This window comes from Marinomonas sp. SBI8L (assembly GCF_001624705.1).
Classification (GTDB): Bacteria; Pseudomonadota; Gammaproteobacteria; order Pseudomonadales; family Marinomonadaceae; genus Marinomonas.
Genome location: NZ_JSEO01000003.1, coordinates 230,686 through 288,356, shown reverse-complemented (window position 1 = coordinate 288,356; position 57,671 = coordinate 230,686). Strand labels below are relative to the sequence as shown.

48 protein-coding genes and 1 pseudogene (2 of these 49 only partly in view) are annotated in these 57,671 nt (G+C 41.4%); 25 read left to right on the top strand and 24 right to left on the bottom strand.

Translation table 11 applies throughout. The features are described from left to right. The 3 genes from OA91_RS05450 to OA91_RS05440 all read left to right on the top strand — a co-directional run. Positions 1-314: the 3' end of a TRAP transporter substrate-binding protein gene (locus OA91_RS05450; protein ID WP_046018171.1), read on the top strand. Its footprint begins 679 nt before the window's first position; 314 of the gene's 993 nt are visible here — the last part of the coding sequence; its start codon lies beyond the left edge, outside the window; it ends in the stop codon at positions 312-314. A gap of 177 nt (positions 315-491) precedes the next feature. Further along, the gene (locus OA91_RS05445; protein ID WP_063336650.1) at positions 492-1,169 is read left to right on the top strand and encodes a TRAP transporter small permease; all 678 of its coding nucleotides are present in this window, start codon (positions 492-494) and stop codon (positions 1,167-1,169) included. A gap of 30 nt (positions 1,170-1,199) precedes the next feature. Beyond that, positions 1,200-2,813 (top strand): TRAP transporter large permease, encoded by a 1,614-nt coding sequence (locus tag OA91_RS05440; protein WP_046018169.1) that lies wholly within the window; start codon positions 1,200-1,202, stop codon positions 2,811-2,813. 105 nt (positions 2,814-2,918) lie between these two features. Here OA91_RS05440 and OA91_RS05435 read toward each other — a convergent pair whose 3' ends face one another. Then, positions 2,919-3,854, bottom strand: a complete 936-nt coding sequence (locus tag OA91_RS05435) for a LysR family transcriptional regulator (protein ID WP_063336649.1) — start codon at positions 3,852-3,854, stop codon at positions 2,919-2,921. A 109-nt stretch (positions 3,855-3,963) separates the two neighbouring features. On the opposite strand from OA91_RS05435, the gene nhaC reads away from it, so the two are divergent. The 3 genes from nhaC to OA91_RS05420 all read left to right on the top strand — a co-directional run bounded on the left by nhaC (position 3,964) and on the right by OA91_RS05420 (position 6,781). Next, a complete protein-coding gene (gene nhaC / locus OA91_RS05430) occupies positions 3,964-5,412 on the top strand; it encodes a Na+/H+ antiporter NhaC (RefSeq protein WP_063336648.1) in 1,449 nt (482 codons plus the stop codon). Between the two features lie 75 nt (positions 5,413-5,487). Next, complete coding sequence (locus OA91_RS05425) at positions 5,488-6,303, top strand: hypothetical protein (RefSeq protein ID WP_063336647.1); 816 nt, start codon at positions 5,488-5,490, stop codon at positions 6,301-6,303. Positions 6,304-6,511: 208 nt separating this feature from the next. Beyond that, on the top strand, positions 6,512-6,781 hold the full coding sequence (locus OA91_RS05420) for a hypothetical protein (RefSeq protein ID WP_046018165.1): 270 nt from the start codon (positions 6,512-6,514) through the stop codon (positions 6,779-6,781). 22 nt (positions 6,782-6,803) lie between these two features. On the opposite strand, the gene OA91_RS05415 is transcribed toward OA91_RS05420, so the two are convergent. The 4 genes from OA91_RS05415 to OA91_RS05400 all read right to left on the bottom strand — a co-directional run bounded on the left by OA91_RS05415 (position 6,804) and on the right by OA91_RS05400 (position 11,794). Continuing rightward, positions 6,804-7,583, bottom strand: coding sequence for a sulfite exporter TauE/SafE family protein (locus OA91_RS05415; RefSeq protein ID WP_063336646.1), 780 nt, complete (start codon positions 7,581-7,583; stop codon positions 6,804-6,806). Between the two features lie 85 nt (positions 7,584-7,668). Then, the gene (locus OA91_RS05410) at positions 7,669-8,166 is read right to left on the bottom strand and encodes an AlbA family DNA-binding domain-containing protein (RefSeq protein ID WP_063336645.1); all 498 of its coding nucleotides are present in this window, start codon (positions 8,164-8,166) and stop codon (positions 7,669-7,671) included. Positions 8,167-8,182: 16 nt separating this feature from the next. Next, the gene (locus tag OA91_RS05405) at positions 8,183-9,541 is read right to left on the bottom strand and encodes a sigma-54-dependent transcriptional regulator (RefSeq protein ID WP_046018162.1); all 1,359 of its coding nucleotides are present in this window, start codon (positions 9,539-9,541) and stop codon (positions 8,183-8,185) included. 24 nt (positions 9,542-9,565) lie between these two features. Next, on the bottom strand, positions 9,566-11,794 hold the full coding sequence (locus OA91_RS05400; protein WP_231870313.1) for an ATP-binding protein: 2,229 nt from the start codon (positions 11,792-11,794) through the stop codon (positions 9,566-9,568). A 205-nt stretch (positions 11,795-11,999) separates the two neighbouring features. Here OA91_RS05400 and OA91_RS05395 point away from each other — a divergent pair, with 205 nt between their 5' ends. After that, positions 12,000-14,558 carry a bifunctional diguanylate cyclase/phosphodiesterase gene (locus OA91_RS05395; RefSeq protein ID WP_063336643.1) on the top strand — a complete coding sequence of 853 codons (2,559 nt, stop codon included), beginning with the start codon at positions 12,000-12,002 and terminating at the stop codon, positions 14,556-14,558. Positions 14,559-14,599: 41 nt separating this feature from the next. Here the strand turns inward: OA91_RS05395 and epmA are convergent, their stop codons facing one another. Then, entirely contained in the window at positions 14,600-15,577 is a 978-nt protein-coding gene (gene epmA, locus OA91_RS05390) for an EF-P lysine aminoacylase EpmA (RefSeq protein WP_063336642.1), read from the bottom strand. A gap of 486 nt (positions 15,578-16,063) precedes the next feature. Between epmA and OA91_RS05385 the strand changes: the two genes are divergently transcribed. Further along, positions 16,064-16,270: a hypothetical protein gene (locus tag OA91_RS05385; protein WP_063336641.1), complete on the top strand. Its 207-nt coding sequence runs from the start codon at positions 16,064-16,066 to the stop codon at positions 16,268-16,270. A gap of 253 nt (positions 16,271-16,523) precedes the next feature. Here the strand turns inward: OA91_RS05385 and efp are convergent, their stop codons facing one another. Beyond that, entirely contained in the window at positions 16,524-17,099 is a 576-nt protein-coding gene (efp, locus tag OA91_RS05380) for an elongation factor P (RefSeq protein ID WP_157203759.1), read from the bottom strand. Positions 17,100-17,415: 316 nt separating this feature from the next. On the opposite strand from efp, the gene epmB reads away from it, so the two are divergent. Continuing rightward, positions 17,416-18,468, top strand: a complete 1,053-nt coding sequence (gene epmB / locus OA91_RS05375; RefSeq protein ID WP_063336639.1) for an EF-P beta-lysylation protein EpmB — start codon at positions 17,416-17,418, stop codon at positions 18,466-18,468. Between the two features lie 309 nt (positions 18,469-18,777). Continuing rightward, positions 18,778-19,173, top strand: coding sequence for a carboxymuconolactone decarboxylase family protein (locus tag OA91_RS05370; RefSeq protein ID WP_046018155.1), 396 nt, complete (start codon positions 18,778-18,780; stop codon positions 19,171-19,173). Positions 19,174-19,290: 117 nt separating this feature from the next. On the opposite strand, the gene OA91_RS05365 is transcribed toward OA91_RS05370, so the two are convergent. The 4 genes from OA91_RS05365 to OA91_RS05350 are packed head-to-tail and all read right to left on the bottom strand — an operon-like array spanning position 19,291 to position 22,108. Next, a complete protein-coding gene (locus OA91_RS05365; protein ID WP_063336638.1) occupies positions 19,291-20,382 on the bottom strand; it encodes an energy transducer TonB in 1,092 nt (363 codons plus the stop codon). 8 nt (positions 20,383-20,390) lie between these two features. Continuing rightward, the gene (locus tag OA91_RS05360; protein ID WP_197477743.1) at positions 20,391-20,813 is read right to left on the bottom strand and encodes an ExbD/TolR family protein; all 423 of its coding nucleotides are present in this window, start codon (positions 20,811-20,813) and stop codon (positions 20,391-20,393) included. 1 nt (position 20,814) lies between these two features. Then, on the bottom strand, positions 20,815-21,216 hold the full coding sequence (locus tag OA91_RS05355; protein WP_197477741.1) for an ExbD/TolR family protein: 402 nt from the start codon (positions 21,214-21,216) through the stop codon (positions 20,815-20,817). Further along, on the bottom strand, positions 21,206-22,108 hold the full coding sequence (locus OA91_RS05350) for a MotA/TolQ/ExbB proton channel family protein (protein ID WP_231870312.1): 903 nt from the start codon (positions 22,106-22,108) through the stop codon (positions 21,206-21,208). Before OA91_RS05350 ends, OA91_RS05355 begins: the two co-directional genes overlap by 11 nt. Positions 22,109-22,708: 600 nt before the next feature. Here OA91_RS05350 and OA91_RS05345 point away from each other — a divergent pair. From OA91_RS05345 to ygfZ, 3 genes are all read left to right on the top strand, one after another. Then, a complete protein-coding gene (locus OA91_RS05345; RefSeq protein WP_063336635.1) occupies positions 22,709-23,815 on the top strand; it encodes a substrate-binding domain-containing protein in 1,107 nt (368 codons plus the stop codon). Positions 23,816-23,827: 12 nt separating this feature from the next. Further along, the gene (locus OA91_RS05340) at positions 23,828-26,332 is read left to right on the top strand and encodes an EAL domain-containing protein (RefSeq protein WP_063336634.1); all 2,505 of its coding nucleotides are present in this window, start codon (positions 23,828-23,830) and stop codon (positions 26,330-26,332) included. Positions 26,333-26,473: 141 nt separating this feature from the next. After that, a complete protein-coding gene (gene ygfZ, locus OA91_RS05335; RefSeq protein WP_063336633.1) occupies positions 26,474-27,382 on the top strand; it encodes a CAF17-like 4Fe-4S cluster assembly/insertion protein YgfZ in 909 nt (302 codons plus the stop codon). A 25-nt stretch (positions 27,383-27,407) separates the two neighbouring features. Here the strand turns inward: ygfZ and ung are convergent, their stop codons facing one another. Both ung and OA91_RS05325 read right to left on the bottom strand, forming a co-directional pair. Beyond that, positions 27,408-28,112, bottom strand: coding sequence for a uracil-DNA glycosylase (gene ung, locus OA91_RS05330; RefSeq protein WP_063336632.1), 705 nt, complete (start codon positions 28,110-28,112; stop codon positions 27,408-27,410). 35 nt (positions 28,113-28,147) lie between these two features. Continuing rightward, entirely contained in the window at positions 28,148-29,047 is a 900-nt protein-coding gene (locus tag OA91_RS05325; RefSeq protein WP_063336631.1) for a choline/ethanolamine kinase family protein, read from the bottom strand. 88 nt (positions 29,048-29,135) lie between these two features. Here OA91_RS05325 and hexR point away from each other — a divergent pair, with 88 nt between their 5' ends. Further along, positions 29,136-29,993 carry a transcriptional regulator HexR gene (gene hexR / locus OA91_RS05320; protein WP_046017604.1) on the top strand — a complete coding sequence of 286 codons (858 nt, stop codon included), beginning with the start codon at positions 29,136-29,138 and terminating at the stop codon, positions 29,991-29,993. A gap of 341 nt (positions 29,994-30,334) precedes the next feature. Further along, positions 30,335-31,828, top strand: coding sequence for a sodium/proline symporter PutP (putP, locus tag OA91_RS05315; RefSeq protein ID WP_063336630.1), 1,494 nt, complete (start codon positions 30,335-30,337; stop codon positions 31,826-31,828). A 115-nt stretch (positions 31,829-31,943) separates the two neighbouring features. On the opposite strand, the gene OA91_RS05310 is transcribed toward putP, so the two are convergent. The 7 genes from OA91_RS05310 to edd form a co-directional block, all read right to left on the bottom strand. Continuing rightward, entirely contained in the window at positions 31,944-32,792 is an 849-nt protein-coding gene (locus OA91_RS05310; RefSeq protein WP_063336629.1) for an SDR family oxidoreductase, read from the bottom strand. A gap of 142 nt (positions 32,793-32,934) precedes the next feature. Continuing rightward, complete coding sequence (locus tag OA91_RS05305; protein ID WP_063336628.1) at positions 32,935-33,741, bottom strand: inositol monophosphatase family protein; 807 nt, start codon at positions 33,739-33,741, stop codon at positions 32,935-32,937. A gap of 14 nt (positions 33,742-33,755) precedes the next feature. Further along, positions 33,756-34,829, bottom strand: a complete 1,074-nt coding sequence (locus OA91_RS05300) for an ABC transporter ATP-binding protein (protein WP_063336627.1) — start codon at positions 34,827-34,829, stop codon at positions 33,756-33,758. Then, positions 34,829-37,060 carry an ABC transporter permease gene (locus OA91_RS05295; RefSeq protein ID WP_157203758.1) on the bottom strand — a complete coding sequence of 744 codons (2,232 nt, stop codon included), beginning with the start codon at positions 37,058-37,060 and terminating at the stop codon, positions 34,829-34,831. Before OA91_RS05295 ends, OA91_RS05300 begins: the two co-directional genes overlap by 1 nt. Before the next feature lie 70 nt (positions 37,061-37,130). Then, complete coding sequence (locus tag OA91_RS05290) at positions 37,131-38,162, bottom strand: ABC transporter substrate-binding protein (protein WP_063336625.1); 1,032 nt, start codon at positions 38,160-38,162, stop codon at positions 37,131-37,133. A 178-nt stretch (positions 38,163-38,340) separates the two neighbouring features. After that, entirely contained in the window at positions 38,341-39,363 is a 1,023-nt protein-coding gene (locus OA91_RS05285) for a LacI family DNA-binding transcriptional regulator (RefSeq protein WP_063336624.1), read from the bottom strand. 149 nt (positions 39,364-39,512) lie between these two features. Next, positions 39,513-41,339, bottom strand: coding sequence for a phosphogluconate dehydratase (gene edd / locus OA91_RS05280; protein ID WP_046017612.1), 1,827 nt, complete (start codon positions 41,337-41,339; stop codon positions 39,513-39,515). Between the two features lie 372 nt (positions 41,340-41,711). Here edd and gap point away from each other — a divergent pair, with 372 nt between their 5' ends. The 3 genes from gap (at position 41,712) to OA91_RS05265 (ending at position 44,814) form a co-directional block, all read left to right on the top strand. Next, positions 41,712-42,725: a type I glyceraldehyde-3-phosphate dehydrogenase gene (gene gap / locus OA91_RS05275; protein WP_063336623.1), complete on the top strand. Its 1,014-nt coding sequence runs from the start codon at positions 41,712-41,714 to the stop codon at positions 42,723-42,725. A gap of 79 nt (positions 42,726-42,804) precedes the next feature. Then, entirely contained in the window at positions 42,805-44,250 is a 1,446-nt protein-coding gene (gene pyk, locus OA91_RS05270) for a pyruvate kinase (RefSeq protein WP_046017614.1), read from the top strand. A gap of 102 nt (positions 44,251-44,352) precedes the next feature. Beyond that, a complete protein-coding gene (locus tag OA91_RS05265; RefSeq protein WP_046017615.1) occupies positions 44,353-44,814 on the top strand; it encodes a methylglyoxal synthase in 462 nt (153 codons plus the stop codon). A 73-nt stretch (positions 44,815-44,887) separates the two neighbouring features. On the opposite strand, the gene OA91_RS05260 is transcribed toward OA91_RS05265, so the two are convergent. Next, positions 44,888-45,814, bottom strand: coding sequence for a hypothetical protein (locus OA91_RS05260; protein ID WP_046017616.1), 927 nt, complete (start codon positions 45,812-45,814; stop codon positions 44,888-44,890). 315 nt (positions 45,815-46,129) lie between these two features. Here OA91_RS05260 and purE point away from each other — a divergent pair, with 315 nt between their 5' ends. From purE to OA91_RS05240, 4 genes are all read left to right on the top strand, one after another. After that, positions 46,130-46,621 carry a 5-(carboxyamino)imidazole ribonucleotide mutase gene (gene purE, locus OA91_RS05255; protein ID WP_009832776.1) on the top strand — a complete coding sequence of 164 codons (492 nt, stop codon included), beginning with the start codon at positions 46,130-46,132 and terminating at the stop codon, positions 46,619-46,621. Then, positions 46,621-47,685 carry a 5-(carboxyamino)imidazole ribonucleotide synthase gene (gene purK, locus OA91_RS05250; RefSeq protein WP_063336622.1) on the top strand — a complete coding sequence of 355 codons (1,065 nt, stop codon included), beginning with the start codon at positions 46,621-46,623 and terminating at the stop codon, positions 47,683-47,685. The genes purE and purK overlap by 1 nt, the downstream gene beginning before the upstream one ends. 264 nt (positions 47,686-47,949) lie before the next feature. Further along, positions 47,950-48,423, top strand: coding sequence for an Lrp/AsnC family transcriptional regulator (locus OA91_RS05245; RefSeq protein ID WP_046017618.1), 474 nt, complete (start codon positions 47,950-47,952; stop codon positions 48,421-48,423). A gap of 371 nt (positions 48,424-48,794) precedes the next feature. After that, the gene (locus OA91_RS05240) at positions 48,795-50,048 is read left to right on the top strand and encodes an aromatic ring-hydroxylating oxygenase subunit alpha (RefSeq protein ID WP_046017619.1); all 1,254 of its coding nucleotides are present in this window, start codon (positions 48,795-48,797) and stop codon (positions 50,046-50,048) included. A 109-nt stretch (positions 50,049-50,157) separates the two neighbouring features. Here OA91_RS05240 and OA91_RS05235 read toward each other — a convergent pair whose 3' ends face one another. Continuing rightward, on the bottom strand, positions 50,158-50,826 hold the full coding sequence (locus OA91_RS05235) for a glutathione S-transferase (protein WP_063336621.1): 669 nt from the start codon (positions 50,824-50,826) through the stop codon (positions 50,158-50,160). Positions 50,827-50,949: 123 nt separating this feature from the next. Here OA91_RS05235 and OA91_RS05230 point away from each other — a divergent pair, with 123 nt between their 5' ends. Together OA91_RS05230 and OA91_RS05225 are read left to right on the top strand one after the other, a co-directional pair. Further along, positions 50,950-51,828: a LysR family transcriptional regulator gene (locus tag OA91_RS05230; RefSeq protein ID WP_063336620.1), complete on the top strand. Its 879-nt coding sequence runs from the start codon at positions 50,950-50,952 to the stop codon at positions 51,826-51,828. 415 nt (positions 51,829-52,243) lie between these two features. Next, the gene (locus OA91_RS05225) at positions 52,244-53,866 is read left to right on the top strand and encodes a methyl-accepting chemotaxis protein (protein WP_063336619.1); all 1,623 of its coding nucleotides are present in this window, start codon (positions 52,244-52,246) and stop codon (positions 53,864-53,866) included. Between the two features lie 104 nt (positions 53,867-53,970). Here the strand turns inward: OA91_RS05225 and OA91_RS05220 are convergent, their stop codons facing one another. Then, positions 53,971-54,798, bottom strand: coding sequence for a hypothetical protein (locus tag OA91_RS05220; RefSeq protein WP_063336618.1), 828 nt, complete (start codon positions 54,796-54,798; stop codon positions 53,971-53,973). A gap of 273 nt (positions 54,799-55,071) precedes the next feature. Here OA91_RS05220 and ilvC point away from each other — a divergent pair, with 273 nt between their 5' ends. Continuing rightward, positions 55,072-56,547 (top strand): ketol-acid reductoisomerase, encoded by a 1,476-nt coding sequence (gene ilvC / locus OA91_RS05215; protein ID WP_046017623.1) that lies wholly within the window; start codon positions 55,072-55,074, stop codon positions 56,545-56,547. Between the two features lie 50 nt (positions 56,548-56,597). Here the strand turns inward: ilvC and OA91_RS23995 are convergent. After that, positions 56,598-57,671, bottom strand: a pseudogene (locus tag OA91_RS23995) (IS3 family transposase) (it continues 139 nt past the right edge of the window).

Sequence of the window (57,671 nt, the reverse complement as noted above, 5' to 3'; positions counted from 1 at the left end):
AAGACAGTGTGACTGAAACCAACCACCAGCTATTAGCTTACTTGTTCATGACGTCTTCTGAGTTCCTAGACAGCCTAGATAGCAGTACTCGTGCTCAATTCATGCAAATTGCTAATGATGTGACTCAAGAAGCAAACCAATCGGTTAAAGCGAAAGAAGCGGCTAACCGTGCCAACATCTTGAAGGCAGGCGGTAAGATTAACACCCTTACACCAGCACAGCGTCAAGAATGGGTTGATACTATGAAGCCAGTTTGGTCTCAATTTGACCAATACATTGGTAAAGACCTAGTCAAAGCCGCAGCTGAATCCTAAGCTGCTACTGATAGGTGGGGCCCTCATCTCCCGCCTATCGCCCAGTTTTGTGTACTGTTTTATCTCCATAAAGCTCTGAGAGTACACTCCTTTTGGCCCTATCCCATGCTGACTCGATCCGTGGGGTAAGGTCCGTTTTAAGTTACCGTCTATCTGAATACGAGTCTGGAGACTGTCATGGCATATTGGCCACACTTTTATCTATTACTATTTATTCTGATTCTCTGGGGATTAGAGAAGCGCTATCCTAACGCCGTGGATAAGGCTGAAGAAAACCTCATGGTTTTGGTTATTACCTCCATCATGCTCGTTTCGTTTGGACAGGTTATTGCCCGTTATGGCTTTAATACTGGCTGGCATGCAGCACTTGAATTTACCACGATCGCGTTTTCTTGGCTGATCCTTTTGGGCATGAGTTATGGTATTAAAACCGGCTTACACCTAGGTGTGGATATTGTTCTCAATGCGGTGCCATCGAAAACCCGCAAATTTCTATCCCTCACTGGTGCATTCGCAGCCATGATGTATGGTTTTATCCTGCTAGATTCTACTTGGCTGACTCTACTGAATGTTGAAGTAAGAGGCGGCGCCATCGAATATTGGAGCAAGATGTTCAAAATTGGCATTGGCTCTGAAGAACTGAGATACCCTGTATTCCTACAAGAGTTATTAGACATTAAACCCCGTGTTCACCGCTGGTTAGTCTTGGTGATCTTACCCATAAGTTTAGCAATGCTTTGCTTCCGCTCGATTCAAGCTTTCGTTGCCATTTATAAAGGCGAAAGAGAGATGCTGATCAGTGGTCACGAAGCACAAGATCTGGTTGAAGAAAATAAAGACGTTTTAAAAGACTAACCTATCTAACTTGCGGCTAAGGAGCTCGTTGTGGAATCATTAATTTTATTTGGCCTAGTGCTAGGGTTACTCTTTATCGGGGTACCTGTAGGTATATCTTTAGGTCTATCTTCTATCTTATTCGTGACCTTTTTCTCTCACGATTCATTATCATCAATCGCCCTATCCTTATTTGGAGCAGGCCAGCATTACACCTTACTTGCAATCCCGTTTTTCATCTTGGCATCGTCTTTTATGTCTACAGGTGGTGTGGCAAAACGCTTGATCAACTTTGCGATTGCCGCTGTTGGTCACTTCCGTGGTGGCTTGGCAATGGCATCGGTACTCGCTTGTATGATGTTTGCTGCTTTATCAGGCTCATCGCCAGCAACCGTAGTGGCTATCGGTACCATCGCTATTGCCGGTATGCGCCAAGTGGGTTACTCAAAAGAGTTCGCCTCTGGTGTTATCGCCAACGCAGGTACCTTGGGTATTTTGATCCCACCTTCTATCGTAATGGTAGTGTACGCTGCTGCAACTGACGTATCTGTTGGTCGTATGTTCCTAGCGGGTGTCTTCCCTGGTCTATTAGCAGGCGGTATGTTGATGCTAGCTATCTATGTGGTTGCTCGTATTAAAGGCCTACCGGCAGAGCCTTGGAAAGGTTTTGGCAATATTGTACGCGGTGGTAAAGAAGCGGGTTGGGGCTTGTTCCTAGTCGTTATCATCATGGGCGGTATTTATGGTGGTGTTTTCACACCAACAGAAGCCGCGGTCGTTGCTGCGGTTTACTCTATCTTTATCGCACTTTTTGTTTACCGTGATATGGGGCCTCTTAAAAATACCCCTTGGGTAGAAGAATCAGACTCTGCCATTGCCCGTGTTGGCTTTAATGGTAGTGTTTATGGTGTCTCTTTCTTCTTAGTATGGGAGATCCTATCCTTCTTCGCACTTGCAGATAGCGAAACTATTACCTCTGGTGATCGTGCTATTTGGGGCCTAATCATGGGTGTCGCTCTCGCTATTTTCTACATTTACAAACGTGGTCATGCGATTAATGCACCTTTGTTCAAATGTTTGTTAGCAGGCCTACCTATCTGGGCACGTAACCTAGGTCAAATGGGGCGCGCTTTTTTCCCTGCCTTGTTTGGTGGTGAGTCTCGTAAGGTAATGCTAGATGGTACAAAAACCACCATCATGCTGATGTTCATTATTGCCAACGCTCTATTATTTGCTCATACCCTATCTTCTGAACGTATTCCGCAAATGATTACTGAATGGATGCTAGGTGTTGGTTTTAACTGGTTCACCTTCTTGATTGCTGTCAACGTACTTCTCTTGATTGGTGGTCAGTTCATGGAGCCATCTGGCCTATTAGTGATCGTGGCACCGGTTGTCTTCCCAATTGCGATGCAACTTGGCATAGACCCAATCCACCTAGGTATTATCATGGTAGTGAACATGGAAATAGGTATGATCACGCCGCCTATCGGCCTCAACCTTTTTGTGACCTCAGGTATTACCGGTATGAGTCTGGCACAAGTCGTAAGAGCGGCTATGCCATTCGTTGCTGTACTAATGGTATTCCTGATCATAGTAACTTATGTTCCAGCGCTATCAACTTACTTGCCTTACAGCATTATGGGGCCAGAGCTAATCAATTAGCCCCATTAAACAATCTAACTAATGGCTTCTTAACAAAAGGAGCCAACAAGTGAAGATAAAAAACGCCATGACACTGCCCTGTCATGGCGTTTTTTACTTTATATTTTAAATCAGTAACTTAAACTCATTTATCTCTTTTGATTGCACTTCAAGCCAAGCTGCAAAGGTGTTCAATGCTTTGTTTTTTGGCATGGCGGGATTAGAGACTAATTGGTAATAACAAGGGTTCTTCACCTCAGCCTGAGTTAAAGCAATCAAACTGCCAGCCTGAATCGCATCCATTACTAACGAGGTTCGCCCTATCGCTATCCCATGACCTAATTCAGCCAGTTGCAGAGTGATATTAGACTGGGATTGTCGATCAATATGATCCAGCGACAAATCGATTCCGACTGCTTTAGCCCAATAGGACCAAGTATCGTCAAAAGGCGGTGGTACTGGGCTTAAATCACCCAATAACGGCAAGTTAACCAACTTCTCAAGTTGTTTTTTATTCAACGGTGGCTGTAACTTATGCTGCTCTGCAAACTTAGCTGAGCAAACAGGAATCAGGTGCTCATCAAACAGCTTCTCCGTCTCACCTGCTTTAATCTCTTTCGAGCCATAATAGAGCCCAGCTTGAGCATGATACAAAGAGAAATCCAAAGGGCTGGTAACCGTATTCACACTGATTTTAAGTTTAGGATGAGCCTGATTAAAAGCCATAATACGCGGTAGCAGCCAGCGTATCGCAAAGCCTGGTTGGCTTGATATAACGATTTCATTTGCCTGCTTTTTTCGTTTTTCAACTTCAATAGTGTGTTGAATATGTCCTAATCCATGCTTTACTGCATCTAATAAGACTTGCCCAGACGAGGTGAGAATAACCCTTCGTCCAGTACGTTCAAACACGTCAAAACCTGCTCTAATTTCTAGGTTCTTAATATGCTGACTAACCGCACCCTGACTGATTCCTAGCTCATCAGCCGCTTTAGTAAAACTGGCTAACCTAGCGGCAGATTCGAATATCTTTAAGGATTGAAATGAAGGTAAAATAAACATAAAGCATTAGTTTTTTCTAATAGGTTGTTTAGCAAATTAGGATAGGGGATAGAATTTTCTTTTGCTAGCCTTAGCTCTCTAAATATAAAAATAAAGTGGGAGAACCCAGATGTCTAACCAGCTACAAAGTCCAAGTTTTAGGCAATCCTTTCTAACCTTTGGCGCCATAGTGTGTGTCATAGGTGTAGGCTTGTTTTATTTAAAGGCTAGCTTACATAGCCTCATGCTTATTTGCCTTTTAATCGCAAGTATTAGCGCACTTAAACTCAGCCAAGATGGCTTTAAGTCTATTCGTAATGCCATGAACTCAGGCATACAAGGCGCCCTATCTGCTATCTATATTTTCATTCTTATCGGTGTTCTGATTGCGGCCTTTATTCAAAGCGGCACAGTCGCAGCACTTATTTACTATGGTCTTGAGATCATATCTCCTGCCCTCTTTTTACCCGCTGGTCTGATTCTATGCAGCTTTATGTCGGTTGCGACTGGCACTAGCTGGGGCACTGTCGGTACCGCTGGTGTGGTGCTTATGGGAATAGGTGAAGCCATGGGAATTCCATTACCGCTAGTGGCAGGTGTTGTTGTCTCTGGTGCTTGTTTTGGCGATAAGATGTCACCTGTTTCTGATACAACCAATCTAGCTGCCATGTCTTCTGGCACAGATTTATACACTCACATTAAAGGCATGCTCTACACCACAGGCCCTGCCTATCTTGTTTGCTTAGTTGTTTTTTCCTTCATGGGAATGAGTTATGCCGAGCATGGTCTACCGGCGTCAGAGCTTAATGCTATGTTAGCTGGCATAGAAAACACCTACAGCATTAACCTAATCTGCCTATTACCTTTCGTCGTAATGCTGGTAATGAGTCTTAAAAAGATCAGTGCCGAAGTTGCCATGATGAGCGCAGCCGTTGTTGCTGTTTTGATTGCTATCTTGATGCAAGGGGCTCAGTTCACCACTGTACTCAATTCACTCTTTTCTGGTGGTTCATTCGAAACAGGCATTAGCACACTAGATAAGTTATTTAGCCGTGGCGGTATCTCCTCCATGATGTGGACTTTATCTTTAGCCCTTATGGCCTTGGCGTTAGGTGGCATATTAAGCCAATTTGGATTTTTACGTGTGCTTATCTCTAGCATTCTAAGCCGAGTTAAACGTGCTGCCAGCCTAGTAACCACAACGATTCTATCTTGCTTCCTTGGCAACATGAGTATGGGTGAAGCTTATATGTCTATCATTCTTGGCGGCCAATTATTCGGCGACGCCTATGATAAACACAAGCTAGATAGAAGCCTGATGTCACGCTCTCTAGAAGAAGGGGCAACCTTAACGACGGCCCTGATTCCTTGGACCACAGGCGGTGCTTTCTTTGCCTCCACTTTAGGAGTGAGTGTTTTAGATTACGCACCCTATGCCCTACTTAACTGGTTTAACCCGCTACTTTCTATTCTGCTAGCTTATTTAGGCATTGCCTTATTCAGAGCTAAAACCAGCACCACAGAGCATAACAACCAAACGCAAACAGATGATGTCCAGTTAAAACAAGCGGCAAACTAAAACGACCCATTCAAGCTTAATATCTAATTCAGGTCGCGCATTAATTGCGCCACTTTACCCCCAAGGAGCCCCCATATGAAAGCAGCCCATTGGACTGTTCAAGAAGATGTCTTGTCAGGTTTAAAATCACTGCCTGAAGATCTACAAAAAGATGTACCTGTTTTAACGGTAAATCGCCAAGGGGCTAGCCCTGAATCCTATATGCGAACAGAGAATTACCTTGGATATGTGCAGCCTAACAAGGTTTATCAATTACAACTTGATGGCATGTATGAAGCTGAAGATCTTACCGTTGCGCCTTTACCTCAACCCATCGCACCACCCAGAAGTAAGCTTACTGGAGATTGGCAGACAAAAGTTGACCTGACCATAGACGACGCCAATATCTTAGGTGGTAACGGGCGATATTTATTAAACAAGGGCGAGACAAGTCTGAAGATTGCCATTGCTGAGGCAACACCAGAGCATCTGGCTTATTATCATTCTCGTTTAGTTAAAATCGGTGATGCGATCAAGTTTGATGCTAGCGGCAACCTTCCTTTAACCGTCACCTCTGTAGGTAAAGATTACCCTCAAGAATATTTACTGAAGCCAGAATTAGGTGGTGGTGCTTACCTCGAAGTCCATGATAGGCCTCATTTTCATATGCCTTTAGATGAAACATGTGGGGGTTACCTCATTATTGGTAAACGCAATGAAGAAGGCCTTGATGAAGTCTCCGCCTTTCAGGTGCCTTTTGGTTATGGCATTCACATGGCACCTTGGGCAATTCACGCTGATGCCTATATTACGGGCCGCTTTATGGTGATTTACTCAGCCACACCTGAATTCTCTACGGTTATCGTCAGACAAGAAAATGGAGAGCTAGCCAGCATAGAGTTCACCGATTAGCTAAAAATGGAGAAAAAGTGAAATTCCCCTAGTTCAACATTGGCTTCATTTTTTCTCCTTTATTTTAATTTATAAATATCAACCTAATGAATAAAGAAAAAACATAAGCTGCCGTTATAGATAATAGGCTTAAAGTTTTTACTGCTGCCAAAGGATGGACGCAAAGCAGAACAGCATCAGAACAAGACAGATTAAGAAGGTTGATTTTATGCACAACACATTGAACTCTCAGCAGAAGGCGACAAGAATTTGCAAAAGCAAAAGTCTTCTACTTATTATCGCTTGCTGTATTCTGCCTTTTATTCTGATTTTTACTGGCTTTAATACTCCCTCTTCTAGCCAATATATCTTCTGGCAAACCTATCAAAACCATATGGTAATCACAGGCCTTACAAGCTTATTACTCAGCTATTGGATGATATTGTTTCGCCCTGACTTCGTGATCAAGCTGGTTGTTAAAGAAAAAGTACGTAACTAAGCCTACTTTTTCTTTTAAATAACTAAAGCGCATCCCAAGCCTGCCACATCATACGTAACGCTAACCCAGTTAGAATCAAATTAAAGGTACGGTGAAAGCTCTTATCAGAGACATATTTCAACACCTTTAATCCAACAAATGTCCCTATGGCGCCACTTAAGATCATGCATGCCAACAAAGGCAGCCAGTCCAATAGTGGAAACCCAACCTGATAAAATACGCTAATTTTTAATAAATGCTGACTTGTCATGGCCACAGCAAAAGTCGCTATCGTGGTGAATTTGCAAGCATGCATTTGCTTGATAAAGGCGGCAACTAAAGGGCCAGAAGCCCCCACGAATAAAGTTAAAAAGCTGGTTACGGCAGCGGCTATTCCTGTGCCTAATGTTCCCAATACAAGCTTAGGTAGCTTAGGCCCCCAACACAGGTACAAGATAAATAAGGCCACGGTGAGATATATGGTCGATGGGGTTAAGCTGACCAAGAGCAAGCTGCCTAGCAAAATACCCACTACAGCACCGGGTAAAAATCGTGAAATTAAACGCCAATCAATATAGCGCCAACTCATGATAGCTCGGCCAGTATTTGAGCCTAGCTGTACAACTCCATGTAAAGGAATAATCACTTGAGGTGGTAAAACTTGAGCCATAGCGCCTAACATCATGACGCCACCACCAGCACCAAAAACGGCGGTTGTAAATGACGTAAAGCAAGCAACAACAACCAAGATAACAAACACATTAAGCGAGGTAGTTGCTAAAAAATATGACTCGAACCAAGCTAAAAATGCCGTTACATCCATCGAATGTCTACTCTGCTAAGGGGAAAAGAATTATATTGATTAAAACATGGCTGAACTTAAAGGCTTAAACCGCTAGCAAAAAAGTTTAGTTTTGTGCTTCCAGTATTTTTTTCTGTTCGGCTAATAATCGACTTACTGTAATGGCATCTTGCTGCATATCCGCACTACCTAAACGTACATAAGTCCCTTTAAGTGGATCAGTTTTAATATAAATGGGCTTTTGTTCTGGCGGGGCTTTAGGTACCAAGATGTGAATCATATTCTTACCCATGATAGTCACAACCTTAATCCAGTTTTTAGGGATCAAGTTCATATTAGTAATCGTCTTGTTGTTCAGCCCTTGCCATAACTCGTCGATCACTTTTTCGGTATTTTCAATACCAGCTAATTGATAGGTTTCATCATCTAACTCTTTTAAACCAAGCAAGATATCGCCACCATCTGTATTAGCAAACGCACTGTAACTCTCCCAAATATCATCGGGTAATTGACCCTTACCATCTCGCCCTTGAGCAAGCTTACATTCCACTTCGGATGATTCCCTCAGTGTGGCAATATCTTCTAAAGTTACAATGCTAACCATCTTTTCTCCCAATGATTTATTTATAAAAGTCCTTATCTAAATCATATTTTCTCATCTTGTCGTAAAGGGTCTTTCGAGGTAAACCAAGCGCATCCATAGTGCCTTTTATTGACCCTTTCTGATGAGTTAGTTCTTGCTCTAAAAGCGTTTTCTCAAATCGCTCCACTTGTTCAGGCAAGGTCATGACACCAGGGTTATGTTCATTTGTCGTGATAATTTGGTCAAACTCAAAAGTACATGCCTCTCCCATAAGTACATACCTTTCTGCCAGATTTCGCAATTCTCTGACATTGCCGGGCCATTCATAACTGATCAAACTATGCATGCGAGAGGCCGTCACTGGCTCAGATTCACGCTTATATTGAGCGGTAGCAACCAGACAAAAATGCTGCCACAAAAGCGGGATGTCTTCGGTTCTATCCCTTAGGCTTGGAATATCCACCCTGACAACATTGAGACGGTAATAAAGGTCTTGTCGAAACACTCCTGTTTCACTCAACTCTTTTAAATCCACCTTGGTCGCAGCAAGAATTCTAAGGTCGAGATCTATGCCTTTATTCGAGCCAAGACGCTCCACTTTTCGCTCTTCCAGCACTCGTAATAAACGAACTTGCATAGACATGGGCATGCTTTCAATTTCATCTAAAAAGAGTGTGCCACCATTGGAGTGTTCCAACTTACCAATACGTTGGGTTTTAGCGTCGGTGAATGCGCCTTTTTCATGGCCAAAAAGCTCACTTTCCATAATAGATTCAGGCACAGCACCACAGTTGATAGCAACGAAAGGATTACCTTGACGACCACTGTGCTCGTGTATATAGCGTGCCACCAGCTCTTTCCCTGTGCCCGTTTCACCATTAATCAGAATATCTGCCGCCGTATCTGCCACGTGTAAAAGTGTTTGTCTTAGACGGTTCACCCCAGCAGTATTACCAATAATACGTGGGCCTGGGGCATTTTGCGCCTGTAGCTCTTGCCTTAGTCGGCGGTTTTCAAGGGTAAGTTTGCGTTTCTCCATGGCATGTCGCACCACATCCAAAAAAGCATCATTGGAGAAAGGTTTTTCGATAAAGTCATAGGCCCCATCTCGCATGGCACTAACCGCCATACTGATATCACCGTGACCTGTAATAAAGATAACAGGAATGCTCTCATCAACCTGTTTGACTTGTTCAAAAAGGTCCAAACCATTTAAACCAGGCAGGTTAATATCACTTACGATAATGCCAGGCCAGTCTATCGAGAGATTCTCAATCACCCCTTTGCCATTGGCATATTCCAGCACCTCAAAGGACTCTAACTCTAATGTTTGAGAAATGGCGGAACGCACCATAGACTCATCATCAATCAATAACACCTTACCTGCACTAGTCATGTTAAGCGACATCCTCCTATTCTATTAAACAGCCTTTAAAGTCACGCTAAATTCAGCACCTATATTAACATCTTTATAGCACTCAGAATGCTCACCTTGAGTGATATTGGCAGCACTGATACTGCCCCCCATGGATTCCACAATTCTTTGGCTAATAGATAGCCCTAAACCTAGCCCAACACTATCAGATTTAGAGGTAAAGAAAGGCTCAAACAAAGACGCTAAAACAACATCATCCATACCATTACCTGAATCTAAAACACGTATGGTTAACCAAGAATCTTGTTTATCAAGATCATGAGCTGGCTGCTCTATTTTAATTTCAATACGCTTTTGGCTATGATCAGACTCCATAATGGCATCAATCGCGTTGGCAATCAGGTTAACCAGAACTTGCTCCAACAAGACCACATCACCAATCACTTGCTCTGTATTAATTTTAGGGAGAATACACTCTATCTCGGCATCTTTGATACGTTGCATCATGATGGTCATAGCCCCTTGAATAACAGTATCTAAGGAGACTGGAGAGTGTTGAAAATTCCCTTTTCTGGCAAAGACCTTAAAACGTGAAATAATGTCAGACATATGGCCACATAGATTCACTATCTTGTTTAAATTACCTTTTGCTTGCGTAATATTCTCACGCTCTATAAAGGTCAGTCCGTTTTCAGCAAAAGCGCGCATAGCTGTTAAAGGCTGGTTTAGCTCATGGTTAATACCCGCACTTAATTGCCCCAACACGGCTAACTTAGCTGTTTGAATTAACTCTTGCTGGGTTTCCTTATGGTGCTGAATTTCATCTCTTAACCTTTGGTTAGCCAGCTCTAATTCTGAGGTACGTTCCACTACCCTGTGTTCGAGCGCATTTCTAGCATGCATCAATTCCTGCTCATACTGCTTACGCTCTGTCATATCATGGAAGGTAACCAAGTACTTAAGGCTATTAGGTAAGTTCATTTTACATAAGGTCATCTCAACTGCGACTTGCTGCTTATGTCGCGGGCTTTGGCTATTAAGATGTAAAAAACCCTCCGAGGCTGTCACGATAAAAGGAGTTGATACTTCAGAAAATAAGGCTTTGGATTGGCCCTCTGGATCATCTGAAATTGGAGTGTACAAATCACTAAAAGGCATACCTATTAGCTCAGTCAAAGGATGATCTATTAAGGTCTCCATTGCTGGGTTGTAGGATTCTATTTTTTGCTCTTCATCCAGCGTAATAAGACCCGCCTGTGTATTGGTAATAATCTCTCTGATATAGGCTTGATTATGACGACTCATTTCTAAAGCTTGTGAACGCTCACTTAGCATACGACGTCTTAATCTTGCGGTAATGAGTACCAGAATTAAAATTAACAAGCTGGCCATAAAGATGGTACGCCAAAGAGCGACCTCTTCTTCAATCAAGGTAATAGGGATTAATAAATCAACCTTAAAGCCCAATGAATAAATCGAGCTAGATAAGTGTAAGTAACTTATCCTGTCTATCTTTTCCTCTCCCTTAAGAGTGCTACTAACTTCCAATAACTGCAGTAAATTAGCCTCTTCATCAAACGACTCTTCTGCCACGATAGGGAGTTTTTCAAAAGCTTGCGTTTTATAGCGGCGACTTTGAACAATGCGCTGTAATTCTTCATGGGTTAATTGATTAATGGTTTTATATAACCATTCGCGGCGAGAACTGCTAAATACGATGCCGTCAGGATCTAACAACAAGAAATTAAATTTATTGTTTTTAAGGCGAGATTCAAACTGACTTAAATCCACTTTTACCACAGCCACACCAATTATTTCGTGGCCATTTCTTACAGGGTAAGAAAAGTAATAACCGCGTCTATTTGTTGTGGTTCCTAACGCATAATAACGCCCTGAAAGCCCTGCCATAGCTTGCTTAAAATACGGTCTAAAGGAAAAATCTTTACCAATGAAACTGGTCTCTTGATCATAATTTGAAGCGGCGATGGTGACACCTGATGGTGAAATAATATAACTCTCTGAAGCTTCGGTAATACGACTAATCTGCTCTAATTCAGCATTAAGTTGTCTAATATCATAGGCTCTACCATGCTCTAGCACACGAATCACACGGCTGTTACTCGCCAGCAAGGTAGGCATGTGCTGATACTTCTCTATTGCACTAACAATGACCTTGGTTAATTGAACTAATTCAGCACTGGAAGATTGCTTTAAATTTTCTATTTGCTTTTGCTTTAATATTTCCCCACCTTTCCACATAAGAACTAAACTCATGCTAAAGAGTACAATATATAACCAACGTAAAAGGTAAACTGATTTATTAGTATGATTGAGGTAGGACATAAATGGACAACTCGGCTAGATTCATGTTCAACTTAATGCTTGTATTTTATTTTAGCTTTAATAAATATATTGTAATCAATTAAATAAACTTTAAATTCACCAATACTTAATTGCGCCATGAGCTAATAGAGAAAACATGCATAGTAAAAGTTTTCATTGTAACTCAATTCAAGAACTCGAAGCGGTATTAGCTAATTTAAAACAGCCTGATTTAATTCAGTTTTACGCAAATACTGATATTGCTCAAACGAGGGTTTGGGTTGATTTATTAACTCATTATTGCCCGAATGCATGCCGCATTGGTATGTCCAGCGAAAAGCAAATTTACCAAGGTCAACCTCAACAAGAGGGTGTTACTCTCATTTGCAGCTATTTTGATCATGTAAAACTCATACATAATTATACCTGCATACATCCAGATAAAGCCGAAGATGCTAGCCAGAAGCTTTTTGCGCCCATTCTTGAACATAAAGGCGAAGCTATTCCTGCAGCGATCGTACTTGCCGATGACTTATCTATCACCAGCCCTAGTCTCTTTAGTAAAGTAGGAATGAGCAAGACTAAATTCTGTGGCGGCTTATCCGGCTTATTTAAAAGTGAAAAAACCTGGGTTCTTTACCAAGACCAGCTATTACAGCAACATGCCGTTATGGTTGCGTTAGAGTCAGATAAACTCAATGTCGATAACGATGCCTTTGTAGATAGCATAGATATCGGCAAGAAGATGCGCATTACAGCGATCAAGGGCAACGTTTTACAGCAAATTGATCACTTACCTGCACAACAAGTATTTAATCGATATTTAGGCAATGGCAGCAGCACAGACATTAAAGTCATGAATCTGTTCGCCCTGAAATACAAAACCAGTCATAAAGAAGTGCACTCTGTTCCACTTAATTTTACAGACAATGGCGGTATTTTAATGAGTGAGCCTCTGCCGATAGGTGCTCAGGTAAAATTTGTTTACTTCCACCCCTGGCCTTCAATACAAGGCACGCTAGATAAATTAAATCAGCTTTATCGTCAGCCACCAGAAAGCCTTTTTGTATTTAATTGCATCAGCCGTGACCAAGGTGAAGAACTTAATGAGAACAGTAAGCTAGCACTTTTAAATCAAGTTCAAGAACTCAATGGCACCTTTTGTTTTGGTGAGTTTTTCAGTTCAGATGCCTCAACAAAAAGCCTGCAACATGCCTTAACTTATATAGGTTTAAGTGAAACCTCTGCCGAATCACGTCATCAAAGTGGCTGTATCAAAACACAAGAAATCGATAATTCTTTGGCTTCTATTTTCAATTTAATGAACAATGTTTTTAAAGATTTATCTCAAGAAAAAGATGCCCTAACGCATCTAGCCAAGCACACAGACTCAGACTCAAGAGATTGGCTCTATGACTCACAAACAGGGCTAATGAACCGCTTCGCTCTACTCAGCCGCTTACAATCGCCAGAAGAAAGTGATCATAAAGCACACTTAACTCTCTTTAGAATTCGTAATTTCCGCCTAATCAATGAGCAGTATGGTTATGATGTGGCCGATGACTTACTCGCCCAGTTATCCCTCTATTTAAAAAATAGAATGGGCGATACCTTTCTCTCCTTGGATTTCTCTTGTTATCGAGTATCTGCCAATGAGGTAGCGGTGCTTTTGCAAACCGATATGCCACCTCGTAAAGTGAACAAGTTTATGGGACGTTTAAGTGAAGATGTGGAAAACAACCCCTTCTTTACAAGCAGTCAGGCCACAGATGAAATCAACTTAAGTTTGTCCGTAGGCATTGCCTCTATTTTTGGAAGCACAGGCAAACTGCTCTGTAAAAAAGAACACTTACTTATCAAGGCGAATGAAGCAAGACGTCATGCCCATGAAACTAATCATCTTACCTTTTGGAATGGCGATTTAGATCAAGTTGATAAACAAAAAGATAACCTTAATTGGATCGTAAAAATTAAACAGGCCTTGGATGAAGATAATGTTTACCCCTATATCCAACCCTATTTTGATGCTAAAACCGGCCGCTGTGTTGGCGGTGAAGCACTCATTAGGGCTGAAATTGATGGCAAAGTCATAGGCCCAGCCAGCTTCTTAGACCTGATTAAACAAACTCAGCTGTATCCAAAAATCACGATTAAGGTACTAGAAACCTGCGGTCAATTGCTTAAAGCAGATCCTACAAGTCACCTAGCACTCAATCTCTCTGTGATGGACTTTAAACACTATAATACCCTTAAAGCCTTAAGGCAGTTTTTTAGAGAGAATGACGTAAAAGGCAGAATCATATTAGAAATAACTGAGTCTGAAAGCATACAGGACTACCAATGGATCAGCTCGATTGTTTCTGAATTTAGAGAAGCTGGCGCTTTGCTTGCTATTGATGACTTTGGTTCGGGTTATTCAAATTTAGAGAAGCTAATAGAATTACAACCGGACGTGCTTAAGCTAGATGGTAGTATTATTCGCACCATAGATGTTGATCCAAAACTACAAATATTAGTTCGCCACATCAATAGCTTAGCCCATTCTCTTGGTATAAAAACTCAAGCTGAATTTGTGCACAATCAGGCTGTTCAGGATATTTTAGTCGACATGGGAGTTAATTATTTGCAGGGCTTCCATTTAAGCGAGCCTATCAGCATTGATGCTTGGAATAAGTTTAATACTGAGCCTCATCCTTCATTTGATAAATATGAATGAGACCTAATAGGAAGGGAGCTACTTACTCCCTTCCTCTCTAGTTATACCCTTTGTTTGGCAAATGGCATGACTTTTTCGATGTCGTCAGTTTGACTCAGCACCATAAGCAAACGATCAACACCAATGGCGACACCCGCACAATTAGGTAAACCAGACTCCAAAGCGGCTAATAGGTTTGTATCTAACGCCCTAACTGGCTTACCTTGTACTTTTCTTTGTTCATTATCCATGTCAAAGCGCTTGGCCTGTTCTTGGGCATTGGTCAATTCATGATAGCCATTAGCAAGCTCCATCCCCTTCCAGTAAAGCTCAAAGCGTTTCGCCGTTTCAATACCATCAAAGCCAAACTTCAACTTGGCTAACGCTGCCTGAGAAGCGGGGTAACTATGGATAAAGCATGGTCTATCTTGCCCTATTTTAGGTTCAATCAAGGCATTGAAGATAAGATCTAGCAGTGCATCCCTGTCGGTTTCTTCTAAACCATACTCAGTACACTTATGAGCTAAGACTTGTAACTCTGTCAATTCCGCCTCGAAAGGATCAAGATTGGCATAAGTTAAAAAAGCGTCTTGGTAACTCTTATAATCACAAACAAGCTCTGGGTTTAGGCTAACACTGACTAAAAACTCTTCAATTTCAGCCATAAGTTGTCTGTCATCCAGACCCACTCGATACCATTCTAATAAGGTAAATTCTATACCATGTCGCTTACTGGCTTCCTCTTGCCTAAACACCTTAGACAACTGATAAATACAACCAGACCCAGAAGCTAATAAGCGTTTCATCGCAAATTCAGGAGACGTTTGCAGGTAGTAGGTTTTCTCCTCGCCCAAGCACTTAGCTGTTGTGGTGAGCACCTCAATATAAGGGTCACTAATAGAGGTTAAGGACAAAGCTTGGGTGTCGACTTCAAGAACGTCTCTTTGCCAAAAAAACTCACGTATGTTACGTAACAATTGTGCTCTTTTTTGTAGCATTTGCATGTTGGCATTGGGCTGCCATAAGTCGGTATGAGGCATAGATAAAGTCTTACTAAACATGAGTGAAAATGAAAAAAAATTATAACATTCTTTTTTTTAATGTCCGCAAACAAAAACTAATTACGACCTAAGCCATACCAGCCTAAGCCTATGCACAACTCGCTTTGATAAAAAAGTAACAAATTTATTGACAAAGGACATGATTGATCCACTATACTAAAGACGCGCAGATTAATTTGCGTAATGAAAAGCACCAAGGGTCGATGGCCTATTGACCGCTTTGTGCTTTTCCCTCAGCGAAGCTCTGGCACTGTCAGAGTTTTGCTATTTATTCTCTTTTAGATGCGCAACTTGGAGTAATGTGGTTCATATCAAGTGCATTTAAAATATGCCTATCAACAAGTTAATCTGATTGTAGGCATAGATGCAAAGCACCTTAAACCCATCTTTATAAGGGTTTTAAACTCGTCCTAGAAAAGCAGATTAGAGATTGGAATTTGCTTTTAATGCAAACTAGTCGTGCTAATGTTGTTTGCATCCGGTGAGACGATCAAAGCAGCTCACCTCAAGAAGCAACAGAAAATAGCTTGTTCATTTTCTGTTTACTCAGCTAATTCAAATAAACTTAAGGTGAGTTTGGTTAGCATCAATAATGACAAGATATTAGTGAGGTTTGATCAAGAGAAAATGATTAAATTGGCACGCCTGAGTGAAGAGCAAGAGATCTCTTAATGCATAAGGGACTTGTTAACAGACTTGAAAACAAATAGGTCCTGCCAACAAAAAGCTTATATAGAGCCTAATATAGAAAAATATTAGCCTTTAAGTCAGTCTAAAAACCTGACTCTCATACAAACGAGTAACACAAATTGATGTATTAATGGTTTCGGCTGTTAAAGCAATAATAACTGAATAGCCAGACTAGGTTAAACATCCAGAACGAGTGCATTGACACTCGTTCTTTTTGTTTGGCGCTTAACAAATATTACTTACCTGTAGCACGTGACACATACTCACCAGTACGTGTATCAACTCTTAGCACTTCACCAATATTGATAAATAAAGGTACACGCACCATAGCACCTGTAGATAGATAAGCAGGCTTAGAACCACCGTTTGCTGTATCGCCTTTAAGGCCAGGATCGGTTTCAGTTACTTCAAGCTCAATAAAGTTTGGCGGTGCGATAGCAAGTGGAGAGCCGTTATACAGAGTAACCACATACTTTTCTTGCTCTTTTAGCCACTTAACATTTTCGCCAACTGCGGTTTCATCTGCGGCATGTTGCTCGAAAGAACCATCTGTTGCCATAAAATGCCAGAACTCACCATCTGTATATAGATACTCCATATCCGTATCCATTACATCAGCAGCGTCTAAAGAATCACCTGATTTAAAAGTACGCTCCCAAACACGTCCAGACTTAAGGTTACGTAGTTTCAAGCGGTTAAAGGCTTGGCCCTTACCTGGTTTTACGTGTTCATTGTCTAGTACTGCACATGGATCTCCATCGACCATGATTTTAGTACCATTACGCATATCACTAGCAGAAATTCCCATTATGATTCTCTTCTTTCAATCACCCAGCCTGAGCTGCTGACGGTTAATATTAGATAGACAGCCAAAGCAAAAACTAGGCACGCCGTATTCAAGTTGCTGCCGATTATACATTAGATACAAAGCTATAATAACCCTAGGAAAGCGGAGAAAAACTCGCCTTCATGGCCACTAAGAAGGCCTAATTTAACTAAAAACCGAGTAATTGGGCCGATTACCATGTTTTTTTCGACTTTTTGAATAAGCAAAGTGGGTTCTACTTGCTTAGACCCAGATGCAACAGAGATAATCCCGACAACTCAACTACTAGCTCTCTATTTTTATGCTCAATCAAGCCAAGCCAGTTAACCAGCCTCAAGATCAGATAAGCCTAAAACCCTTAGACGACACCCCAGACTGGTTATTAGAAATTAAAGCTGCAATTAAAAGTTTTGATGCCTTAGCCTACGCCCTTGAACTTGATTCAGCCGAGCTAACAAAAGGTCAAGCTGCCCACCAAAGCTTTCCTTTAATGGTACCTAAGCCTTATTTAGAAAGAATTGAAAAAGCGAATTTGCGCGACCCTTTATTGTTGCAGATATTGCCTCTTGAGCAAGAGATGCTTAAGCTTCCTGGCTACGTAAAAGACCCTCTTGCGGAAAAAGAGCACAACCCGCAAAAAGCACTGGTCCACAAATACTCAAGCCGAATACTTGTTATTACCTCTGGCAGTTGCGCCATTAATTGCCGCTATTGTTTTCGTCGTCACTTTCCTTATGCAGATAATCACCTCTCATCAAACGAGTGGAGTTCACTGCTTGATTACCTAAAACTTCATCCAGAAATTAACGAGGTCATTTTAAGTGGCGGTGACCCTTTAATGATAAAAGATAAGCAGCTAGCTAGCCGGATAAAAACATTGGAAAGCCTGCCGCAGATTAAACGTATTCGTATCCATACCAGACTCCCCGTTGTTATTCCCTCTCGGATAAATGATGAGTTATTAAATTGGGTGGATGAAACCCGTTTAAAAGTCGTGATGGTGTGGCATATAAATCATGCAAATGAAATTGATGATGCTGTTAGCCAAGCTGCGTCAAAGCTTGTAAAAGCGGGAGTAAAACTCTTTAATCAAGGGGTTATCTTAAAAGGCATTAATGATACTTGTGATAGCCAAGTGGCCTTGAGTGAAGCCTTATTCGATGCTGATATTCTGCCCTATTATATGTTCACTCTCGACTCAGTCGAAGGGGCTGCGCATTTTGATATTTCTTTGGATGAAGCTCAAACCTTAATGGGAAAAGTAGCCGCCAAATTACCAGGTTATCTAGTGCCTAAACTAGCGAAGGAAATCCCAGGAAAAAGCGCTAAAACATTGTTCGCTCCCAGACTTTAAGCTCCAAATAACCTTTACTAAATACTCAAGGCTAAACATCAGGTCTCTATCCCTTTAGAAGAGGCCTTTCTAGCTGCAACCTTTACCCATACCTTTATCAGCTTTATCCCGCTAAAAGAGCACGCTTTCTAAAAAGTTAATCTAATTTCTTTCAGTTTTATTTCACATAACAAAAACGACTGATCACTTATCAAACACATGAATCATATTTATTTTAAGTATCATCATTATCTATTACTAAAACCTGCTTCATTAATGCTATTAATACTGTAACAGAACGAAATTAATTATGTATAAGTGGTGACCAAGATGAATTCAGGTGAACAAACACGTCGTGAAGTAATGGGTGATGCTTTTGTTGATAAAGCAATGGATCAAAGCAACTTGTTCACTGAAGACATGCAAAACTATATCAATGAACATTGCTGGGGAAGCGTATGGCAAAGCAATGCCATTAACCGTAAAACACGAAGTCTACTAACCTTGTCTTGCTTAGTTGCTTTAAAAGCACCAGAAGAGCTTAAAGGTCATATTCGTGGTGCAATTAATAATGGCTGCACCCTAATCGAAATTAAAGAAGCTCTACTTCACACAGGCGTGTATTGTGGCGCACCGGCTTTACAGCAGGCATTTCGTGCGGCAAATGAAGTCTTAACTGAAATGGACTTAATTCCAAAAGACATGACAAACCATGACTCACCATAAGTGCTAAACGAAGGAGTCACCTTCAAAATAGCCTTTACCAAAAGCACTTGTTAAGTGATGACTTACAAGTGCTTTTTTGCCTCAAGAACATTTAAAGGCCCCCAAAGAACTCTTCTACTACCTTAATAAGAACTCTACTGGAATTCTACTAACATAGTTCTGACCTGAGGCTAGATGTGTTGGCGCAGGGAAAGGAGCTGCTCTTTTTACAGCTTTCAATGTTGCCCTATCTAAACGTTTTAACCCTGAACTCTTTACTATCTTCACTTCTACTAATTCACCAGTATATGAAATAGTCACTTGCACCAATACCAAACCCGTTTCGTTTCGTTTCTTAGATGCCCTAGGATAGACTTTTTTACTGGCTATTTTAGCCTTTACTAGACTGCCATAAGAGACTTCTCCCTTAGCGCCACCGCCACCACCTGCAGCAAAACTATTCGCCCCGATGCCTGTCGTCATCTTACTTTGAGTCGAACTGGCATTGCCATCTGGGCTCGCATCTAACGGCGCATTTTTCGTTTGGCTTTGACTTGTACTAGCCACAGGCTCTGACGTTTCTTCAGGCTCTGGTTCAGGCTTTGGTTCAGGCTTTGGTTCAGGTTCAGGCTTTGGTTCAGGCTCTGGTTCAGGTTCAGGCTCTGGTTCAGGTTCAGGTTCAGGTTCAGGTTCAGGTTCAGGTTCAGGTTCTGGCTCAGGCTCAGGCTCTGGTTCAGGCTCTGGTTCAGGCTCTGGTTCAGGCTCTGGTTCAGGCTCTGGCTCAGGTTCAGGCTCTGGCTCTGGCTCTGGCTCAGGTTCAGGCTCTGGCTCAGGCTCAGGCTCTGGTTCAGGCTCTGGTTCAGGCTCTGGCTCTGGTTCTGGCTTAACTTCCACTTGCGCGATTTGAATTTGCTCGCTCACACTTGGAATATCATTTTCGATTGGTGGGGTAATATTTGCTTTTACAGGTGGCTCTACTACAGGCTGAGGCTCTATCACGGGCTGAGGCTCTGGTTTAAGCAGAGGCTCAATCTGTTTAGTTTCAGCCTTAGCTAAGCTAGTTATCTCACTTTCACCTAAATCACCTTGCATACCAATATCGATTAGAACGCCCACATCTCCTGCTGCTTGCGCACCTTGAGTCGTCGGCCTTAAGATAAGCGCTAAAATTAAAGCATGGCAGACTATCGCGATAAAAGAGGCACCAAATATGTGTTTCCAAGTCATCATTTTTTACACTAACCTGCCTGCTTTAACTTGGTCACAAGATAAACACGGGTTAGCCCAGCTAACTCAACTTGTTTAAATACTTGCTGTAAACGGGCTACGGGTAGGTCTTGATCTGCACTAATTTGGACTAAGAAATCATCCTGCGCTTCAGATTTAAGATAAAGCTGTTTTAGACGATCTGATAGTTCGTCTTGCTTTAACTTATCACCATTTAAGTAGATACCAAGCTCTGTACTCACGAGAATTTTGGCAGGAGACTCATCTTGTTTAATTTCACTTAATGAATCTGGTGGAGTAATAGGAACGGCATCTGTGGCGCGTATTTGACCTGCAACCATAAAAAAAATCAGCATGAGAAATACCACATTAATAAGTGGCACTAAATTATCATCTGAGTTTTTTTTGTTGGAATCACTTGCATTAAATTTCACGCTAATTTCCTTTTAGCGCTGCCGCAATAGAGACATTCTTAGCGCCTGCTAAGGTTAATTGATCCAGTAAACCAACAAGCACACCTGTCTCTATTTCAGGCTTTGCTTTTATCAAAAATATCGCGTCAGGATTCTCCGTCACTAAACTAATCAGGCTAGCTTTATCAGACATGAGAAAGTCTTGATTATCTAAAACAAAGCGACCTTTGTTATCAAGAATTTCTAAACGCATAACATCTGTTTTCGATTGGCTCGTCGCCGTTGGCATAGACACATTAATTTGTCGCCAAGGAATGAAGCTCGACGACAACATAAAGAAAAGTAGGAGAATAAACACCACATCAATCAGTGGTGTAAGGCTAATGGCTTGGCGTCTTTTCGTATTAGACTGATTAAGCCGCACAATCATGCTCTGGCATAGCTTCGGACTGATCAAGTAAGTTGAGTTTAGTCTCTTCAATTTCACCTTTATGAGTGAAGACTTGAGTCACAGAATCACTCATAAGAAAGACGATACGCTCTACCTTACGCTCAAATAGTGCATGCATAGCGACTACAGGTATCGCAACAGCAAGACCAACGGCCGTGGTCAAAAGTGCTTGCCAAATACCACCAGACAAAACAGAAGGGTCAACCTGACTACCTGCCGACTCCATATTCTGAAAGGCAACTATCATACCTAGAACCGTACCTAACAAACCTAACAGAGGGCTCAAAGTAGCAACAACTTCAAGAGGTCTTAAATAGGCTTTCAATGATTGAATTTTTTCATCTGCTAAACGCTCTATTTCTTCTTTAACCAAGGCTAGATCATAGTCTTGTTTAGATAACTCTGTCATAGCAAACGCGACTACACCTGAAACAGGACGCTTAGTTTTAAGGCTCTCTATTGCTTGCTCTGGATGAGCTTTACGCCAATGGGACAAGGCTAATTTTAAGTCTTTATCCGATTCCGCTTTGAGGCCAATAAACTGCCAGCTTTTTAAGATAATGATAGTTAAAGCAAACGCAGAGAATAGACATAGAATCCAAACAACAGGGCCACCTGTTTGCAGGAATTCAACAAGAGGAGAAATGCTTTCATGTTGTAACAGGGTATTTAACTGAGCATCAAAACCTGAGCTAATCTCTTGATTTGTAGAGACTTGATTTGTAACGATCTGGCTTGAAGAAGCATCAGTAACGATTTCAGCTGTTTCTGTCATCTGAATACCCTCAACCACCTCGCTAGTAATGCTTGAGTCAGTATTGGTTGTAAGATCATTTGCATTGGGGTTTGCTGCTGGGTTCGCCACTTTAATCTAGCCTATTACACACTATAACATGCAAACAATAACTATTATCAATAGCGTTTGCAACATGTTATTCAGTTAGTTCAATAACACTTGATTATTCAGCCTATAACCAAATTGGAAACCATTTATAAAAAGCCATTAACTTTCGTTTCTTTACATAAATACTGAATAGTTTTTCGAATGAAATGTGGAGATTATTGGCTTTTAGCAGAATCCCCTGTAATTCGCCTAATTTATTCCATTACAATATGGAGATATTGTGCAAATGCTTTTATTTAAACAGTTTCATCTTAGGTTTTAGCCACTAACTCATGAGGTTAGCGTCTTAACTTAGCCTGATCCTTGACTACAATTAGTAACATTACTCAGCTTTCTGACAATAGCCAAACGCCAATAGAACGCAGAAAGATACAAAAACCTCAGGGTAAAACGGCCAATTTTTATTATATTTAAAAGCACTTTAAGCAATAAAAAGAACAACAACTTTCAAAGCAATAACAACAAAAGCCTCTACTCTCAATTTTGAAGGATGAATAAGGGTTGAAGATAAGGACATTTATCATGGGTTGGTATGCTTCAACATACGTTAAATGAGATCTTATGATTTTTGCAAAATTAGCTCTTTTTTCACTACTGATTTTATTCAGCAAAATAAGTTTTGCCGAAGAAACATCAGCCTCTATTGAGGACTCTAGAGACAAGGTCAACCAAGCGAGCCAGTTGGCAAGCCAGTATTGGCAAGGACCAACCTCGGGCCCAAAAGCGGCTCAAGATAAAAACATTATTTTTGTTGCCGCTGACCTTAGAAATGACAGTATAAAAAGCCTCTCTCACAGTGTGATAGATGCCATAGACAGCATAGGCTGGAATATCAGTTTTCTAGATGGTTATGGCTCTGATAATGGCCAAGCCAGCATATTAACAAGAGCCATTTCCAGTAAACCAGATGGCATCATCCTTGGTGGCGTCGACATAAAACAAAGAAAAGAATTGCTTAAAGCAGCGAAAACCTTATCTATTCCTGTGGTTGGTTGGCATGCTGGAGAAATCGCCGGCATTCCAGCAGATGAGTCAATTTTTTATAATGTTTCAAGCGATCCAATTGAAGTAGCAGAGTTAGCCGCCCACTACACCATTATTGACGGCAATGGCCAATCAAACATTGTTATCTTCACTGATACCAGTTTTAGCATTGCCAAGACAAAATCTGACGCCATCATCAAGACCATAGAAGATTACTGCTCTATGTGTAATATTTTGGCCATTGAAGACATGCCAATCGCTAAAATCCCGCAACAAATGCCAGCGACCATAGCGCGATTAATTGGAGAGTTTGGTAACAAAATCACGCACTTTGTCGTCATTAATGACCTCTATATCGACTTTGCTCTACCTTCACTTTTATCTTCTAAGCTTTCAGCTCAATATTTACCCCGCAGTATTTCTGCTGGTGACGGCAGTAAAGCTGCCTACAAGCGAATCGAAACCAATACTTTGCAAGTGGCGACTGTGCCTGAACCTTTAGTGCTTCAAGGCTGGCAGATTGTTGATGAGCTAAACCGTGCTTTTAATAATCAAAAGCCGAGCGGTTATACCGAAAGAGCACAGATAATTAACCGCCAAAACATGAAAAAGTATGTCGACAAGAGCAACAACTACGACCCAGACCAACAATATCGCAAAGCTTACCTTCAGCTTTGGCATTAAGGTTTAACACATATGAATACACCTAAAATCACACTGGGCTTTAGATTTATATTCTCTGCGCTACTTGTCCTAACCTTGTTATGTTCGTTGGGCTTTTACGTTATTAACTCCCTCTCTAATATTCGTAGCATTATTGATTATCAATCTAACCAGCATATTAATAAGCTAGCGATCAATTCATCTGTAAGCCGTGAAATGTTCATCCTGTCTAATCGCATCCAGCTATTAGAGCAATCACTGCTTTATGATAAGGAAATACTGAACAAGGAAGGCCAGTTTATTGAGCAAAAGCTAAATGAAATTAGAGCCTTATCTGATTCCACTAACTTCTCTCAACTTACCGATGTTTTTATTCGAAACTTTCATAGATTTATCGATAACTCTCTGTCTTTAAACCAAATTTTAAGAGAGTTAAATAGCGCAGATAAAGAGCTACTCGATATACTAGAAGCCTTGGATCTTTCCGTAAGTGAGAACCACTTAAATAATGTACTACGCCATGAAGACACTCACATCAGCACACCAGGGGATAACTTTCATACGAGTAACAATGTATTAGAAGGGGCCATCACTCGTTTACGTGTAACCTATTTAACAATAGGCAAACTAACAGCCACCATAAGAAGTCGGATCACACCCGATACGGAAGAAGTATTAATCATAGAGATAGAAAACCAGCTGGATATTTTTGAACTCCACCTGTCGAACCTTAATGGTTTGTACTCTCCTATTATTGAGAACAAATTAAAAACGAAACAGAGCCTTGATCAATACCGTCAAGTACTACAAAAGCTGCAAAGCAAACTAGCTCAACGCTGGCGTATCCTCTCATCACTTGCCAAGTCAGAAGATGAGCTTCTAACTCAAGTCGAAAAAACAGAAAGCAGTGTAAAATTCAGCGCTATTTTGCTGAAAAACCAATTAAAAACTGAAATCCAGACACTGCGTTTAGAGGTGATTTATTTCGCTGGCTTTATCCTTATTTTTAGCGGTATTGTCTTTATTCGCCAAATCCATAAGCACATTAAATCTCCGATCAAGACCATCATCACGCGCTTTAATGAAATAGAGGCTGACCAATTTAATCAGGTCATTAAACTGCAGCGTCAGGATGAGTGGAACACGATAGAAAAAGCCTTTAATAAGATGAGTCGTAGACTCGATGAAACCTACCAAGAACTACAGGCTGAGCGAATCAAGCTAAATCACCTAGCTCACCACGATGTGCTCACAGGTCTTGCTAATAGATTGCAAGTTTACCAAGACATAGAACACTGCATTAAAAAGTCTCAACAAACTGGGGCTAAATTCGGCTTACTCTTTTTAGATATTGATCAGTTCAAGCATGTGAACGACAGCTTAGGCCATGGTATGGGAGATCAGTTACTTAAACTTATCTCTAAACGTTTACGTGAAACAGTTGCTTCTGATGGCATAGTGGCACGCTTAGGCGGTGATGAGTTTATGGTTATTTACCCTGACGAACAGAGTCTCGCCTCATTGCAAGACAGAGCGGAAGAGTTAAATTGTACCCTTAACTTTCCTTTTGAACTCAATGCCAATAGTGTCTTTGCTGGCAGCAGTATAGGCGTATGCCTCTACCCAGAGCATGGCGATACTTTAGAGAGCTTGGTTAGTAACGCAGATGTCGCCATGTACCATGCTAAACGTAAGGGCCGAAACACCTATAGCGTTTACCAAGCAGAGATGTCGACCGAAGCACACAAGCTACTACAATTAAGTTCAGGTATTCGTAAAGCGATAGAAAATGATGAATTCTTTATTCATTACCAACCTCAATACAATTTGCTCACAGATGAAATTATTGGCGCTGAAGCCCTCATTCGATGGAATCACCCTGAAATGGGGCTTATCACGCCAGACAACTTCCTACCGATTGCAGAGAAAACCGGCATAATCACAGAAATAGATACCTGGGTATTTACCCGTGTTGTGAAGCAAATTAGCCAATGGCGAGACGAAGGTATCGATCTAACAGATAAGTTCTTCTCCATTAATTTCTCTGCAAGAAAGTTCTTAAGCCCAGACTTGCCTGATGAATTGTTACACTTGCTTGAGAAGCATAACTGCCCAACTAACTGCATCACGATAGAGATTACAGAACAGGACCTTGTGGCTAACCTAGACGACTGCTCTGAAGCCATCATAGAACTCCAATACAATGGTTTTAAAGTCGCGATTGACGACTTTGGCATTGGCTATTCATCATTAAACTATTTAAAACGTCTACCTGCCCAGTGCTTAAAAATAGATAAGACTTTTGTTGCTGATCTAGATGCAGAAAAGCAAGGCACAGATTCTGCTATAGTGAACGCCATCATTAATTTGGGAACTAATATGTCTTTAACCCTCATTGCAGAAGGCATAGAAACAGAAGAGCAAAAACAAAGCCTTATCCGAGAGGGCTGCCATTTAGGACAAGGTTATCACCTAAGTTATCCGATTCTGCCTGATGAGTTAAGTAAGTTAATGAGAATTAATGTTAAAAGCGCTTGAAAAAGCGCTTAACATGCCACATATATCCTTTTTGCCGTGAATTATATTGATATAAGTCATGACATCTAACCAAGCATCTTAATACGAAATTCAAAATATCTTGTTAAGATGGTTTTTATTAGGACACTTTTGGCGGCCTTTATGAATTCAGTTTCCATCATTTCTGACTTTACTCACTTGTTACCAGCTTCAACCAGTGCCGAGCAGCTTGCCTGCATTAAGGTCACCGGCCCTGACAGCGTTAAATTTTTACAAGGACAAACCAGTTGTGACTTCACCCAACTCACACACGAGCAGGGTCTACAGGGAGCGGTATGCAATATTAAAGGCCGAGTTATTGTTAATTTTTATGCATTTATTCGAGGTGACGACATACTCCTTATCATGGCGTCCGACCTGATTGAAACTAGCCTTAACCACCTAAAAAAGTTTGCTGTCTTCTTCAAAACCCAACTAGATAGTGTCCAAGAAGACTTTAAAGTCGACTATGTTTTTAGCCAAGATAACTTGCTAACTAAACAAGATATGCCTTTTGCATGTGAAGCCATTGCGCCTTCTCATATATTGGCCCAACTATGCCAAGCTGAGGTTAATCATTATCTATACATTCGCCCAAGCGATGAACAAAACGCACCTCAAATCCCAGACAAAAATGATGACTTATTTGGCTTAAGCTTATTAAGTGGCCAAGCTTTGATACAAGCAGAAAATACAGAGAAGTTCATTCCACAAATGCTAAATATGCAGCATACCCATGGAGTGAACTTTAAAAAAGGCTGTTATACAGGGCAAGAAATTGTTGCTCGTATGCAATACAGAGGTAACCTGAAAAAGCACCTCTACCTCTTAAGCGCTCAAGAAAAATTAATGCTCTCAGCGGCTATGAAGCTTGCCAACCAAGATGGAAAAGAGGTTGCTGAAGTCGTGAGCTCAGTTACCTTAGGAGGTAACACTTTAATTTTTGCCATTATTGGTGATGAGTCAGCTCAAGCACCTTTATTTTATCAAGGCACGCCTCTCACCCTTGAACCTTTGCCTTACAATCAATAGCAGCAATAACTAACACCTTATCACTCTAAAAGAGCGATAAGGTTTGTCCTTGTTGAGCATCATCAGCTAAACGCCAATCAATTTCTGTTTTACCCTGCTTCTTTAGATACTTATTTGCTAAAGAAAAGTGCTGACAGCCTAAAAAACCACGATAGGCAGATAAAGGCGATGGATGAACAGACTCTAAAACAAGATGCTTTTGCCTATCAATTGCCTTGCCTTTTTTCTGAGCATAAGAACCCCAAAGCATGAAGACTAAACCTTGATGCTCATCGTTTAATAATTCGAATACTTTATCAGTAAAGGTTTCCCAGCCTTTTCCTTGATGAGAGTTAGCTTTGGATTTTTCCACACTCAAAACACTATTAAGCAATAATACACCTTGCGCAGCCCATGCTTCTAAATTGCCATGTGACGCAATTGGAATATCCAAATCTTGATTCAACTCTTTATAAATATTGACCAAAGAAGGGGGTACTTTCACTCCAGATTTAACCGAGAAGGATAAGCCATGGGCTTGGCCTGGCCCGTGATAAGGGTCTTGGCCTAAAATGACCAACTTAACTTGATCAAAAGGAGTTAACTTAAAGGCATTAAAGCAGTCTTCTTCAGTTGGAAATGTCTCTACTCCCGACTCTCTTTGTGACGTGATAAAAGACTGTAAAGACTGCATATAATTTGCATCAAACTCAGCGGCTAATTTCGTTTGCCATAAGGCTTCCAAGGGCATAATGACTCTTACTCAAATCTAAACATATTTAACGACTAGGACGTTTTTGAGAGCTTGCTTTGGGCAATATCTTCTAGCACTTCCTGTTTAAAAGCATGATAACACTGTATTGCTTCTACATCTTGGGCTGTCGAGACATGCTTAAGTAACAACCAAGCCATTTCACGTATTTTGTAAAGCAATTGATAGTTATCAAAATCACCGGTGAGAGTTTCTAGCGTTAGTGACTCATCATAATTTGCCAAAAAGTACTCTTTCTGAGGAGTAGAAAAATTATGGGATGAAAAAATCAAAGCCAGATCAAACAAAGCATCGCCCATTCCGGCATATTCCCAGTCAATCACCCAAAAATGCAATTCATCAGCCAAACAGTTTTTAGGGTTAATATCGTTATGGCACATAACGGGCAGATAAGGTCGTATTTTATTCAAGTAAGAAAATGACAAATCTTGCAAAAAACTAACTTCATGTCGTAATAAATTGTCTTTTGATAACCTTTTTTCACAGGTATCAAGATAGGCTTCTATCACATTCTTTACGTCATAATGCGCTTGGTTTGAGGGCATTTGATGAATTAATCGAGTACTTTTTGCCAGCCTTAGGATGTCTGAGTCAGTATGATTAACCTGCCAATCAAAGGGCTTTTGAGCAACAAATTGGCTGACCATCAGGCCAGTTTCCTGATCAAAATAAAGACAGGAAGGAGAAATTACCGCCTCTTGCGCCTTAGTTAGGGCTATTTTTTCAGAAATTCGTGAGATCTGGAAATCTTTCTCATCAAGCCCAGGTACACGTAAAACCCACCTAGGCTGTCCTTGCCAAGAGAGACAATAGGCCTTATTTGAATAGCCGCCTTCTAAAACATCTATGCTGAGTTCAATTGCAGGCGGAATCAGATGTTTAATTTTATCTAAATGTTCTAATAATGTTGTCATTTTCAATCATTTTATTGCCAGATTTAGATACGGCTGTCAGAATGACTAATAGTCGTATCTGAGTCAATAGACAGGCATAAGCAGAGCAATGAATAAACACGAAGACATAATTCGTAAAATCCAGGACAAACTGGACACATTAAGTAAATCTGAGCGCAAAGTTGCAGAAGCAATTTTATCAGACCCAAAATCAACCATTCATTCCAGTATCGCAAAATTAGCTGCCCGAGCTGAAGTGAGTGAGCCAACCGTTAACCGTTTCTGCAGAAGCTTGATTGGTAGTGGTTTTCCAGATTTCAAAGTTGCCTTGGCACAAAGCCTTGCAACAGGCACACCCTATGTAAACTTAAATGTTGAGCCTGATGATGCTCCTGGGGCTGTCACGAATAAGATTTTTGAAGCAGCTAAGAATAACCTTACCCGTGCTCAAGAATTATTGCCGCCTTCCTTAATTAGCCGTGCAGTAGATATTCTTGCTCAAGCACGTCGCATTGAGTTTTATGGACTAGGTGCATCAGGCCCTGTTGCTCAAGATGCTCACCACAAATTCTTCAGGTTAAATATGCCTGTTGTGGCCTACATAGACATTCTAGTGCAACGCATGGCTGCTGCTGGTACTCACCCAGGAGATGCTGTTGTAGTGATCTCTTATACAGGCCGTACCCTACCCTTGATCGAAACCGCACGTGTTGCCCGTGAAGCAGGTGCAACAGTCATAGGTTTAACGAATCCAAACTCACCTTTGACTGAGCATTGCTCTATTGTATTGCCAATTGAAGAGACAGAAGATACGGACATTTATACACCTATGAGCTCACGCATTGTCTATCTCACCCTGATAGACGCTTTAGCAACGGGCGTATTACTAAAACGTGGCCCTGAGTTTAATGCACATCTGCGTAAACTTAAGACCAGCGTTAAGGATACCCGCTTACCGAAAGAGTAAAGCTTATATAAAGATTAAGCCCGCTAACCAAATAAGTTAGCGGGCTTTTTGTCGTCTTTACGATGCATTTTTTGCCAACGCCTCAATTACAAAAAAACTAAATTAGTATTTTGCAAAGAATAAGAGCATTTCGAAATTTCGCCCTCGTTTTCTGAAAGACAGTTCACTCGCCAACCACCTAGACTAAAGATGAAGGCTTTTATCTATATGCTCAGCTGGGAAAATATATCCTTTTTTCCTTCTAGCACTTCATTTTGTAACCCACGTCGGTGCAGTGGTTTTCAACTCACATAAAAAATAATCAAAAAAACTTATTAAAGTTAAAAGAACCAGGAAATAAAATGATAGAAAACAATTTAATAATCACCTTTACCTTTCTAGTTTACCTTGCGGTAATGCTAGGAATAGGTTTATACGCTTACAAACTAACCTCAAGCTCTGAAGATTACTTCTTAGGCGGTCGATCTCTAGGCCCTTGGCCAACAGCGCTTTCTGCTGGTGCTTCTGACATGAGTGGCTGGTTGCTACTTGGTCTGCCAGGCTATGCTTTTGCAGCTGGCATGGAGTCTATCTGGTTAGCAGGTGGCCTTTTATTAGGTACTTGGCTGAACTGGTTAATCTGTGCAAAAAGATTACGTACTTACAGTATTCAAGTGGATAATGCGCTTACTATCCCTGAATACTTATCTCGCCGTTTTAAAGATAATTCAAAATTGCTGCAGACTATTTCTGCCTTTTTCATTTTACTTTTCTTCCTTTTTTACACTAGCTCGGGCTTAGTAGCAGGCGGTAAACTGTTTGAAACTGTATTTGGTCTAGATTACTCAACAGCTGTTATCATAGGTACTGTTTGTGTTGTTTCATACACGCTATTTGGTGGCTTCTTAGCGGTTTCTTGGACTGACTTGGTACAAGGCCTTCTCATGGCAGCAGCACTTGTTATCGTACCTGTTATTGCACTTGATGGTTCTATCTCTGAACTAAGCGCTAATCTTGAAGCGAAAAACCCTGAGTTACTAACCCTTTGGAACAATGCTAAAGGTGAACCTTTAACTTGGATCAGTATTGCCTCTCTTGCTGCTTGGGGCTTGGGTTACTTTGGTCAGCCTCATATCCTAGCGCGTTTTAAAGCTTGCCGTTCTAACCAAGATATCACGACAGCACGTCGTATTGCCGTTTCTTGGACTGCCCTTTCTATGGCTGGCGCTCTGCTGATTGGTTTTGTTGGCATCATCTATGTTGACGCAAACCTAGGTGGTAGCTTGGCTGATGGCGAGACTATCTTCATGATCTTGGTGAATGCAGTTTTCCATCCAGTTGTTGCTGGTATTCTACTAGCCGCTATCTTAGCTGCCATCATGAGTACTGCTGACTCTCAACTATTGGTTTCTTCATCTGCACTTGCAGAAGATTTCTACAAGCAGCTAATCCGCAAAGAAGCTAGTAGCAAAGAAATCGTAATGGTTGGCCGTGTTGCCGTTATTGCTTTATCCCTATTAGCATTAATGCTAGCGCTTAACCCAGATAGTTCGGTTCTTGGTCTAGTATCTTATGCATGGGCAGGTTTTGGTGCAGGTTTTGGTCCAGCTATCTTGTTCAGCCTATTCTGGCGCAGAATGAACCGCAATGGTGCCTTAGCGGGTGTCTTGGTAGGTAGTATCACTATCGTTGTCTGGAAACAGTTAAGCGGTGGTATATTTGACCTTTACGAAATCGTACCTGGCTTTATCTTAGCCTCTATCTCTATCGTCCTTGTTAGCTTGATGACAGCTTCAAATGACGAAATTGAAACAACTTTCGATGAGTATGAAAAAAAACTAGATACCATGGCGTAAGCCAACTTTTATCAATGGCTCGCTTCTCCCCCCCGAAGCGAGCCATTTTTTCCCTTCGCAATTTTTCTTACTTCACAACTGATAAAACAGCCAAACTCCATATACCGAATCAGAATTATAAGAAGCTCTCAATCACAGCGGCTTGTTGTTTTCTGCCTTCTGGATCTGCTTGTGTTTTCAGTTCACAAAAAGCATTTGACCAATCTGAGGTCCGTACTCTAACTGCTGGGTTGGGGTGATTCACACAGTCGAGAACTACTTTCGCAACCTCATCACAGGTTTGATAAACACCTGTTTCACTGCGCCCTTGAACACCGCCAATATACTTTTGCAAGATAGGTAAGTATTCATCATCTAACATGCCACCAGACTGCGCCACTTGAGCCAGTACATTATTACCAAACTCAGAACGAATGCCGCCTGGCTCAATCAGTGAAAATTTAATATTAAAACTAGGTTGAATATAACTGGCCATGGACTCGGTATAGCCTTCTACAGCAAATTTTGCGGCACAGTAAATCTCATTAAAAGGCTGTCCAACTAAACCGCCCACAGATGAAATATTAATAATATGGCCTGACCTTGCTGATCGCATAAAAGGTAAAACGGCTTTTGTACAGCGAACAACCCCCATATAATTTACATCCATAACCCATTGGATATCATCTTCACTCGCCTGCTCTGTGCTCCTTACAAACCCAGCACCAGCATTATTTATCAATAAATCAATTTGGCCTTCTTGCCCAATAATATCAGCCACACATTGATTCACATTAGCGCTATTTTGCACATCCAGCTGCTTAATGGTGACAGCCATATCTGACGTAATTTGTGACTCTAAATTAGATTTTTTCTCTAGGTTACGCATGGTGGCATAAACATGAAAACCCTGTTTTGCCAGCATCAGCACCATACTTAACCCTAATCCTGTTGACGTTCCTGTCACTAAAGCAATTTTTTTCATAACTCTCTCCCACATAAAGTAAACTTGTGAGTGCATATTAAAAATTTCAAATTAAAAAGTAAACTATTAAGTTTACTTTTTAATTTCTAGACAAAAAAAGCCGGCTAGGCCGGCTTAAACACTTGCTGTGTGAACCCCTCAATTAAAGTCTGGTAAAGTGATCAAGCTGATGGTGGATATCCTTAGCTGAGACAAGAATACTATTCCCCTCAAGCAAACCTCCATTTTCTAGGAATTGGTTAGTAGTGCCGCCAGCTTCCTGTACTAAGATCAAACCCGCTAAGCAGTCCCAAGAATTAATATGAGGTTCGTAATAGCCGATAAGACGACCCGCTGCGACATAAGCCAGCATAAGGGCACCTGAACCATTGCGAATAAACATACCGCCTTCGTCCAATAAACCTTGTAGGAAGTGCAAACAATGGCTCGAAGGTACGCGATGAGAAGTCCCCACTCCCATTACGCCAGCTTGGACAGAATCAATATTTAGCGCTTTGACTGCCTTGCCATTTACCTGACAACCAGCACCCGATAAGGCGGTAAAGAGCTCATCCGCATTAGGGTCATAAACCAAACCAAAAGCAATTTTATCTTGCTGCATCAGGGCAATAGAAATACACCAACTGGGCAATCCGTTCACAAAACAAGACGTACCATCAATCGGATCGACAACCCAAAGGTAGTCATTGTCTCCTTTTAATATGCCCTGCTCTTCACCTAAAAAATTATCCACTGGATAAGCTTCTTGTATTTGCTGAAGAATCACCTGTTCCACATTTTTATCAGCAATACTCACCACATCTTGCGGCTCTGCTTTGGTTTCAATCACCAATTCTTCACGTCGCTGAAAATAATCTAATGCCAACTCTCCAGCCACTTTGATGACGTTTTTTGCCAAATCAAAACGAGCAACAACTTCGGCACCTACCAAGTCTTTTTCTAAAAACATAACTCTGCTCCAACTTAATTCGCTTTAACCAGCACCAATCCTCGATCAGCAAAATTTATTTGCACATCAGAACCCGCAATCAAACCTTGCTTGAACTGATAATCCACCACAAACAAGCTGCCTAATTCACACTCAACATCGTATTGCATCTGATTTCCAAGATAGGTTGCATGGCGAATATTCCCTGTTATTCCAACTTGATTTCCCGCACTTGCCGTTAACTGGATAGCATCCGGTCGAATAGCAAGTTTGGCAGGCCCTAGACTAAACTCTCGCGCAGGAAGGTATTTCTGCAGACCTGCAATATCCACATTAACCCTGTCATTAGCCCGATCAAGAATCTCCACATCGACTAAATTCGCATCACCGATAAAGTCCGCAATAAAGCTTGAGTTAGGCTCCTCATATAAGGTTTTTGGGCTACCTTCTTGGGCTATGATTGATTTATTCATCACTATGATGCGATCAGAAACGGCCATAGCTTCTTCTTGATCATGGGTAACATAAACAGCGGTGAGACCGAGTTTTTGCTGCAACTCACGTATTTCTTCCCTTACTTGACGACGCAATTTTGCATCTAGATTAGATAAGGGTTCATCTAACAGTAGGACCTCTGGTTCTAGGACTAACGCCCTTGCCACAGCAACCCTTTGCTGCTGCCCACCAGAAAGCTCACTAGGTAAACGCTCTCCATATCCATGTAAACCAACAAGCGCTAAGGCATCTTCGCTTTTTGCATGGGCTTCTTGTTTATTGACGCCACTTGCCACTAGGCCATACGCCACATTTTGCACCACAGACATATGGGGAAATAAAGCATAGGATTGAAACACCATGCTGACATCCCTATCGGTGGCAGGCAGCTGGGTCACATCTTTGCCACTAATTAAAATCCGCCCTGCACTTGCATGCTCTAAGCCTGCAATCATGCGTAGCGTGGTCGTTTTACCGCAGCCACTTGGCCCTAAAAGGGTAACTAGATTACCCGGCTCAACTCGAAAAGAGACATCGTTAATCGCGGTAACATCACCATAGTTTTTAATGACATGGTCAAATACAACACTGCCTTTATCATGATTAGACTTCATTACTCAGCCTCCTTTAATTTCAATGGTGCATTGGAATTTTTCTTAATCGCATTTGAAAGTCGATTACTGCGTCTTAACTTACGCTCACCGACCAATAAATTGATTGCCAAGATCACACTTAACATAACCAGAATAAGCACACTGCAATAGGCAATCGCGATACCGAACTCGCCATTTTCCACTAGCCCAATAATGTAAGAAGTAGCCATATTGTGATCCGCGCTCACAAGGAAAATCACAGCACTAACAGAGGTAATTGCCCGCACAAAGCTATACGTCAGTGCAGCAATAATGGCAGGTCTAAGTAGAGGTAAGATGACATTTCTAAAGGTACTGAAACTGTTTGCACCTAATGTTAGCGAAGCTTCATCCAAACTTTTATCCAACTGACTCATGGCTGCTATCCCGCCACGCACACCCACAGGCATGTTTCTAAAAACAAAGCAGATGATCAGAATGACGCCTGTTCCCGTCAGTTCAAGAGGTGGCACATTAAAAGCGAGAATATAACTTATCCCGATAACAGTTCCCGGGATAGCAAAGCTCAACATGGTGCCGAATTCGAACCCTGACTTCCACTTAAAGGATTGACGAACCAAAAGGTAAGCGGTTAATAAGCCAACAGCAGCCGTTAAAGGCGCTGCTATGGCAGAGATGCTCAAGGTAGTCCAGAATGAATCCCATGCAGCACCTTGCCAAACAAGCCCTAACTCAGTCCAGTTTAAGGCAAAAGCATCTTCATAATGCTGCATAGTAAAGCTGTGATCATAGCCCCAGCTCTTCACAAAACCGCCAAACATTATCATGCCGTAAATGACTAAGGTGAGCAGAGCCCAAGGTAAGGCAATGCTGTAACAACTCATTTTTAGCATAGGGTTTAAGCCCATATGTGCACCTGAATCAGCTTTACCAGATACAGTGACATAGGACTTTTTACCTAACCAGATTCGCTGGGCGAAGAAGGCACTTAAGGTAAAGGCTAGTAATAAAATAGCGAGAACAGCCGCATAACCTTGGTCATTTTGCGCCCCTACAATGGCAAAGAAAATCTCTGTGGAAAGCACTTCAAAATTGCCCCCCAGAACCATAGGGTTTCCAAAGTCAGCCATACTTTCGATGAAGCTTAACAAGAATGCATTAGCCAGCCCTGGTCGCATCAAGGGTAAAGAGACATTTTTAAAGGTATTCCAGCGATCAGCTCTTAAGGTTTGAGACGCTTCTTCCATTGAAGGGCTCACCCCTTCTACGACACCGATCAAAACTAAGAAGGAAATAGGAGTGAATGAAAGTACTTGAGCAAAAAGCACCCCAGGTAAACCATATAACCAGCGGCTTGCTTCCAAGCCAAAGAGATCAGCAAAAAACTCTGTCACCACCCCAGAACGACCAAATAATAAAATGAGGGCCAAACCAATCACGAAAGGCGGAGTGATAATAGGCAATACAGTTAATAGCCTTAACTGCTTTTTCCAAATAAAGCCGGTACGGGTAACAATAAGTGCAAAGGCTAAACCTAAACCTGTGGTAATAGTGGCAGTCAGCAAGGCTAATGTCAGGGAGTTCCATGCAATACCGCAAGAAACAGAACGGGTGGTACAACCTAAGCCCCAGATTTTTTCATCAAAAAATTTATCGATAAAAGAAGCACTTGAGAAAGCACCTTGATTGTCCTGAAAGGCACTGATAAGCACTTGGCTCACCGGATAAAATACGAACACAGTCACAATAGCAATGATCAAACCTATGCTACTGGTGACAAAAACATCCCCTTTCATCACTCCCCGAGCCGCTAGCCCAGTCGTCAGTAGCATCAACATGGAAAGGCCATATAAAAGCGCCCCGTAACCCATTCCATATTGATTAAATTCCGAGTCTAAAAAGTAGTTCGCGAACAAGCTAAATTGCCAACCACTCACACCAATAGCAAAACCTTGTATAACCAAATAGGCCAAACCTAAACTGCCTGAGCAAATCAAATAACTAGCATACGCCCGATCTGACTTCTTCAAGGTTAAGGCTTTTAAGGGTAATAACAGACTAATCACCAAAGGCAACAACCACGCCTTATCAGTACTAAAAACCTGAATAAAGGCTGGGCTATAGTCTTCATCAAAAGGATAGCCATCGAACAGCCAGTCGAAGGCGAACAAGCCATCTTCGAGCAAGTACCAGGGCAATATAAAATAGCCAACCCAGCCCACAAGTAGCCATAAAACTAATGAATTTTTCACACTCTTCCCCACAAATTAAGTACCGATTAGACAAGGTGGCCCTCACCTAATCGGCCATACAAAGCCAGATCTAACGTGCTAAAGACTTAATTTCATCGTCCCAACGTTGTAATAAGTGACGACGAGTGGCGACTGAGCCGTATTTGGCAAAGTCATAATCAATCAGTTTTAGCTCATCAAAATTAGGGGCTTCAGCTGGGATACTTGAGGCTTGATTTGATGGCACTTGGAAAGCATTAACAGATTGAGCAAGAGATTGGATATCAGGCCTTAATGCAAACTCAGCCCACATTTTTGCCTCTTTAAGATGACGTGCGCCTTTGACTATACTCATAGACCCAACTTCGTAGCCGGTTCCTTCACATGGCGCGACAATTTTAAGAGGGAAGCCTTTTTTCACCTGCTTCATAATGTCATGCATAAAAACAATGCCTATGGCAGTTTCACCACGTGCAGCGGCCTTAATAGGGGCTGAACCTGATTTGGTATATTGGCTTACGTTTTTATGAAGCTCTGCAAGGTATTCAAAACTATCTTCTTCACCGAACAACTGCACAAAAGTCGCGAGCGCAGTATAGGCTGTACCAGAAGAGTTGGGGTTAGCAATTTGAACTTCCCCTTTATAAACAGGGTCAGCTAAGTCTTTCCAACACTGAGGGATAGGTAATCCCTTTTTCTTAATCAGGTTTTTGTTATAACCAAAACCTAGTGCGCCAGCATATATACCAACAGTTCGATTGTCAGACACTAGCGACTGGTTTTGTGCCCAAGCTAATAAGTTAGGGAGCTCTTTTGCACGATAAGCTTGGGTGAGATTTTCCTTTGCTGCTTGTAAGTGTGGGTCACCTGTTCCCCCCCACCAAACATCTATTTTTGGATTTTTCGATTCAGCTCTTAACTGGGCATAACCTTCCCCAGAGCTTTTTCGGATTAAAGAAACCTTAACACCGGTTTCTTGCTCAAAACGCGTTTCCATCAAACTACACCAATCGGTATCAGCCGAACAAAGTACGTTCAATTTTCCTTTCGCTAGAGCGCCTGTAGACGCAGACGTAGCGAGTAGTGCAATAGCCATACTTGTTATAAGTGGAGATTTTTTCATTTTTATATTTACTCCTAAGTCAGTTGCAAGGTTGTGCATACGTATGAACAACTCATTTCATACTACCGATAAAATTTCGTTTGTAAATATAAATTTCATTTTTAAATTTTTATGGAATATTCATTTCAAATATAAAATGACTGAATGAACGGCTACCCTTTAGATTGATCTTTGAAACCTAAGAAGCCAAGGTATCTCTTCGAATCAAGGTAACAGGCACGACTTGATACATGGGGCTAGAAGATGGTTCATCTAGCCTTTTGACTAAGTTATCAACCACAGCTTTAGAAACGAGTTTTGGACATTGCTTAATAGTCGTCAGTGCATAGGATTGATAACTTGCAAGGCGAATGTCATCAAAACCTATCAAGCTCATATCTTGAGGGATGGAAAGATGGAACTCTTTTCGGGCCGCATCCATGAAACCACAGGCAATATGATCCATACAGAAAAAGACCCCATCAGGTACCTCTTGCTTTGCCAGTAACTGACCCGCTAGCTGATAACCTCCCTCATAATCACTTGTTTCAGATTCCACCTCAGTGATATTTAAGGTCTTGATAGCAGAATGAGAGCTAACTTGCTGAATAAATCCTTTAGTGCGCATGAGACTTGAATAGCTACTGGCTTTTGCCCTTACGACCATGAGATTTTCACAACCAGATTGTATCAAGGATTTTGCAGCAAGTTCACCGCCGCCGACATTATCAATATTCACAATATCAACGCCTGACAGATTGCTTTCTTGATCGGCACGATTCACTAAAATCACAGGTACAGAACGGCTAACAAACTCTTGAACTATGCTTTCACTAGGTGATCCAGAGGTGATAACAACACCACTTAGCTGATATTGCATCAAGGCTTGTAATGAGGAATCGATACCTTGGTTATGGGTAACATCTATCACCATGGGACGAAAGCCTTGTCTTTGCACTTCAATCACGAGCTGATTTAAAAATTCAGATCGAAAGGGATCTTCTAAGCCCGCAGTCACTAAGCCAACCAAATCACTGCGCTGCTTTATCATGGTCTGTGCAGCCTTATTTACTTGATAACCAAGCTCTTTCGCCGCGGCAAAAACACGGTCACGTGTCGCGGCTGAAATCCGGCTTTTTTCATCAAAACTACGTGATACGGTTGATTGAGAAACCCCCGCTAATGCTGCGACATCTGCCGATGTCGCCTGTCGTTTATTCATCTTCTTCTCTTCAAGGATGTGAGCCTGCCATTCTATACAAAACACACAACATAATGACAGTTAGCATTTATTTTAAGCAAAAAAAAGGCCTACAAACGTAGGCCTAAAACACCAGACACTAACACAAGTGTTAGCCGTCAGAGGAAAAGTTATGACAGGTTAAGGGAAGGAAACAAGCTAGTCGCCCCTTCTTCTGCACCTGTCACCATGGCTCTTTGTGCCACAAAAAATTCACGTCCCATGCCTTGATGAGAAGCAGCAAGGTCATGTTTAGCTTGCTCACGATGAGCAAGGTTTTGACTATCAATTAATAAGCTTAGCTCACCTGTATTTGCATCAAGACGAACCATATCACCATCCTGAATACGACCAATCGCACCACCTGCTGCCGCTTCTGGTGTAAGGTGAATCGCTGCTGGTACCTTGCCTGATGCGCCGGACATACGACCATCAGTCACTAAGGCAACCTTGTAGCCTTGATCCTGAAGATTACCTAGATAAGGGGTTAATTTATGTAATTCAGGCATGCCAATCGCTTGAGGGCCTTGGAATCGAACAACCGCGACACAATCTCTTTTAAGCTCACCATTGATAATGGCATCTGCCAGTTCATGCTGACTGTGGAAAACAGCCGCTGGCGCTTCGATTACACGGTTTTCTTCTTTTACGGCTGATACTTTAATCACAGCTCGACCTAGATTACCGGTTAACAGAGATAAACCACCTTCCTTACTAAAAGGTGCTGTAATTGGCCTTACAACCTCTTCATCTAAACTATCTGGCGTACCATCACGCCATACGAGTTTGTCGTTATCTAGGAAAGGCTCTTTGGTGTAATGAGTTAAACCTTTACCCATGATGGTATTTACATCTTCATGAACCAAACCACCTGCAATCAGTTGTTTAACAAGGAAAGCCATGCCGCCTGCTGCATGGAAGTGGTTAATATCAGCAGGACCATTTGGATAAATACGAGTCAACAAAGGTACCACTTTACTAAGCTCTGCAAAGTCGTCCCAAGTGATGATAATGCCAGCAGCACGAGCATAGGCGACAATATGCATAGTGTGATTAGTTGAACCGCCTGTTGCTAACAAGCCAACAATTGAATTGACTATGCTACGTTCATCGACGATTTCATACATAGGGCGGTAATCACTGCCTAATGCTGTAATTTTTGTCGAAAGTTGAGCTGCATAAGTGGTTAGAGCGTCACGTAATGGATCAGTTGGGTTCACAAAAGACGAACCGGGTAACTGTAGGCCCATTAGCTCGACTAAAAGTTGGTTTGAGTTAGCAGTACCATAAAAAGTACAGGTACCCGCACTATGATAAGAAGCCGATTCTGCTTCTAACAGCTCATCACGGGTCGCTTCACCAATGGCAAATTTTTGTCTTACTGCCGCTTTTTGTGCGTTGGTAATACCAGAGTGCATAGGACCAGCAGGAATAAATAGGCTAGGTAAGTGGCCAAAGCGTAGTGCAGCCATCAAAAGACCAGGAACGATTTTGTCACAAATACCTAGGTAAACAGCGGCATCAAACATATTGTGAGAAAGTGCAATCGCTGCACCTTGTGCAATATTGTCACGGCTAAACAAACTCAGTTCCATGCCGTCTTGACCTTGAGTCACCCCATCACACATAGCGGGTACACCGCCTGCGACCTGAGCGACAGAACCCATGTCATGCACAGCTTGACGGATTTTATCCGGATAAACTTCATAAGGTTGATGCGCAGACAACATGTCATTATAAGAAGTAACAATACCGATATTGGCTTCATTCATCAGGGTTAGCTTTTGTTTGTCACCTGAATTACAGGCAGCAAAACCATGCGCTAAGTTACCACAAGATAATTTGCCTCTATGTGGCCCTTGAGCGCGAGCCTGCTCCATATCCTTGAGGTACTGAGCTCGTAATGTTTTACTGCGCTCTATAATGGTATTGGTAACTTTTAACACTGTGGGATTCATAAGGTCACTCTTCTTTGCTCACCCTAATAAAGAGGGATTGCCTGCTTAAATTCTCAATTTCGTAACTTTACTACAAAAAAATCATAATTTCTTTATTTTTTCAGAATAAAACTCTTATTTCTGTAATTAATTTACGAAAAGAATTTATAATTGTCACATTTAGCGTATAATATGCCCTATTGAGTATGCTTATTTGATGACAGTCGTCTTTAATTAAATAAATAAAACGACAAAATAAGTGGTTTTCGTCAGCTATTTGATAAAAATTGATTAAAATGTTGTATTTTTACATCAGAAATCAATAGAATTCGCACATATAGTTTTCGAAATCGAATTTATTTATAAATTTCACAACAAGTTTTAGAGGTGTGTATGACGATTAAAGTAGCCATCAATGGATACGGACGCATTGGGCGCAATATTTTACGAGCTCTATATGAGTCAGATAAACGAGATCAGATCCAAGTTGTTGCTATCAATGATCTAGGTGACTCTAAAATCAATGCTCATCTAACTAAATACGATACTGTACATGGTCGTTTTAACGCGAAAGTTGATTTCGATGCAGAAGCGCTTTACATCAACGATGATAAAATCCTAACGCTTTCAGAACGTGACCCAGCAAACCTACCTTGGAAAGAAATTGGGGTAGATGTGGTTTATGAATGTACTGGTTTCTTTGCAGAAAAAGTCAAAGCAAGTGCACACATTGAAGCTGGTGCAAAAAAAGTAATCATCTCTGCACCAGGTAAAAACGTTGACGCAACGGTTGTATACGGTGTTAACCAAGAGGTTTTAACCTCTGACATGACTGTTATTTCTAACGCATCTTGCACCACAAACTGCCTAGCACCTATCGCTAAACCACTTAACGACCAACTTGGTATTGAAAGTGGCTTGATGACAACAATTCACGCTTACACGAATGATCAGCGTCTATCTGATGTTTATCATGAAGACCTTTACCGTGCCCGTGCTGCAGCAATGAACATGATCCCAACTAAAACAGGCGCAGCAGCTGCGGTTGGCTTAGTTGTTCCTGAACTAGCAGGTAAATTTGATGGTATGGCGGTACGTGTACCTACTATCAATGTCTCTTTGGTTGACTTAACTTTCTTAGCGCCGCGTGAAACAACTGCTGAAGAAGTAAACCAGATCATTGCTGATGCCATTGCAAACGATGCAACTTTGGCTCAAGTATTAGCGGTTAACAATGAGCCTCTAGTATCTAGCGACTTTAACCACAGCACTTTCACTTCAAACTTTGATGCGACTCAGACACGTGTTCAAGGCAAGCTAGTGAAAGTGATGGCTTGGTATGATAACGAATGGGGCTTCTCTAACAGAATGTTGGATAACACCATTGCTTTGATGAATGCTAAGTAATTGGTTTAAGGGCTGCTGACGCAGCCCTTTCCCTATCTTATAACCCCCTCTTCTAATTTTTTATCTTGGTAATATTAATATGACTCGTAGAACAAAAATTGTCGCAACATTAGGTCCAGCTTCTAGCTCTCCAGAAATGATAGAGAAGCTGATTAATGCGGGCGCAAATGTTTTCCGCCTTAACTTCTCACACGGTCAACCAGAAGATCATATTAATCGCGCCAAAATCGTCCGTGAAATGGCGGCTAAGAATGGCAAACACGTTGCAATTCTAGGTGACTTACAAGGCCCTAAAATTCGTATTGCCCGCTTTAAAAATACGAAAGTTAACCTTAACGATGGTGACACTTTTGTTCTAGATGTAGGTTTTGATAAGAATAACGGTGATGAAACCCGTGTTGGTATTGATTACCCACAACTAGCAACCGACTCAGAACCTGGCAACATTTTATTGCTAGATGACGGTCGTGTAGTACTTGAAGTACTGGAAGTTAAAGGCCAAGAAGTTATTACTAAAGTTATTGTTGGTGGTCCATTATCAAACAATAAAGGTATCAACCGTCAAGGTGGTGGCTTATCTGCTGCAGCACTGACAGATAAAGACAAAGAAGATATCAAAACAGCAGCAGCACTTAAGGCAGATTACCTAGCGGTTTCTTTCCCACGTAGTGCAGAAGATATCGAAGAGGCACGCAGCCTAGCTAAAGCAGCAGGCCTTGAAACAGGCATAGTATCAAAAGTAGAACGCGCTGAAGCCGTTGCAGATAACGAAACACTAGACGCTATTATCCTAGCATCTGACGCGGTTATGGTTGCTCGTGGTGACCTTGGTGTTGAAATTGGTGATGCTGAGTTGATCGGTGTACAAAAACACATGATCAAGCGTTGTCGTCAATTGAACCGCCCTGTGATCACAGCGACCCAAATGATGGAAACCATGATCACAAGTGCTATGCCAACTCGTGCGGAAGTATTTGACGTTGCTAACGCCGTACTGGATGGAACAGATGCTGTGATGCTTTCTGCTGAAACAGCAGCAGGTGATTATCCAGAAGAAGTAATCCAAACCATGGTGCGCGTTTGTAAAGGTGCTGAGAAACAACCTGCAATCAACCGCTCTAAGCACCGTTTAGATGTTACTTTTACAAGCATTGACGAAACCATTGCCATGTCTGCTATGTATGCCGCTAACCACCTTGAAGGTGTGTCTGCCATCATAAGCTTGACTGAATCTGGCACAACACCATTATTGATGTCTCGTATCAGTTCTGGTCTACCTATTTATGCGCTTTCTCCTAATCAAGAAGCCCTTAACCGTGTTGCCCTTTATCGTGGTGTGACACCGATTGCCTTCCCTTCTAAGGAATACAATCGTGACAACCTAAACCAAGGTTTGGTTGACGCACTTAAGGCTCAAGGTTTAGTAAAAGATGGTGATCTAGTGATCTTAACCAAAGGCGACCACTTGGTGAGCTTTGGTACAACAAATGCGATGAAGATTGTTCGCATTGGTGACGTTCACTAAGCACAAGACGACGTTAGTTGTTATGATAAATAGCCCAGCTTGGTATCAAGCTGGGCTATTTTGCTTTTAAGAGCAGATACATGCCAAGTTTGGAGAACAAAGATGCAAAAGAAACAAGCGACTACTGGCGCAATTAAAAACATTGCCCTTGTTGCCCATGACAACATGAAGGGTGAATTAATTGACTGGGCCGATACCCACAAAGACAAGCTAGTAGGCCATAAACTGTTAGCAACTGGCACGACGGGAAACCTATTACAAAAACAACTTGGCGTTGCAGTAACCCCTTTAATCAGTGGCCCACTGGGCGGTGATCAGCAACTTGGCGGCATGATTGCAGAAGGTAAAATCGACATACTTATCTTCTTCTGGGACCCTTTTGAGCCGATGCCACATGACCCAGACATTAAAGCTTTACTGAGAGTCGCTGCGGTGTGGAATATCCCGATTGCCTGTAGTGTGAGCTCGGCTAACTTTTTAATCTCTTCACCTTTGCTTGCCGGTGAATATGACAGAGCAGTACCTGATTACGACGCTTATCTCGCCGCTCGAATTGATGACTAGCTTTTGATGATTTTTTAGCTGTACCTAGGTCATAGTAAATAGAGACAATGGCTGCATTGTCTCTATTTACTCGCTATTCACTATCGCGGCTCAATTTTAAATACACACCTAAGCCAGCGAGCAACCCCACCCCCGAAAACAACATCCAAACCCCATTCATCAGCTGCCCATTAGCAGGATTCAACACAGACTTGAACATAAGCAAAAGTGCTTCAATCGATACCGCAATGATGATAGCCGACATAAAGCGCATTATGGTCCGTCTTGTGGAGTTATAGTGGTTAATATCCTTACTCACCAGCACTTCCTCTTCTAATATGGTTTTACCTAAGTCGAAAATGGCTAAACCTAAGGTAATCATGACCACCACACTAAATGAGTTACTCGTTGTATCCTCTAATAGTGAAAACCCCTTCACTAACGACATAAAAGCAGCCGCTAGAAGCCACAAGGAAACGAGAATTAAAGAGCCACCTATCAAGCTATAAATAGCCTGAAACAGAGGGTGCATTCGATTCCTTAGTCCGTCTCCTAACAAATAAGACAATAAGCGCATCAAGCTAAAATTAATCACTAGGTAACCCATATCTTTGCCATCAGAGGAAATGACATGCTGTACAGAAGAAAGGGCTAATTGATGCGTCGCTGAAGACAGATAAGGCTGAGTTACCACCACTTTACTTTGGCTTTCTTGTGCTGCCAAAAAGTAGGGTCTGCGGCTACGGTCGCTGCCCTTACTAAAGGAGCGCCGCCCTCTTGCACTCACCATAGGGCTATACACTGTCTCTTGCTGCTGAATACCATTGGCATCCAAACAATAAATCAGCTCGACAAAAGGGTAAGCGCGGCTCAGCTGTGAAATCGTTTCTGCTTGAGACTTGGGCTCATTCAACAGAGCTTCACTATCTAAGCTAGTTAAAATAGAGGCCAATAGGTCGTGAATAACATCCTCATATGCACGATATTTATCTAAGGATCGAAAATAGTTCTGTGTTGTCATTTCGCTCTGCACTTTTGCTAAGTTATTAATTCTATTTGCAAAATATAAACATCATTTAAATAAATATTCAACATTCACTTTATTGATAATTAATTTTTTTATGAATCATACTTAAACTCCCTGTTTCTCTCGCTCACAAGCCCATAATCGGCTATATTAGCGCCGCAATATCCTTACACCTGAACCGCAGCCGGCATTCACTGTAATTTAGGTGTAAAAACAGCTCGACCGAACAATCTATCTATCACATATAAACGTTTCGACTCAGTGAATAGAACCCCCACCAGGTTGGAAACGTGCTATAGGAGAATTACTTTGCAAGCTAAAGTTGCCCTCATCATGGGATCAAAAAGTGACTGGCCTACTATGGAAGGCGCCGCTCAAATCATGGACCAGCTTCAGGTCCCATATCATGTGGAAGTTGTCTCAGCCCATAGAACACCAGTAAAACTGGCAGAATTCTCTGAACAAGCAGCAGACAAAGGTATTCAAGTTATTATCGGTGGCGCAGGTGGCGCAGCACATTTACCAGGCATGGTAGCAGCACATACTCACCTACCTGTTCTGGGTGTACCGGTACAAAGTAAAGCACTTAGTGGCATGGATAGTTTATTGTCTATCGCTCAAATGCCTAAAGGCGTTGCCGTTGGTACTTTGGCTATAGGGACAGCAGGTGCATTTAACGCAGGTCTTCTAGCTTGCCAAATCCTAGCTATTACAGATCCAGAGCTTACCGCTCGTATCCAAGCTTTCCGCGCTGAGCAAACAGACACAGTTCTTGCTAATCCAGACCCAAGGGAGGCCTAATGTCTAAGATATGGGTATTAGGTGCAGGGCAACTTGGCGCCATGCTTAAACAGGCTGCAAACCCGCTTGGACTTGACGTTGAAGCGGTTGATATTGAAAGCCAAGCGCAGCTTAGCTTAGCCGCTAATGACATTGTCACAGCAGAGAGAGAAGAGTGGCCTAGCACCACAGCGACTAACCAATTAGCAACACACGCTAACTTTGTTAATTTACAGACTTTTCCTCAGCTAGCTGACCGTTTAACGCAAAAGCAATTACTAGACAAACTTGAGCTATCCACAGCACCTTGGTTCCCGGTAACAGAAGAGACTAGTGCAGAACAACTACACCAGGATTTAGGTGAGCGCGTTTTGTTAAAACAACGCCGTGGTGGTTATGACGGTAAAGGTCAACACTGGCTAAAATCATCAGAACCTAGTCCAGTACCTAATGACTGGAAAGGCTGTGCGATCGCAGAACAAGGCATTGCATTTGATGAAGAAGTTTCTATTGTTGGTGTAAGAGGCAAGTCTGGTGAAACTTTTTTCTATCCTTTGACTCTGAACCTACATATTAACGGCATCTTGTATGCGTCTATCGCACCATTAAAACGCTTAGCACCATTACAAGCAAAAGCTGAAGAGATGCTAGCCAAGCTTATGAATGACTTGGATTATGTTGGTGTGATGGCAATGGAATGTTTCCGTGTTGGCGATCAACTTATGATTAATGAGTTAGCACCTAGAGTGCATAACAGCGGCCACTGGACTCAAGCTGGTGCAAGTGTCGACCAATTTGAAAACCATATGCGCGCGGTTGCGGGTTTACCTCTGGCACAAGCCCAGATAAAAAACCAAAGCATGATGGTTAATCTAATTGGTGTACCCGTTAATTATAATTGGTTGGCAATCTCAGGTTTAGAGCTATATTGGTATAAGAAGGAAGTACGAGTGGGCCGTAAAGTGGGCCATTTAAACTTCTGTAGTGGTGATAACGCTGCACTTAAAAAAGCACTAACAGAGCTTGAAGATTTACCAGCACCTTATGATAAAGCTTTAGCTTGGTTAAGCACGCATTTGTCATAGTATTGAGGTTGGGGCACTTTAATTAGTAATGTATAATATATGCTGATAACGTGCTCCCTTCTTTAGCCCTACCAAGCTTAAAGAAGTTTGGTAGGCAATTGTAAGTTCGCCGTAAAGAGAATAACTTTTTCACTATAGGACACTATTGGTCTTTATCTTTTACACTAAACCAGTAGAATCAAAAATAATGGAATAACTTATTGATTACAAAGCGAAGACAGTCACTTTGCTCAATATCTATAAGATGTTAGTTTAGGAGAGTACATGCAAGCTATAGAACTTGACCATTATGATTGGAGGCTTTTAAAGGCGCTGCAAAAGAACGCACGTCTATCAAATGTCGCCTTATCAGAAACTGTCAGCTTATCCCCATCTCAATGCTCTAGACGTTTACAGCGTCTTGAACAAAGCGGGTTGATCGAAAATTATATTACTCACTTAAACCCTAGTAGTCTTGGCTTTAATGTTATGGCTTTTGTAAATGTTACCTTAGACAAAAAAGGTGATAAAACGGCCATAGCCTTCCAAAATGAAGTCAATAAAATAGATAATATTTTGGAGTGTTACTCTGTTACAGGTGACACGGATTATCTATTAAGAGTTGTGAGTGCTGATCTTAAAAGTTTTTCTGATTTCATGATGGATAAACTTGTCTCTCTTTCTGGCGTTAGCCAAGTAAAATCAACTGTTATACTTGATCAAATCAAACATCAAACCGTACTACCTCTCCCTGCATAACAAAGATTTATATTCGCCATCATCCCATCTCGGTTTATGGCGATTACTCTCCTACTACACAGCCCAATAAAAGCCTATTTTTAGCACCTCATATTTGTTTATTTCGACATAGCGTCACTTGCTACTAAAAACGACCTCCATAGGTGAAAACAGATAAATTTACGTCGTTTTTGAACATTCCCATAAAAACCACTCAAAGCGAGAATTCACGCAGTCGCACACACGCTTTTAAAGCAACAAATTGACTCAAAAACAAACGGGTCAATATACAAATAATTACTATAATCGAGAGAAAGCGACGACGCTTTACACCTTTAATTTTGCTTGAACTCTAAGTCATTCAAGCCCCAATATTTAATGAGGAAGTCGCAATGGGTAATACAATAAAACTAACTGACATCACTAACCCTTCCCTCTCTCGAGAAGACGTAAAGGCGTTAATCGAAACTCGCAAGCCGAATTACAGTTTAGAAGCTCCCTTCTATAACTCTCAGGAGATTTTCGACTTAGACATGTCTGAGATATTCTGCAAAAGCTGGATTTTTGCAGGCCTGACATGTGAGATCCCTAAAACCGGTAATTATATGACCTTGGAAATAGGTCAAAACCCTATCTTTTTAGTGCGCGACAAAGAAGGCAAGATTCAAGGTTATCACAACACTTGCCGTCACCGTGGCCACAAGGTGGTTCTTGGTGATTCAGGTAAAGTCGCTAAGCTTGTTTGCCCATACCACCAATGGACATATGAACTAGATGGACAACTTCTTTTTGCTAACTCTATGGAGCAAACAGAAGGGTTTGAGAAAAAAGAATTCAGCCTACACCCAATTTCAGTCGAAGTTCTGCAAGGTTATATTTTTGTTAACTTGGCAGAAGATCCAGAACCATTTGGTGCATTTGCTGAAAAAGCGCAGGCACACATTGGTATTCATGACTTAGAAAATGCAAAAGTTGCAGTTGAAAGCCACATCATGGAAGACGCTAACTGGAAGCTGGTTGTTGAGAATAACCGTGAGTGTTACCACTGTAATGGTTCTCACCCTGAACTATTAAACTCTTTGATTGAGTTTGATGACACCACAGACCCAAGAGCGACAGATGAATTTAAAGCCCTATGTGCTGAAAAAGAAGCAAAATGGGAAAAGCTTGGTGTTCCTTATAAGCACATTGAAGAAGGCCTAAGAAACCGTATCGTCCGTATGCCATTACTAAACGGCGTAGTGTCTATGACAATGGATGGCAAACGTGCTTGTAGCAAACTACTTGGTAACATTCCAGATGAAGATATGGGCGCAATGCGTTTCTTGCACCTACCTAACTCTTGGAACCACTTCCAAGGTGACCACCTGATTACCTTTAGAGTATTGCCTTTGGGACCACAAAAAACCTTAGTGACAACTAAGTGGATTGTTCACAAAGATGCTGTGGAAGGGGTTGATTATGATGTGGAGCGTATGCGCCATGTTTGGGATCAAACCAACCAACAAGACAGAGATCTTGCTGAACGCTCACAAGAAGGCATCAACTCTATTGCCTATCAGCCTGGTCCATATCATCCAACTTATGAGTTTGGTGTTATCAACTTTATTGATTGGTACGCAGATCAGCTTGCTAAAGACCTATAACAATCGCCTAGTAGACATAGCTCTTTAGCAAAAGACTAGAACAACTAAGTAGATTAAAAAAACCGGAACCATTATGAATGGCTCCGGTTTTTTTATTCAACCAAAGATTTTATTCAACTGCATCATAAGCGGCTATATCCCACTCTTCCGCTTGAGCTGCTCGCAACCATTCTTGCATAGCAGGTAGTACAAACATGGCCTCAGACCAAGCCTCAAACTCATAACTAACAAATAGACCGTAGTTTCTAATACGCCACATAACAGGCGCATACATGGCATCAACAATTGAAAAGGCACCACACAAAAATGGCCCTTCACTTCGACTTGCCGACAACACCTCATCCGCTTGATAAAACTTTTTCCATAGTGCCGCTAATCGAGAGATATCCTTCAAACTCTCCGTATTAGCATTCACCTTAGTTTGACGACGACAATTCATCGGAAACTGGCTTCTTAATCCCATAAAGCCAGAGTGCATCTCCGCAGAGGCAGAACGCGCCAATGCTCGCCAAGCTTTAGCTTCTGGCCATAAATTAGCTTCAGGGTAGGTATCAGCTAACACCTCCATAATTGCCATTGAATCCCAGACAATTTGATTATCAATCTTTAGAATAGGCACACTTGCTGGTATTGCCTCTTGCTTAGCAAAATCTGTTAATGATGTATCGTGATAAAAAGGGAAAATGGTTTCCTCAAAAGCCAATCCTGCCACCTTCATAGCCAGCCAAGGCCTTAAAGACCAAGAAGAGTAATTCTTATAAGCAATAAACAATTCCATTTAACAAACCCCTTTATAAAATTTGTGGTTAAGTAAAGTCTCATGCTAGGCTGAAAAACTATGATATAAAAGCGAATAATACCGAACACATCATTCGTAAAAAGCGAAATATAGGCATTCATAATGACACCCAAACAAGTACGCAGCCTTTTAACTGTAATTCAATATGGCAGCATTAATCAGGCTTCTAAGGTTCTGCACTTAGCGCCATCAAGCATTTCTGCCCAGTTAAAAGAGTTGGCAATTGAATTGGGGATCGATCTATTTGAAACTAAAGGGAGAAACATCCAGCTAACTCAGGCAGGCCAGTCTTTATTACCTAGTTTTCAGGCGTTTTGTGCTCAAGAGTTCCAAATAAAGCAACTAGCACAAACCTATCAAACAGGCCTAAAAGGCAGTATCAGAGTTTTCGCCCCAAGTTCTTTATGTATTTACCGATTACCTGCAATTATCGAAAAGTTACAGACAAGTGAACCAGAGCTTGAAGTTATATTGATTCATGAACCCTATGATTATGAGACGGCTCTGAGGCAAGCAGACATTGACGCAGCACTTATCATGACAGAGGCTTCTAACCTTAGCAAAGTACAAAAAGATTGGTCTTCAAACTTACACTTTGAAGAAGAAGTCATTTATGTGGCGCATCCTGAATACCTAGCGACTCACAAGTCGTTCACCTTAGAAGAACTCAACCAATACCCTCTTATTACAACAGAAGAAGCCTGTAGTTATCGAAAGTCTGCAGATAAGCATTTTAATGAAACAGGTTTAACACTATCGCCAAGGCAAAGCTTTTCAAATGTTGAGGTGATAAAACGCTGCTTAATTGGCAAAATGGGCGTTGGCTTATTACCCAAATGCGTTGTCTCTGAAGAAATCAGCCAAGGTCGTTTAATACAGGTTCCAGTTACGGGTACACCTTATCGATTTCAGTCTCATATCATTTCCTTAAAAACACCTCTTTCAAATAAGCGCTTAGAAAAACTGATTAGCCTAATATAGTTAAAACAATTAGCTAAGTGCTTGCTTTAAATTAGTAATAACTAACATTTACTTTTTACATACCACATGTTTTAAAGCCTTGATCATTTCTCTGGCAAAAGGTTTAATGTGCGTTTTTTAGCCATCACATTAAATAAAAATAACATTCTCGCTTTTTAAATGAACCAGACTCACTTTGTTTTTGTTCAAAAATCACACTAAAAGCAGGCTAATGAAGTAAAAATCGATAAAAGAAGCGAATTTTCCATCTTTTATGATGAGCAAGATAGGAAGACTTATTCTTTTTTTGCATCAAGCAGTTACAATTTTTAGTACAAACAAAAATTAAATACCCTAAAATAGCGCCACAAATTAACTTCCTATTTTTGCGGCCTATAACCGCCTCTTAGGCTCCCTTACAATCACAGGAATCATAATGTCAATTTTGAAGCGACTCACGATCAAACAACAGCTTGTTTTTGGATTAGCTTTACTTATTTCTATTGTTATTGCTCTGGGTTCATTTTCCTTTTACCAAATGTCTAATTTAAGCCATTTGACTGAAGAAGTATTTGATCACCCTTTCACAGTGACGCGATCTTCATTAACAGCTGAAGTTGAATTAACACAACTAGAATTACTGGTAGAGAAAAATCGACATGCTCTGGTTCAAACGCAAGAGTCAAAAGATAAGATTCATCACTTAGAAGACCTCATCATGAAAGACCTTAAACTGGTCCAAGAAAGAGCCAAGGGTGATGAGGTGCAAAGACAAATCAAAAGCAGTATTGAGCATTTCGAAGACTGGATTGAATTAGAAGAAGAGATTCTAGCAATAAAGGACTTATCAACTGATACTGCTCAAAATCAAATAGATTTAGCCGAAAAAAAACTACACGACCTTGATAAAGAGTTAGAAAGAATCATCACCTTCTCAGTACATAACGCTGAAGTCTATCGTGAAAGAGCAGGCCAAACTCGCGAAAACGCCATCACAACAGGCATAATCATTGTCGCTTTTGCCGTTTCGTTTGGCGTTTTAATTGCCATTGTTTTACTTAACAACATACTGCGTCCACTGAATATGCTAACTAACAGCATTACGCGTATCGAAACAGAATCAGACTTAACAGCAAGGGTCAGCATCAATAATAAAACTGAAATTGCTCAAACTGCTGATGCGATTAACGGCATGTTAGGTAAATTTCAGAATAGCCTACATCAAGTATCTGATGTGGTACTACAGCTTTCTGCAACCTCACAGCAAACTTCTGCTATTACAGAGCAAACCACAGCAGCAGTAAGAGATCAGTCTGATAAAACACAATTACTAGCAACTGCTTCTCATCAGATGAGCCAGTCGATTAAAGATGTCGCACATAATGCAAACTCAGCATCTGCATCAACGGTAGATATCAATAGCCGCACTCAGCAGGGCCTTGAAGCCATGCAAGACACAATTGAAGAGATCGGCGTTTTATCGAAAAATGTTGGTGAAGCGGGTGTGGTGATTGCTCAAGTAGAAAAGAACAGTGAGGAAATTGGCTCTATTCTAGATGTGATTCAAGGGATTGCCGAACAAACCAACCTACTAGCTTTAAACGCAGCGATAGAAGCTGCACGCGCTGGTGAACAAGGTCGTGGTTTTGCCGTTGTCGCAGACGAAGTACGTAACCTTGCCAGCAAAACCCAATCGTCTACTGAAGAAATCAATCAGATGATTTTAAAGCTGCAAACAGATTCTAGAGAAGCGGTATCTGTTATGGAACAAAGCCAATCAACGGCAGGCTTAGCAACTGACAAAGCAAAAACAACCAGTGATATCTTGATGGGAATTAACAGTGCAATTCACGACATTAACGAGCAAAATTCTTTAATTGCCAGCTCTACCGAAGAGCAAAGTGCTGTGACCGATGATATTTATCAGAATGTTAATCAGATCAGTGAGATGACAAAGCAAACAAACATAGGGGCTGAGCAAACCAAAGAAGCCAGCTTAAACCTAAACCAGTTAGCGCACGAACTGAAAGACCTTATCAAACAGTTCAAAGTCTCTTAATTAATAAGATCAATCATAAAAAAGGCAGATGCATCGCATCTGCCTTTTTTACATCTCTTGCTCCGTGCTAAATAAAATTCATCGCATTAATTTCAATAAAGCCCTCACTCAACTGGCTTACTCAGAACACTGTTGGAGATATAACGGCTAAATGCCTGTAATAAAATGGCATACCTTTGTGCTTCAATATGACCTTCACTTGGCATCAAATAGGTAGCATTCACTTCTAGTTGCAAAGTCGGCACACCTCTTTTACTGGCAAATTTAGCAATTGTCTGCTGCTTGCTGGCACTAAAGCGGTTATACGAAATACTAAAAATGCCTTCTTTGGCTAAGGTGTCAATCAGATCCGTGACTAATGCTTCCTGTCCTAACAAAGACTCACCATTCATGGTACCTATATCAAGATCATAGGAGCGCATTGGATTACTACCATGAATATCTAGTACTAACACAGGGTTAACCTGCTCTATTAGGCCAGCAAGTTCACGCTTAAACTCATTATCATCAAGGTAATTTGGATCAGTGCCATTTTCATAATTAGCATAAATAACATGGGCACCAACAAGTTCAGCTAATGCAATTGCATAAGCGGCTGTTGCGCCGCCATCTGAAAAACGATACTTACCATTACGAAATGGCCTCACTGAGTGTGGTGCAGTAATAATGATTGGCTGGGTACCAGGGACAATTTTGACGCTTTCTTCCCCTGGTGGCATAGGTACGCCTTGCCTGTCATTCAATTGCTTTTCAATAGCGATAGAAGAGCGCACTAACTTAGGCTCAATAATGGCAGCTGAATAGCTTTCAAAATAAGGGATTTGGTTCGCCTGAGGAGCCTCATTACTTTGTGTTTGAGGATGACTACAAGCCGTTAAGGATAAGCTGGCAATCATTAATAGCAGTTTATATTTAAGAGATGGGTTTGACATGGTCACTTCCTGTATTCCTGTCTAAGTTATCTAACTTGCACGTTATCACATTCATCATTAAGTGAGAAAGTGCTTCAAATTTCATTCAGCAATTAACCTGTTTCAACTAATAAAATTGACTCGTCTTTATATTGCAATAAATGCAACACTATAATGAGAATATATCAATATACACAAAACAAAGCTTTCTGTAGAGTGAGCTCCATATTGAGGAAAAGTGATTTTCCCCAAGACAAAACATTTACCATTTTTTTAAATTTTTAGGATAGTTTCATGTCTAACAACTATTTCAATACTTTGCCGCTACGCGAGCAATTAGAGCAATTAGCAAAATGTCGTTTCATGTCTATGGACGAGTTCAGTGATGGCGTTGAAGCCCTTAAAGGCAAAAAAATGGTCGTTATCGGCTGTGGTGCACAAGGTCTAGCACAGGGTCTTAACCTACGTGATAGTGGCTGTGATGTTGCTTATGCTCTACGTCCTGCTGCAATTGCTGAAAAACGTCAGTCTTGGAAAAATGCAACTGAGAACGGTTTTGTTGTTGGTACTTATGAAGACCTTATCCCAACTGCAGACGTAGTTCTTAACCTAACACCAGATAAGCAACACACTCCTGTTGTAAATGCTGTAATGCCTCTTATGAAAGAAGGCGCTTGTCTTTCTTACTCTCACGGTTTCAACATTGTTGAAGAAGGCATGCAAATCCGTGACGACCTAACAGTAATCATGGTTGCACCTAAGTGCCCAGGTTCTGAAGTTCGTAACGAATATGTTCGTGGTTTTGGTGTTCCAACACTAATTGCTGTACACGAAGACAATGATCCTAAAGGTGAAGGTCTTGCACTAGCGAAAGCTTACGCTGTAGGTACTGGTGGTCATAAAGCTGGTGTTCTTATGTCTTCTTTCATTGCCGAAGTTAAATCTGACCTTATGGGTGAGCAAACTATCCTTTGTGGTATGTTGCAAACTGGTTCTATCCTTTGCTTCGACAAAATGGTTGAAGAAGGTGTTGACGCAGGCTACGCATCTAAACTTGTACAATACGGCTGGGAAGTTGTTACTGAAGCGCTTAAATACGGCGGCGTAACTAACATGCTAGATCGTCTTTCTAACCCAGCTAAGATCAAAGCATTTGATCTTTCTGAAGAGTTGAAAGTCATCATGCGCCCTCTATACAACAAGCACCAAGATGACATCATCAACGGTACTTTCTCTCGCGTTATGATGGAAGATTGGGCTAATGATGACGTTAACCTACTAGGCTGGCGTGCAGAGACTGCTGAAACTAACTTCGAAAAAACACCAGCAGGCGATGTTGAAATCACTGAACAAGAGTTCTTCGACAATGGCATCTTGATGGTTGCTATGGTTAAAGCGGGTGTTGAGCTTGCTTTCGAAACTATGACAGCTGCTGGTATCGTTGCTGACTCTGCTTACTACGAGTCTCTACACGAAACACCACTTATCGCTAACACTATTGCGCGTAAGAAGCTTTACGAAATGAACGCAACTATCTCTGATACTGCAGAATACGGTTGTTACCTATACAACCACGCTTGCCTACCTCTTCTTGCTGACTTCATGAAAGACATCAAGACTGACGTAATTGGTCGTGGTCTAGAATCAAGCGAAACGGGTGTTGATAACGCTCGTTTGATCGAAGTAAACAAAGCACTTCGTTCACACCCAGTTGAAGCTATCGGTGATGTTCTACGTGGCCACATGGCTGACATGAAAAAAATCGTTTAATCGGTTTCTTTAAGTTGACTAGTCCTGATATAGGTTGACACTTATTTCAGTTAAAACGCTCGATGCACCTCATCGGGCGTTTTGTATTTTAGGCTTAAATGCGGCCTACTTTCATTATAAAGTGTGATTGATTCTTTCACCATTTTCTTCGCCTCCTGTAAATTCATCGGCTTTTCTAATACTTCAAAATTCCGTTAACTCTTTCTGCTAACGCATTCTGATAGCAATCATAACCATCTGTCATTGAGCAACGAATACCGTATTTATTATGTATTGCTTGATACATTGCCGAACAGTATTGGATACCTCTATCAGAGTGATGAACAAGCCCCCTTACATCTCCTGCGCACTTAATTGCTTTCTTTAAGGCAATCACAACATCACATGTTTTAAGACTACTATGCACATAATGGCCTACTATTTTTCGTGAGAACATATCGGTAATCAAACTAAGATAGGCCTGCCCTTCTCGTACCGGTAAGTAGGTAATATCGGCCACCCATACTTGCTTTGGCTTATTCACAACAACCTGATCTTTACTTGCTTTGATTAAGTTGGGATGACACCAAAAGCGATGATTGCTTTGGGTGGTTTTATGATATGCCCGACGACATGGCACTAGCAGTCGTGCTTCTCTCATTAACTGAAACAGCTTGTCTCGACCTATCGCATTAGATAACGCTTTGTTCTGCTTCATAAAATAAAGAAGCTTACGCCCACCCATTCTGGGGTGTTGCATTCGCTTAGTTCGAATAAAACGAATGATCTCTTCATTGCGTTGCTCCTTTTCTAAGGCACAACGACACTGTTTATAATAGGCTTGTCTGCTTATGTTCAAAAACACACATGACTGAGTCACGGTTAATGCTTTGATCTTTTTTTCTTGGATAACATCTCTTGCTGCTTTTTTGGCAAGCTGACACCATAATCACGTTTCATAACGGTGACGACAGCCTCAAAGAACTCAGCTTTCAATTGTGTTTCAGCCAGTTTTTGTTCGAGTTCTTTAATGCGTTGCTCGGGTGTTTGTTCTGTTTTTTGATCTTTCATATGACTACCTTTTAGAAAAAAAGGGGGAGTCCCTAAAGACCAATCTAGCTTGCCATGCTTACGAAGCCAAACTA

Coding starts and splice junctions, on each gene's coding strand:
- OA91_RS05445 (WP_063336650.1), top strand. CDS start 492: ATGGCATATTGGCCACACTTTTATCTATTACTATTTATTCTGATTCTC.
- OA91_RS05435 (WP_063336649.1), bottom strand. CDS start 3,854: ATGTTTATTTTACCTTCATTTCAATCCTTAAAGATATTCGAATCTGCC.
- nhaC (WP_063336648.1), top strand. CDS start 3,964: ATGTCTAACCAGCTACAAAGTCCAAGTTTTAGGCAATCCTTTCTAACC.
- OA91_RS05425 (WP_063336647.1), top strand. CDS start 5,488: ATGAAAGCAGCCCATTGGACTGTTCAAGAAGATGTCTTGTCAGGTTTA.
- OA91_RS05420 (WP_046018165.1), top strand. CDS start 6,512: ATGCACAACACATTGAACTCTCAGCAGAAGGCGACAAGAATTTGCAAA.
- OA91_RS05415 (WP_063336646.1), bottom strand. CDS start 7,583: ATGGATGTAACGGCATTTTTAGCTTGGTTCGAGTCATATTTTTTAGCA.
- OA91_RS05410 (WP_063336645.1), bottom strand. CDS start 8,166: ATGGTTAGCATTGTAACTTTAGAAGATATTGCCACACTGAGGGAATCA.
- OA91_RS05405 (WP_046018162.1), bottom strand. CDS start 9,541: ATGACTAGTGCAGGTAAGGTGTTATTGATTGATGATGAGTCTATGGTG.
- OA91_RS05400 (WP_231870313.1), bottom strand. CDS start 11,794: ATGAGTTTAGTTCTTATGTGGAAAGGTGGGGAAATATTAAAGCAAAAG.
- OA91_RS05395 (WP_063336643.1), top strand. CDS start 12,000: ATGCATAGTAAAAGTTTTCATTGTAACTCAATTCAAGAACTCGAAGCG.
- epmA (WP_063336642.1), bottom strand. CDS start 15,577: ATGCCTCATACCGACTTATGGCAGCCCAATGCCAACATGCAAATGCTA.
- OA91_RS05385 (WP_063336641.1), top strand. CDS start 16,064: ATGTTGTTTGCATCCGGTGAGACGATCAAAGCAGCTCACCTCAAGAAG.
- epmB (WP_063336639.1), top strand. CDS start 17,416: ATGCTCAATCAAGCCAAGCCAGTTAACCAGCCTCAAGATCAGATAAGC.
- OA91_RS05370 (WP_046018155.1), top strand. CDS start 18,778: ATGAATTCAGGTGAACAAACACGTCGTGAAGTAATGGGTGATGCTTTT.
- OA91_RS05365 (WP_063336638.1), bottom strand. CDS start 20,382: ATGATGACTTGGAAACACATATTTGGTGCCTCTTTTATCGCGATAGTC.
- OA91_RS05345 (WP_063336635.1), top strand. CDS start 22,709: ATGATTTTTGCAAAATTAGCTCTTTTTTCACTACTGATTTTATTCAGC.
- OA91_RS05340 (WP_063336634.1), top strand. CDS start 23,828: ATGAATACACCTAAAATCACACTGGGCTTTAGATTTATATTCTCTGCG.
- ygfZ (WP_063336633.1), top strand. CDS start 26,474: ATGAATTCAGTTTCCATCATTTCTGACTTTACTCACTTGTTACCAGCT.
- ung (WP_063336632.1), bottom strand. CDS start 28,112: ATGCCCTTGGAAGCCTTATGGCAAACGAAATTAGCCGCTGAGTTTGAT.
- OA91_RS05325 (WP_063336631.1), bottom strand. CDS start 29,047: ATGACAACATTATTAGAACATTTAGATAAAATTAAACATCTGATTCCG.
- hexR (WP_046017604.1), top strand. CDS start 29,136: ATGAATAAACACGAAGACATAATTCGTAAAATCCAGGACAAACTGGAC.
- putP (WP_063336630.1), top strand. CDS start 30,335: ATGATAGAAAACAATTTAATAATCACCTTTACCTTTCTAGTTTACCTT.
- OA91_RS05310 (WP_063336629.1), bottom strand. CDS start 32,792: ATGAAAAAAATTGCTTTAGTGACAGGAACGTCAACAGGATTAGGGTTA.
- OA91_RS05305 (WP_063336628.1), bottom strand. CDS start 33,741: ATGTTTTTAGAAAAAGACTTGGTAGGTGCCGAAGTTGTTGCTCGTTTT.
- OA91_RS05300 (WP_063336627.1), bottom strand. CDS start 34,829: ATGAAGTCTAATCATGATAAAGGCAGTGTTGTATTTGACCATGTCATT.
- OA91_RS05290 (WP_063336625.1), bottom strand. CDS start 38,162: ATGAAAAAATCTCCACTTATAACAAGTATGGCTATTGCACTACTCGCT.
- OA91_RS05285 (WP_063336624.1), bottom strand. CDS start 39,363: ATGAATAAACGACAGGCGACATCGGCAGATGTCGCAGCATTAGCGGGG.
- edd (WP_046017612.1), bottom strand. CDS start 41,339: ATGAATCCCACAGTGTTAAAAGTTACCAATACCATTATAGAGCGCAGT.
- gap (WP_063336623.1), top strand. CDS start 41,712: ATGACGATTAAAGTAGCCATCAATGGATACGGACGCATTGGGCGCAAT.
- pyk (WP_046017614.1), top strand. CDS start 42,805: ATGACTCGTAGAACAAAAATTGTCGCAACATTAGGTCCAGCTTCTAGC.
- OA91_RS05265 (WP_046017615.1), top strand. CDS start 44,353: ATGCAAAAGAAACAAGCGACTACTGGCGCAATTAAAAACATTGCCCTT.
- OA91_RS05260 (WP_046017616.1), bottom strand. CDS start 45,814: ATGACAACACAGAACTATTTTCGATCCTTAGATAAATATCGTGCATAT.
- purK (WP_063336622.1), top strand. CDS start 46,621: ATGTCTAAGATATGGGTATTAGGTGCAGGGCAACTTGGCGCCATGCTT.
- OA91_RS05245 (WP_046017618.1), top strand. CDS start 47,950: ATGCAAGCTATAGAACTTGACCATTATGATTGGAGGCTTTTAAAGGCG.
- OA91_RS05240 (WP_046017619.1), top strand. CDS start 48,795: ATGGGTAATACAATAAAACTAACTGACATCACTAACCCTTCCCTCTCT.
- OA91_RS05235 (WP_063336621.1), bottom strand. CDS start 50,826: ATGGAATTGTTTATTGCTTATAAGAATTACTCTTCTTGGTCTTTAAGG.
- OA91_RS05230 (WP_063336620.1), top strand. CDS start 50,950: ATGACACCCAAACAAGTACGCAGCCTTTTAACTGTAATTCAATATGGC.
- OA91_RS05225 (WP_063336619.1), top strand. CDS start 52,244: ATGTCAATTTTGAAGCGACTCACGATCAAACAACAGCTTGTTTTTGGA.
- OA91_RS05220 (WP_063336618.1), bottom strand. CDS start 54,798: ATGTCAAACCCATCTCTTAAATATAAACTGCTATTAATGATTGCCAGC.
- ilvC (WP_046017623.1), top strand. CDS start 55,072: ATGTCTAACAACTATTTCAATACTTTGCCGCTACGCGAGCAATTAGAG.